The sequence below is a fragment of the Bradyrhizobium sp. genome, from assembly GCF_030697065.1.
Classification (GTDB): domain Bacteria; phylum Pseudomonadota; class Alphaproteobacteria; order Rhizobiales; family Xanthobacteraceae; genus Bradyrhizobium.
In genome coordinates this window covers 1-57468 of the sequence record NZ_JAUYQU010000258.1, presented here as the reverse complement: position 1 = coordinate 57468, position 57468 = coordinate 1, and the positions used below count along the sequence as shown (strand labels likewise).

Here is a 57468-nt window from a genome sequence, read left to right as displayed (position 1 = left end):
TTTTTTCGTGATCGCATATCCGCGACTCTCCGGAGCAGCCGTGCACAGATTGTTGGTGGCTGCGTCCTTGCTGCTCCCCGCGGCTGCCTTGGCCCAGGATATTCCGCACCGGGTGCGGCCGGAGACCGTGCCGGATAGCTGGGCTGCCCCCTATATCGGCGCCTACTACGCGGTGGCTGCTGGCGGACGGTCGAGCGAATTGGCCGACGAGGCCAATATATCGTCATCGCAAACAAGCCTGATGAAGGGCGACTTCTCCGGCCCGGTCACGGGATCGATGGTCGAACTGTTCGCCGGCCGCAACTGGCGCTTCGGCAATTTCATCGTCGGCGGCCAGGTCGAGGCGACCGTTGCGAGCGATATCGCTGCCAGCGTCACCGGTCCCCTGCAGTTGAATCAGGTCCGACGTTTTGGTGGCGTCATCTTGAGTTCTTGGTCGGGCCCGACGACGAACGGCAACGATCCGCAGCTCAGGTTCAGGGCCGGCCTCGTCGGCCGCGCCGGCTTCCTCGTGCGGCCAAATTTGTTGCTGTACGGCCTCGCCGGGCTCGAATTTGGTCATTTCATCTTTCCCGACGACGACGACGCATTCGGCAGCGCCAACCGCAACTGGGCGTTGGGCTACACCGCGGGCGCCGGTTTGGAAGCGCGTTACGACGATCACTGGTCGCTGCGTGCGGAATATCGATATCTGCATTTTGCGACCGCCCGCAGCGAAGTGCGCGATATCGGTACCTACCTGTCCTCGATCCGCCATCATGAGGTCGACATGCATGTCGGCAAGGTCGGGCTGGTCTACAGCTTCGGCGGATCCGGGCCGTCATCGGCGATGGCGGCCATTCCGCCCTTGTCGCGCCAGGTATGGGCGGACAGTTGGGCCGGCCCCTATGCCGGAATCTATTTCGGCGCCGGCGCGGGGCACGCCGCCGAGAACTATTCCAGTGTGAGAAACCTCACCAATATCTGGGGGGCCGACACCACCACGACCAACCAGACCAAGCGCGGCCAGTTCGCGGGCGGGATGGACGGCTCGATGAACGAGGTGTTCCTCGGCTACAACTGGCGCAGCGGCAGGGCCGTCGCCGGCGTGCAGGCAGAGGGAACGCTGTTCAGCGACGTCGGCCTGAAACCGGTCGGCGCGCTGACGACCACAATGTCTTCGGCCATGAACGGCGTCGCCGATCCCACGACGCTAGACGTCCGGCCGGGCTGGAACAACCAGCAGCTGCGCTCGATGGTCGGCCTGGCCGGCCGCGCCGGTTTTCTCGCCACGCCCGACCTGTTGCTGTACGGCGTGGGCGGCGTCGAATTCGGGCACTTCGTCTATCCGCGGGGCAGGGACGCCATCGGCGGAAACAACGGCAAATGGGCGCCGGGCTACACGGCGGGCGCCGGCGCCGAGCTGCGCATGACCGACCACTGGTCGCTGCGCGGCGAATATCGCTATCTGCATTTCGACGTCGACCGCAACGAGACCATCGGCTCCGCCTCGGTCGAGGCCATCTCCGGCGACACTTCGGAGGCTACCACCAATACGGCGCGCCAGACCGCGGCGGATTTCCATATCGGCAAGATCGGCGTGGTCTACAAGTTCGGCGGCGCCGGTCCCGCCTCGGCGATGGCCGCCATGCCGCCTTCCCTCGCTTCAACCTGGACGGACGGCTGGGCTGGACCCTATTTCGGCGCCTATTTCAGCGCCGGCGCTGGCGTTGCGCGCGGCGACTTTGCAACGATCAGCACGAGCTCGTCAGTTACCTTTCCGCAGAACGCCGCGCTCGCCGGCACCATGACGGGAATGCAGACTGATCTGTTCGCCGGCTACAGTCTGCGCAGCGACAGGTTCGTCGTCGGCGGGCAGGTCGAGGCCACGCAGTACGGCGATGTCGCCGTCAAGATGGCAGGTATGCAGACGACGTTGCTTCCGCCGACCAGCGTTCAAACCTCGACCCTCGATCAGTCGGAGCGACTCCGCTCCATGGTCAGTGTGGTCGGGCGCGCAGGCTTCCTCGCGACGCCGAACCTGCTGCTCTATGGTCTCGGCGGCCTGGCGCTCGGGCATTTCAAATATCCCGAACAGGGCGACCGTTTTCCCGATCCCGTCGGCAAATGGGTGGCCGGCTATACCGTCGGCGCCGGCGGCGAACTGAAGGTCGCGCGGCACTGGTCGCTGCGTACCGAATACCGCTATCTGCATTTCGACATCGAGCGCGGCGCGAGCTACGACATCTTCCCGGCTGCCGGTGGCTCGACCGCAGTGTCGTTCGCGTCCCGGACCAGCACGGATTTCCACCTCGGCAAGGTCGGCCTGGTCTACCGAGTCGGCGAGGACTCTCCTTCCGCAATGGCTGCGTTGCCGGGCAGCGCCGAAGCCTGCTGCGATCGCTGGACCGGCTTCTCGGCGGGTATCTACGGCGCGGGCGGTGCGGGCCGCGTGCGGGACGCGATCACCTCGTCTTCGGATAATCGTACTCTCTTTCCACCGCCGGTTATTCTTTCCGGAAGCAATGATTTCCAGTCCGGCGAACTGGCGGGTGACGTCAGCGGCGGGATGATCGACCTGTTCGCCGGATACAATTGGCGTGCCGGTCAATTCGTGATCGGCGGACAGGTGGAAGCGACTGTTTTCGGCGACGTCGGCATGAAATCGCGCGGTACGCTGGTCGGCACTTCCACCTCGCTGGTCCCGCCGTTGACGACGGTTCCCACCATCGACCAAGCCGAATTCGCGCAGTTGCTGCGGTCGCGGGCGGGCCTGATCGGCCGTGCCGGCTTGCTGGCGACGCCGAACCTGCTGGTCTACGCGCTCGCCGGCGCCGAGTTCGGGCATTTCACTTTCCAGGACACCGTGGACCAGCTTGGCGGTGCCTATGGCAAATGGGCGTTCGGCTATACGGCCGGCGCCGGCGCCGAGTTGAAACTGACCGACCGCTGGTCGGTGCGCGGTGAATATCGCATCATGCGTTTCAATCTCGACCGCGAGGCCGCCAATGTCTTTACGCACACGGATGTCGGATTTGCCATACTCAGCGCGAACAGCAGCACCGCTCACACCCGCACGGATCTCCATCTCGGCAAGGTCGGCGTCGCCTACACCTTCTGCTATTGCGACTGACCGGATGGCCCTGCTCAGCGGCCTGCGGCGCGTCCTGGCATTCGCCGTGGACAAGCCGGGCAACGCCTGCAGCGTTGTCGGAAGTCGCGGCTATCGGCTGGTCAGGGTGTTGCTGATGCGGGTGACCACGCGATCCCACTGGCGTTTTTCGGCGGCCGGATAGTTGATCAACACGCAATGGGCAAAGCGACCGGCAAAATTGCAGCGATTGTACCAGATCCTGCCGTTGCGGACGCTGGAGACGACGAAGAATCGCGGCGTCACCCGCTTGTAGATTATGCCCGGCGGCGGATTTTTCCGGGCCAGGAAGACAGCCGGCGACAGTCCCCTGTCGTTGGCCACCGACTGGACGGTCAGATCCGCGCGCCGGTCCGGAGTCAGGAAGCGGCCGCCATATCCACCCTCCGGACTTCCGGCACCTTCTGTGAATATCGAGGCTGGAATGTCAACCGCAGCTCCGGTCTCGGGGACATTGTACCTGACCCAGTCGATGGTCGCCGGCGCGGCCCGCAGGGGCGTAGGCGCAGCGAGAGCCGAGGCAATGGCCAAAGCGATGCAATGACGGCGCAGGTCCATGATATCCTCCTGCATCACAATGTTGGCGAACGGTCTTCGTTCCGCGATGCCGATGACGGTTTGCAATTCTGCGCGGGACGAACGTCGGCGAGCTACCCAAAGCCGTTCAGACGTGCTTGATTTCCCATCTTAAATCAACCAGCCGCGAAGCTGCAGGTGCCCGCAGCCGGCTCGGGAGGCGCGACCGATGACCATCATGATGCCGGCTTCCGATCAGGCGGTTCTGGCGCGCCGCGACGAGATCGTGGCGGCGCTGCGCGCGATCGTGCCGGGCGAGGGCGTGATCGACAGCGCGGCCGAGATGGTGCCATACGAGTCCGACGGGCTGATGGCCTATCGCCAGCCGCCGATGGTGGTGGTGCTGCCCGACACCACCGAACAGGTGTCGCAGGTCCTGAAATACTGCTTCGAGCAGGGCATCAAGGTGGTGCCGCGCGGTTCCGGCACCTCGTTGTCCGGCGGCGCGCTGCCGCTGGCCGATGGCGTGCTGCTGGGGCTGGGCAAATTCAAGCGCATCCGCGAAATCGATTTCGACAACCGCGCTGTCGTGACCGAACCGGGGGTCACCAACCTCGCCATCAGCCAGGCGGTCGCCCATGCCGGATTCTACTACGCGCCCGATCCGTCGTCGCAGATCGCCTGCTCGATCGGCGGCAATGTCGCGGAAAATTCCGGCGGCGTGCATTGCCTGAAATACGGCATGACCACCAACAACCTGCTGGGCTGCGAGATCGTGCTGATCACGGGCGAAATCATCAGGATCGGCGGCAAGTCGGCCGAGACTTCGGGCTACGACCTGATGGGCATCATCACGGGGTCGGAAGGCCTGCTCGGCGTCATCACCGAAGTCACGGTGCGGATCCTGCAGAAACCTGAAACCGCCCGCGCCTTGATGGTCGGTTTCGCGCAAGTCGAGGCGGCCGGCGAATGCGTGGCGCGGATCATCGGCGCCGGCATCATTCCGGGCGGTATGGAAATGATGGACAGGCCCGCGATCCACGCCGCCGAAGCCTTCGTCCATGCCGGCTATCCGCTCGACGTCGAGGCGCTGCTGATCATCGAACTCGATGGTCCCGGCGTCGAGGTCGATGAGTTGATCGGCCGCGTCGAGGCGATCGCGCAAGGCTGCGGCTCGACCACGCTGCAGATTTCCACTTCTGAAGCCGAGCGCAATCTGTTCTGGGCCGGCCGCAAGGCGGCGTTTCCGGCGGTAGGACGGATTTCGCCGGATTATCTCTGCATGGGCGGCACCATTCCGAGCGGGGCGCTGCCGCAGGCGCTGGCGCGGATCCGCGACCTCTCGGAAAAATACGGCCTGCGGGTCGCCAATGTGTTTCACGCCGGCGACGGCAATCTGCATCCCCTGATCCTGTACGATGCCAACCAGCCCGGCGAGATGGACAAGGCCGAGGCGTTCGGCGCCGACATCCTGAGGGTCTGCGTCGAACTCGGCGGCGTGCTGACCGGCGAGCACGGCGTCGGCGTCGAGAAGCGCGATTTGATGCCGGAAATGTTCTCGGAGATCGATCTCAACCAGCAGCAGCGGCTGAAATGCGCGTTCGACGCGCAGGGCCTGCTCAATCCCGGAAAGGTGTTTCCGACCCTGCACCGCTGCGCCGAGCTCGGCCGCGTGCATGTGCATGGCGGCAAGCTGGCATTCCCTGATCTTCCGCGGTTTTAGCCATGATACCCGCCCATTTTCCAGTCGTCATACCCCGCGAAGGCGGAGTATCCAGTATGCCGCTCTGCCGGTGTTTGACTTCGGCTGTAGCGAATACTGGATCGTCCGCCGGAGCCTGTCATCGGGTGGCGCTCCGCGCCGACCCGGTGGCGGACGGTGACGACCAAGTCCGGACCTGAACGCGTGGATACCCTGAAAATACGTGACGCCAAGGACGTCGAGGACGCGGTGCGCGCGGCTGTTGCCAGCGAGCAGCCGCTGGAAATCATCGGCCATGGCTCGAAGCGGCTGATCGGCCAGCCGATGGCGACCAATGCCCTGCTGGATTTGTCATCGCTGAATGCGGTCGTGGCCTACGAGCCCAATGAGCTGATCATCACCGTGCAGGCGGGCGCCCCGCTGTCCGACGTGCTCAGCCTGATCGATTCCAGAGATCAGCAGTTTGCGTTCGAGCCGATCGACACTTCGGCGCTGCTGGGCACGCCCGAACTCGGGACCGTGGGCGGCATGATCGGCGCCGGCCTTGCCGGCCCCCGCCGCATCCGGGCGGGCGGCGCGCGCGACCATCTGCTGGGTGCGCACGCGGTGTCCGGGTTCGGCGACAGTTTCAAGGCCGGTGGCAAGGTGGTGAAGAACGTCACCGGCTACGACCTCTGCAAATTGCTGGCGGGGTCGTGGGGCACGCTCGCGGTCATGACGGAAGTGACCCTGAAGGTGATGCCCAGGCCGGAAAGCGAACGCACGCTGCTGCTGCGCGGGCTCGACGACTTGACCGCGAACCGGGCGATGACTTCGGCGCTCGGCTCGCCGTTTGACGTATCGGGGGCGGCACACCTGCCTGCGTCGGCGTTTCGGGCCGATATCGGCGGGCTTGCCGATTTGGGATCGGCGGGAGAGGCGCTCACGCTGCTGCGGCTGGAGGGCATTACGGTCTCGGCGGTGCATCGCGCCAAGGCGCTGGCCGCGTTGCTGGCGCCGTTCGGCGTGGCCGAAATTCTCCAGGACGCCGCCTCGGCGGCGGCCTGGGGAGCGATTCGCGATGTCAGACCGTTTGCGGCCGACGGCGCGCTGGGCGCGTGGCCGGTGTGGCGGATCGTCTGTCCGCCGGCGGCGGGCGGGGCGCTCGGCCAAGCGCTGTCTCGCGCCACCGGCGGCGACGTGGTCTACGACTGGGGCGGCGGCCTGATCTGGGCGGCATTACCGCCGAAACCGGATGCGCAAGCGGCGCTGCTGCGTGCGCGCGTCAATGCCGCCGGCGGCCATGCCACCTTGATCCGGGCACCCGAACAGGTGAGGCGCAATATCGATGTGTTTCATCCGCAGCAGGAGGGCCTTGCGGCGCTCGGCGAGCGCGTCCGGCACAGCTTCGATCCCAGGAGCATCCTCAACCGCGGCCGGATGACCAGAGGGGCCGCGACATGAAGACAGAATTCAGCCTGGCCCAACTTGCCGATCCCGATATCGCGGAGGCCGACAGGATCCTGCGCGCCTGCGTGCATTGCGGCTTCTGCACCGCGACGTGCCCGACCTACGTGCTGCTCGGCGACGAACTCGACAGCCCGCGGGGGCGGATCTACCTCATCAAGGAGATGCTGGAAAAGAACCGGCCGCCCACCCGGGAGGTGGTCAAGCACATCGACCGTTGCCTCTCCTGCCTCGCCTGCATGACCACCTGTCCGTCCGGGGTGAACTACATGCATCTGGTCGATCAGGCGCGGGTGAGGATCGAAAGGGATTACACCCGGCCGCTGACCGAACGGGTGCTGCGCGCGGTCCTCGCCTTTGTGCTGCCGCGGCCGCAACTGTTTCGCTGGAGCATGGTTCTGGCGCGACTTGGCCGACCGCTCGGCGCCTTGCTGCCGACCCCCCAAACGGCTGCGGCGTCGCCGGGTTTGTTGCGGCGGATCAAGGCGATGCTGGCGCTGGCGCCGGCCAGGCTGCCGCCATCAGGACCGGCCGGGGGTAGCGTTTTCCCGGCGATCGGGGAGCGGCGCGGACGGGTCGCGCTGTTGCAGGGTTGCGCCCAGCAGGTGCTGGCGCCGCGCATCAATCAGGCCGCCATCAATCTGCTGACGCGGCACGGCATCGAGGTCGTGCTGGTCAGGGACGAGCAATGTTGCGGCGCGCTGACCCATCATCTCGGACGCGACGGCGATGCGCTGGCAAGGGCCCGCGCCAACATCGGCGTCTGGCTCGAGGAGGCCGGACGGGACGGTCTCGATGCCATCCTGGTAACGGCATCGGGCTGCGGCACGGTCATCAAGGACTATGGCTTCATGCTGCGAGAGGACCGCGATTTCGCCGGGCCGGCTGCCACGGTTTCCGCGCTGACAAAGGATATCACCGAGTATGTCGGCGGCATCGAACTGCAGCCATCGCAGCAACTGCGCGACATCACCGTCGCCTATCACTCCGCTTGTTCGCTGCAGCACGGGCAGAAAATCACGCAGGCTCCGAAAGAATTGCTTTCCAAGAACGGATTCGTGGTGAAAGATGTGCCGGAGAGCCATTTGTGTTGCGGTTCGGCGGGGACCTACAACATTCTCCAGCCCGACATTGCGAGCAGATTGCGCGATCGCAAGGTCGCCAATATTGCGACAGTGAAGCCGGACATGATTGCTGCGGGCAATATTGGATGCATGGTTCAGATTGCCGGTGGTACGTCAGTTCCTGTGGTGCACACGATTGAGCTTCTCGATTGGGCGACAGGCGGTCCCCGGCCAGGATCGAACTGAATCGATTGGCCCCGTCCGGAAGCGGACGACTTGAAGCGCCTGATAGACATTTGATCGGCAACAGGAGGTTCACGATGGCTAAAGGGAAGAAGAGCAAGAAGGGCAAGAAGGCGAAAAAAGCCAAGGGGAGTCTGGTGACGGCGAAGAAGAAATCTTCGAAGAAGTCGTCGAAGAAGGCCAAGAAGTCTGCCAAGAAATCCGCGAAGAAATCCGCGAAAAAGTCGGCCCCGAAAAAGTCGGCCAAGAAATCGGCCAAGAAATCGACCAAGAAGTCGGCCAAGAAGTCGGCGAAGAAAGCCAGCGCCAAGAGCAGCCCGGCTCCTGCCAAGAAGGCGGCCGCCAAGCCCGCAGCCCGCAAACCCGCCGCACGCAAGCCTGCAGCCCCGAAACCCGCCCCGGCCCCCGAGCCGATGGCTGCCCCGGCGCCGGCGCCTGAAGCCGCGGCTCCGAGTTGGGCGTCTCCAAGCCCCGAGGCCTCGAGCCCCGCTGCGTCATGGGGCGCACCCTCCAGCGGAGACGACGACAAGTAGCGGGCTCCGCTCTGTCAGCAGATCACGATCAGGCCGCAGCGCCAGCCGCTGCGGCTTTTTCTATGGGCGGGGTCGTGGAAGTGACTTCGCAAGGGCGCGCCGATTCGCGGAGACCAATCAATTGGCCGCGACCTCCGTGGTTCTGCGGGACCAACTGTGCCCAAAATGCATTGCAATCAACATACGGAGTCCAAAAATTGTTGTTGGAATGCAACACCCGCCGACAACATCTTCCAAAACTGTCATAAAGCCTAAAAAGGCGGCAGATGCTTGTCTTTTTGGCTTCACGCAACCGGTAGGGCGTTCCAGATTGCAATCAGGTTAAGGAATTTGGTTGCAGTCGGTTATCGCACTGTCCCTGGGGGGACGCCGGAACCGGACTGTTTTAACGGTGATGGGGATCGTCATGAAGAAGTTGGCTTTGTTAGCAACGGCGCTGGCAATGGTATCGGGTTCGGCTGTCGCGGCGGATATGCGTGTCAAGGCCTACAAGGCCCCGCCGCCGGTGGCGTTCGATCCGTGGGATATCGCCTTCGGCAGCGCGATCATGAACGACTATGTGTTCCGCGGCATCACCCAGTCCAACCACAAGGCTGCGGTCTCGGCCTACTTCGAGCCGCGCTACAATATCAACCCGAACTTGCAGCTCTATGTCGGCCTCGGCGGCGCCAGCATTTCTTTCCCGAACCGCGCAGCGGCGGAAATCGACGTCTACGGCGGTATCCGTCCGACCTTCGGCATGTTCGCCTTCGACTTCGGTGCCATCGGATACCTCTATCCCGGCGGACAGTGCTTCAATGCCGCCGCCATTCCTGGCTCGGGCATTCCCGGATCCGATCCGAGCTGCGCCGTAAGTCCGTTCGGCAATTCCGATCCGGTCACCGGCGGGCTTCCGATCAACGGCAACTTTGCCAAGAAAAAAGCCAGCTTTTTCGAAGGCTACGCCAAGGTCAACGTAGCCATCAACGACATGTTCTCGATCGGTGCCAGCGAATACTATTCGCCGAACTTCCTGAACACCGGCGCCTGGGGTAACTACGCCGCGGTCACCGCCAAGTTCACGGCACCCAGCTCCACCTTCGGCTCAAGCGGTCTCGGCATGTACATCTCCGGCGAGTTCGGCCGCCAGTGGCTTGGCACTTCCGATGCGTTCTACGGGGTTCCCGCCTTCCCGGCCGGCATCGACTACGCCGACTACAACACATGGAATGTCGGCATCGGCTTCACCTACAAGGTGTTCACGCTGGACGTGCGTTACTCCGACACCAACCTGTCGAAGGGCGACTGCAACGCCTTCACCAGCGACTACACCGCCAAGTTCGACGGCAGCTTCACCCCGATCAACCCGGGCGGCTTCGGCTCGGGCTGGTGCGGCGCGACGGGCATCGTCAAGCTGTCGGCTGACCTGACCGCGATGACCAACCTGAAGTAAGTCATTCCCTCGAAACCTTTGGGGCGGCAGAGCGATCTGCCGCCCCTTTCTTTTGCGCTGGTCCTGGGTGCGGTGCGTCAGCTTGCGGGAAGGCGATCGCCCGCAACGACCAACGGACAAATTCAGGCAGGAGCCGAGTTGCGGGATTATGTCGGCTTGACGTCCTCGCCGCCTCCGCGCAATGCAAATCCATCGCCATCGCGGGTCAGTGCGACCTGGCGCTGGTGGAAGGCGTCGAGCGTCGAGCGATGGCCGATCGAAATAATGGTCGTGGCCGGCAGTTTCTCCCGAAGCAGACCATAGAGCGCCGCCTCAGAAGGCTCATCGAGTGAGGCGGTCGCTTCATCGAGGAACAGGTATTGTGGCGCATGCAACAGCGCGCGCACGAGCCCAAGGCGCTGTTGCTCGCCGAGCGACAGCGTCCGATTCCAGTGACCGTGTTCGTCGAGCTGGGGCGCCAGCCGGGGCAACCCCACCGCTTCGATCGCCTGGCTGATCCGAGCGGCCGGGAACGAGCCTTCCGGGCCGGGATACTCGACCGCCCCGCGCAGCGATCCCGTAGGAAAATACGGGCGCTGCGGCAGCATCATCATGGTTGCCCCCGGCGGAATGGCGATCGAGCCCGCGCCGAACGGCCAGATGCCGGCGATCGCCCGGAACAGCGTCGACTTGCCTGAACCGGATGGGCCGGTGACCAGGGTGCGCTCGTCCTTGCGCAAACTGAATCCGTCCGCGGTCACCAGCGGCCTTCCGTTCGGCAGCCGCACCGCCAGCCCCTTGAAGTCGATGGCGTCGTGGCCGGCGGCCTCGACGACGTGAATCCTGTCGTCGCGGCTCGCAAGTTCCGTCGCATCCGCAATTCCCGCCTCAAAGCCGTCGAGACGATTCACCACCGCCTGCCATTCCGCCAACTGGCGATAGATGGTGATGAAGAACGAAAGCGCGCCCTGGACGCTGGAGAAGGCCGATGCCGTCTGCATCATGCCGCCAAGCGAGATCTTCTTGGCAAAGTAGGCAGGCGCCACCAGGATGTAGGGAAAGATCACCGAAGCCTGCGAATAGCTGGCCGTGAAGGCCGTCACTTTCTTGGTGCGGGACATGATCGCGAGCCAGTTGTCGACCACGCGCCCGAAACGCACCAGCAGGCGTTCGCGCTCGGCTTCCTCGCCGCTCATCAGCGCGATCTGCTCGGAGTTTTCCCGCACCCGCACCAGATTGAAGCGAAAATCGGCTTCGTACTGCTGCTGCCGGAAATCGATTCCGACCAGCGGCCAACCGATCATATGCGTGATAATGGTGCCGAGCACCGAATAGATCAGCGCGCCCCACACCAGGTAGCCGGGGATCACAAAATCCTGTCCGAACAGGTGCAGCGGCGCGGCGTTGGAAAGTCCCCACAGGATGGCGACAAAGGAGGCCAGCGTGACGACCGAGCCCAGCAGGCCGACGCCGATGTTGAGGGTTCGATCGACGAACAGCTTGACGTCGTCGGTCATGCGCTGGTCGGGGTTGTCGGCGGCGTCGCCCTGCAGCTGCATCCGGTAATGGTTGGCCTGATGCAGCCATTGGCCGAGATACTGCGCGGTCATCCAGCGGCGCCAGCGGATCTGCAGCCATTGATTGAGGTAGAGCTGGTAGACCGCAATGATGATGTAGAAGGTGGCCAGCACCGAGAAATAGATGATTTCGGCGACGAATGCGTCCCAGTTGTAGTCCTGCAGTGCGTTGTAGAAGCGGCTGTTCCACTGGTTCTGCAGCACCGTGAGGCCGACGATGGCCAACTCGGCGGCGATCACTGCCGCGAGCAGCGCGCGGCCGGCCCATCTGTCCTCGGAACGAAAATAGGGAGCCGCGATCCGCCATACGGTCGCGAGCGTTGAGCCGATGTTTTTCACGAGATTAACGTCTCCGGGGAATGGCCCAGAAGGCCCTGAGAAAAGGCAGATCGAATTCCATTAGACTAAAGTCTCATGGCTCCGCCTGTCGCGGTCAATCCTAGCATGGGTGCCGCGGTGCGGGACGGAGGCCCCACGAACTTCGCGAGGTTGTGAGCGGATTTTGATGAGCGGCGCGGCGCCGAAGGGCGCCGGATCTGGCAAATGCCGCGGGCATTCACTAGAACGGCACTGGTTTAGGTGCAGCGAGATTTCGAGAGGCCTTATGATTTCCACGCCCGGATTTTTGAAACTCGCTGCCGCAGGGGCCCTGGTCGCGACCGCCATCAATCCTGCCCCGGCTCGCGCCGATGACGGCTTTCCGTTTGGGCTCGAACTGACGCTCGATGCGTCGCGTCAGCCCGGATCGAAGCGGATTCCGTCGCTGGAAATCGGCGATGCCGGCGAGGTGATCCTCGAACTGTGGTGCAAGGGCGGCAAGGGCCAGTTTTCGGTGGCGGGCAACACCGTGATCTTCGTCGCGGGGCCGATGCAGGACCGTTCCTGTCCGCCGGCGCGGGCGCAGGCCGACGATGAACTGGTCGCCGCCCTGAGTGAAGCCGCGACCTGGAAGCGGCAGGGCGATTTCGTCTCGCTGGTCGGACCCAGGACGCTGCGCTTCCGCATCAATACCAACTGAGATCCCGGTCAATCCTCACGCAGGATCATGTCGGCGCAGGCGCCGCCGGCCTGCACCACGCCGCTGTAGCCGCCGAAACCCGCATAGGCCGACGCCAGATAAAGACCCGGCACCGCCGTGCGCGGCGAGCGCTCGAAGGCCTGCCCGATCGATCGCGGAGGGGTCGGCGCAAAGCCGTAGACCGCGCCCTCAGGCGCATTGAGATACTGCCTGACCGACAGGGCGGTGTTGAACGACGACGCCACCACGGCGCCGGCGAGGCCCGGATAGAGCGAATCCAGATAGCGCACGATGGCGTCCTGCCAGCGCCCGCGCTTTTCGCGGTAGGCGTCCATGTCCGAACTGTCCCAATTCGACAGCAAATCGGGTCCGTAGACCGAGAGCACAAAAGGCGGCGAGGGGATCCCGGCATCTATCGCGGTGAAGTCGACCAGCGACATCGGCGGCATCGCCCCGCCGGGTTCGGCGGCCATCAACTTTGCGCCCTGCGAATAGTCGGATAGCCGCTGCAACTGGCGCGGCAGCAATTGCGTGGAATAGGCCGATACGCCGAATTCGCGTGGCGGCTTGCCGAGGCCGAGCGTCATGGCGAACAGCGAAATCGATGGCGCGCGGTTCGCGTAGCTTGCCTGCAGCCGGTCTGCCGCCGCTTGCGGCATCAAGCCCGCGAGCGCGCCGGGCGCGGCGTTGCCGATCACGCGCCCGCATTCCACGGTCCGGCTGTCGCTGCCATCCTTGGCGCTGTGGGTGACGGCGCCGGCGCGGCCGTCCGCATCGAGCGCCATGCCGGTGGCGACGCGGCGCAGCAGCACCTCGCCGCCGGCGGTGCGGATGGCGCGGGCCAGCGCGCTCGACAGCCGCTGCGATCCACCCTGCACGAAACGTCCGCCGCTCTGCAGGTAGCTGCCCTGCGCCATCGCGAAATGCATCCACCACAGCGTCGCGGGGTCGTGGTGAAAATACGACAGGTTGGCGGCGACAGCGCATTTGACGGCTTCGTCGCCGCCGAACAACGCATCGAGCTTTTGCGACAGCGACAGCGGCCAGTCGGGTGAATGCATCAAGGCCGGGTCGTCCTGCGCGAGCGGGCCTGCCGATGCGATGGCCGCCATCTCGTCGAGCAGCTGACGGATTCCGGCGCGGGCCTGCGGAAAGCGCCCGGTCAGCGCCTGCCGCGCCGCATCGAAATCGTCCGGCATCACGAACGGCGCCTCGAGCGGGCCGCCCCGCGCTTCGTACAGCGAGCCTGCCGCAATCCACTTGACCGCGTCGATCACGCCCGCCCGCGTCAGTGCATCGTGTTTGGGGTCGCGGGGGTGATGCGGGTCGCTGGTTTCCTGCAACGAGCCTTCGATGAACAGGTCGCCGGACTTGTAGCTCGACGCCGCGCCACCCACCGAGTTGCTGCGCTCGATGACCAGCACCTTGCGTCCGGCGCGCGCCAGGATCGCACCGGCCGTCAAGCCTCCGAGGCCGGCGCCGATCACCACTACGTCACAGCGCGCCATCAATTCCCTGAAGCTTCCCGTGCGGATACGCACCGTTCTTTGCCGCTGGGGCGCGGCATGTCAAATGCACGAATGCATGGACAGGGTGCGTTTGCGAAGGTTTCGGGACCTCCGCGGGAACGACGGTTCTATTTCCAGGCGTTCTTGTCGCCGTCCCAGCGCTGGCCCTTGAATTCCCTGGCCAGCGCATCGACCGAGCCGTTGTCGTCCTTCAACTCGCCTTCCTCATCGAGGCTGGACTCCTCCGCCAGATTGAGCCTGGGGCCTGAAGTTTCGTCCGCGGTCGAAACGGCGGGGTTGCCGATCCACAGCATGAGGCGGTCGGTCGTCCCGGGCCTGTCCGGCGCCACCATCGCGATGATCTCGACGGTCTCGGTGAGGCCGAGTGCGGGGAATGTCCGGCTCGGCCGCTTCATCGTGATCTTCAGTTTTCCCGTATTGGCGTCCCATGCCGACGCCGCCGCTTTCGCCGCCAGCGTCCTGGCCAGCACGCCGGAAATGGCCGCCGCCAGTTTGTCCCGGTTCAGCCTTTCGCCATCGCGCCAATCGGCAGCGGCGAAACGGATGGTACGATCCATCTCCATGCCGCCAATGGTCCAGCCGGCGGCGATTACGCCAGGCAGCGATTTGGCTTTCGCGACCAGCGCGGCCGATCGCTCCGGATCGATGTTGATGTGGATGGTCTGATGGCCGGCGCGCATCGCGTCGCAGGAGACGCTGAGGCTGCTCAGCGAAACTTCGAGATCCTGCCCCTTCAGACCTTTCAGGAAATCCAGTGCGGCGTCCAGCTTGACCCGCACGCCAATCGATTCCGGCGACACTTCGGTGAAATCCTTCGGACTCTCCTTGATGCCGTCGTCGGTGGTCTGGTTTTCCTGGAATTCCCTTTCGCTGAGGTCGGAATTGTCCGTCGAGGTCACTTCCGTCACGGCCTGGCCGACGCTGATCTGGCCGCGGAATTCGAAGCTGTCGCCGGTCGGCTTGCGTACCAGTCTGACCGTGACCGGCAGCTTGTCGCCGAGGGTCTGGGTGTTGCCGGTCAGGGTCTGGCCGTTGACCGCGAGCATGGCGACGAAGCGGTCCTTGCGGTCGCTTCCCTTCTCGACGGGAAAGCAGACGTCGAGCACCGCCGCGGTGACGTTCCTGCCCTGACGGGTTTCCTTCAGCACGGCGTCGGCATGGCCGTCCATCAACCCGTCGATCGCGGTGAAATACCGGACTTCGCTGGCGCCTGGCGCGGCCTTGGCCGGAAGCTTCACTTGCGCCGAAGCGAGATTCGGCGAAGCCGTCATCAGGCCGGCCAGGCAGATTAGCAGCGCGCGCATTTTAGCGTCCTCAAGATCCAGAATCGGACATTACCGTAGAGCCTTTTTGCCAAAAAAGAAGGCCGCCCGGAGGCGGCCTTCGTCGATCGGGTAGCTCGCGGGCAGCCGGGCTAGAAGCCCATGCCGCCCATTCCCCCCATGCCGCCGCCACCGCCGCCTGGCATCGGCTGCGCCGGCTCCTTCGGCATTTCGGCGACCATGGCTTCGGTCGTTACCAGCAGGGCGGCCACCGAGGCTGCGTCCTGTAATGCGGTGCGCACCACCTTGGCGGGGTCGATGATGCCCTTGGCGACCATGTCGACATATTCCTCGGTCTGCGCATCGAAGCCGAACGTCTCCGACTTGTTTTCGAGGATCTTGCCGACCACGATCGAGCCTTCGACGCCGGCGTTCTCGGCGATCTGGCGGACCGGGGCTTCCAGCGCCTTCAGCACGATGTTGATACCGGCCTGCACGTCGGAATTGTCGTTGTGGATACGGCCGACCGCCTTCTTGGCGCGCAGCAGTGCCACGCCGCCGCCCGGCACGATGCCTTCCTGCACCGCCGCGCGGGTCGCGTTGAGGGCGTCCTCGACGCGGTCCTTCTTCTCCTTCACCTCGATCTCGGTGGCGCCGCCGACGCGGATCACCGCGACGCCGCCGGCGAGTTTCGCAAGACGCTCCTGCAGCTTTTCGCGGTCGTAGTCCGAGGTGGTCTCCTCGATCTGCGCCTTGATCTGGCCGACCCTCGCCTCGATGTCCTTCTTCTTGCCGGCGCCCTTGACGATCGTGGTGTTTTCCTTGTCGATCACGACCTTGCCGGCGCGGCCGAGCATGTCGATCGTGACGCTTTCGAGCTTCATGCCGAGTTCATCGGAGATCAGCTGGCCGCCGGTCAGGATCGCGATGTCTTCCAGCATCGCCTTGCGGCGGTCGCCGAAGCCCGGCGCCTTGACGGCGGCGACCTTGAGGCCGCCGCGCAGGCGGTTGACCACCAGGGTGGCGAGAGCCTCGCCTTCGACGTCCTCGGCGATGATCAGAAGCGGGCGACCCGACTGCACCACGGCCTCCAGCACCGGCAGCATCGACTGCAGGCCGGACAGCTTCTTCTCGTGCAGCAGCACGTAGACGTCCTCGAGTTCGGCGGTCATTTTCTCGGCGTTGGTGACGAAATAGGGGCTGAGATAGCCGCGGTCGAATTTCATGCCCTCGACGATGTCGACTTCGGTGTCCAGCGACTTGTTCTCCTCGACGGTGATGACGCCTTCATTGCCGACCTTCTGCATCGCCTGCGCGATCATCTTGCCGATCGCGGCATCGCCGTTCGACGAGATGGTGCCGACCTGGGCGACTTCGGAGGACGAGGCGACCGGCTTGGCGCGCTTCTCGAGATCCTTGACCACGGCATGCACGGCAATCTCGATGCCGCGCTTCAGGTCCATCGGGTTCATGCCGGCGGCCACCGATTTGGCGCCTTCGCGCACGATCGCCTGCGCCAGCACGGTTGCCGTGGTGGTGCCGTCGCCCGCGGTGTCGTTGGTCTTGGAGGCTACTTCGCGCAGCATCTGCGCGCCCATGTTCTCGAACTTGTCCTCGAGCTCGATTTCCTTGGCGACGGTGACGCCGTCCTTGGTGATGCGCGGTGCGCCGAAACTCTTCTCGATGACGACGTTGCGGCCCTTCGGGCCGAGCGTCACCTTGACCGCATTGGCCAGAATATCGACGCCGCGCAGCATGCGATCGCGCGCGTCTCCGGAAAATTTGACGTCCTTGGCAGCCATTGAAATCTACTCCTGGAATGATTGGAAACGGTCGGTCGCCGGGCCCTCTTCCCCTCTCCCACAAGGGGAGAAGGGAAGAAAAAGCCCCGCCCGCGCTGGCCATTGGGCGGCGGGCTGTATTGGGGCGCGTTAGCTCAGCACGCCCATGATGTCGCTCTCCTTCATGATCAGGAGCTCTTCGCCGTCGAGCTTGACCTCGGTGCCGGACCATTTGCCGAACAGCACGCGGTCGCCGACCTTGAGGTCGATCGGGATCAGCTTGCCGGCTTCGTCACGGCCACCCGGGCCGACGGCGGTAATTTCGCCCTGCGAGGGCTTTTCCTTGGCGCTGTCCGGAATGATGATGCCGCCCTTGGTCTTTTCTTCGGCGTCGATGCGCTTGACCACGACACGGTCATGCAGTGGACGAAATTTGGATTTAGCCATGACGGTTCCTTTGGAGGCTCGGTTTTCAGGTCTGGTTCGCCATCGAAGTGGCTTGAAGACGGGGCGCATTCGGCACTGCCGGGGGCAGCGCTGTTGCACCCTTAGCAATCGGTATCTTGGAGTGCTAATTGTGTTCCCGGGAATATGGCTTGCGGCCGATCCTGTCAAGCAAGGGGTTAAGTCCTTGGTGAGGCTGATATAGGATGATCCGGAAACCATATCGGGGCTGCGGCGTAGTTAATGGGACGTCATTGCCCCGACAGAAGTTTTACGCTTGGCTGCGGGACGGGTGCGGCCACGAATATGTTCGGGGGAAAGCCATGGTCAGGTCATGTAGCGTGCGGACGGTCGCCAATCTGGGGATCGCCTCGGCGCTGACGTTATTTCTGGGGGCCTGCGGCGGCGGAATGAGCCTGCCGTCCTTCTCATCGGGGCCTTCGGCGCCCCCGGAGCCCGCGGTGGTGCCGGATATGCCCGCCAGCATTCGCGCCGACGAGATCGTCGGCCGCTGGGGCCTCGCATCATACCAGAACCCCAATGACCGCGCGCGCACCGAAGCTGCCGCGCGCTCGCAATGCAAGCAGCCTTACGTGATCACCGCCGGCGCTACCGGCGGCGTCGTCATGCATCTGGCCGACCAGGCGACCCCGCAGGAACTGCGCCTCAAGGGCAGCCCCAGCGGCAAGAATTACATCGGTCCGGCCGGACCTACCCCCGGCGAGCAGGATCGCGAAATAGTTTCGTTCGACGGTCGCGTGCTGGTGACCCGTTTCGTCGACAAGGATGCCGCGGTTCGCTACGGCAACATGGTCTACATCCGCTGCGCGCCGCGCGCCTGATCCGGGTGCATGACTCCGAACGAAAACGCCGGCCCCGGGGCCGGCGTTTTTGTAGGTCTGGCGAAATGCGGGTTCAGTCGAACAGGGCGTCGATGTCGTTCTGCGACGCATGGCCGGCGTCGCCATCGAGCTTCGGCCCGTTCAGCAGCTTGGCGTCGCCTTCGCGTTCGTCGATGATGGGGGGCGCGTGGGCCCGGATGGCATCGACGCCGCCCCAGATGTCCATCATGACGGTGATGTGGTTTTCGATGAACTTCATCGTGGCCATCACCTTGCTGATGCGCTGACCGGTCAGATCCTGGAAATTGCAGGCCTCGAAAATGGAAACGACGCGCTCGCTGATTTCCTCGCTCAGGATCTTCTGCTGGTCCGGCGAATTCACCTTGGCCAATGCGCTGGCGGCCTGATCGATCGCTTCGGCCGCCTCCAGGATCTGCTGGGTCGCTTCCTCGGTGCCGCCGACAACGGCGCCGAGTTCGCCGGTCACCTTGGACATTTCATTGCCGTCGAAGCTCTTGCCGTGCAGCACGGCGATTTCACGCTTGGTGCGGTTGATGGCATCGTAAATCAGGTCGAGCTCGACCTTGAGCTTTTCGCATTGCTCGATCTGGGCGCGATAGGTCTCGAGCAAGGCTTGCGACTCGGCAATCTGCTGCGCTGCCGCCGGATCAATACCAGCGACTTTCGCCGCGTCGTGGCTGGGTGCGGCCATCTGGGCGCGGATGGAACGAAGTTCGTTCATGATCTCGCGATGCATCGGGCCGGCCTCGCCGTCCGTCGCCGCGGGCATCGGCATGTCGCCGACGAAAGCTTGTTCGATACGAAAGCGTCTGCGATTGACCGGCATTGGATTTTCCCTGACTGCACTCGTAACGTTTTAGGCAGATGCGATTTAACGTCAGGTTCACGCCGGAACTGTTCGGGAGGCGTACCGCTCGTGCCGCACACCATCGATTAACCATGCGCCGCCTGCGTTCATCGAAAATAAACGCTACCGTTCAAAACCGCATGGAATTCGCGACGTGGTGAATCCAAACGCCGTTTCCGTTTACCAAACCGAGGCTGTTTTGATTTTAATTGGGGAGGTGCAAAGGCGCCGGTCCAGGCGCTTCCAAGAACTTAACAGTGACGAAACAGTACAGAGTACGTCGATGTTCAAAAAAATGTCTCTCGCGCTGCTTGCCGGCGCGTCGCTGCTGGCCGGCGTCAATCACGCCGCGGCGAACGAAGCCGGCCTGCCCGCCGAGCCTGCCGTGATCCATGCCGGACAGCCCGAGCCGCGACCGGTAGCACCGGTGCGACTGGCTTACGCCGAACGCCCCCGGATGGGCGGCGGCTTCATCGAATTCCTTTTTGGCGACGGACCTCCGCAGGGCGGTCGCTACCAGCAGCAACCCGGCTATCAGCAGCCCGGCTATCAGCCGTCCTACGAACCCCGGCGCACACTGCTGCCGCCGCTGGGCGCGGAGCAGGCCATGCGCCGGCAGGAGGACGTCAGCGAACCCGTGCGTCCGGCGTTCGATCCGAAATACGAGAAGCAGCTGGTCGACTATCACGGCAAGGAAAGCGCCGGCACCATCATCGTCGACACGCCCAACAAATTCCTGTTCCTGGTTCAGGGCGACGGCAAGGCGTTGCGCTACGGCATCGGCGTCGGCCGCCCCGGATTCACCTGGTCGGGCGTCAAGCAGATTTCCGCCAAGAAGGAATGGCCGGCCTGGACGCCGCCGCCGGAAATGCTGGCCCGCCGCCCGGATCTGCCGCGGCACATGGAAGGCGGACCGCAAAACCCGCTCGGCGCCCGCGCGATGTATCTGGGATCGTCGCTCTACCGCATCCACGGTTCGAACGAGCCCTGGACCATCGGCACCAACGTGTCGTCCGGCTGCTTCCGGATGCGCAACGAGGACGTCATCGACCTCTATGGCCGCGTCAATGTCGGCGCCAGGGTCGTCGTGATCTGATCTTTTTGGCCCGGCTCAAAGCCAAACGGCCGCCCGGTTGGGCGGCCGTTCTGCCTTGATGGCCGAGGGAAATCCTCAGGCGTAATCGCTGTCGCCGTCATCGCCGAAATCGTCGGAATCCAGATCCATGTCGTCGTGGTCGTCGTCGTTCGATGCGTTATCGAACAATCCCGTGCGCGACGAGCCGTCGTCATTGCTGGCATGGCGTCCGGACGAACCGATGTCGTTGATCCCGGCTTCCTTCGCCAGGTCGCCGCCGGACTGATCGCCCCACGGCCTGCGGTCTTCGACACTGCCGCGATGGCCTGCGCCGTCGCCGGCGCTGGCGGTGTCGCCGAAGCCCTGCTGCTGGCCGCCGCCGCCGCCCATCATCGAGCGTATGCTGCCGAGCAGCAGCGATCCGCCGACCACGCCGGCGGCCGCGGCTGCCGCCGTTCCGAGAAAGGAGCCGCCGCCACCGCCCATCGGCGCCTGTTGCGCGCCATTGGGTTGACCGTAAGGCGACTGGCCGTACTGTCCGGAATCCTGGGCCCGCTGCATGACCTGGCCGCTGTTCCATGTCGGACGGCCCGGAAGCTCGGGCGGCCGCACGTTCGGCACCGAACCACGCTGTGCCGTTTGCCCGAAAATCGTTTCGCGCATCGAATCGAGGAAACCGCCGGATTGTTGCTGCTCGTCCTCGCCCTCCAGTTCCTGGATGCGGCTATGCGCGCGCTTCAGCGCTTCGTCCTGGACCAGCACGGTTTGCACCAGCGCGTAGAGCGCGTTAGGCGCCTTGCGCAGACCCTGCGCGATTGCGCTCGCGGCTTCCGAATCGCGCGGCGCGCCCTCCACCTTCGACAGGCGGTCGAAAAGATCGTCAACCAGTTGGCGTTCTTGCGGTGTCATGTCGTCTCTCCCTGGGCGCCGGGGGCGCGGGGGAGATGTAGGGGTGGTTTGTGTCGCAAGTAGTCCCCGGGCGAATTAAATTTCCGTATGCGACAAAGCGTCCGCCGGGATTCCCTGACGGAGTTCAACCCAAAGTAACTTTATTCGCCGCCAGCAAAGGCGGAAAATCCTCGCCGCCGAGAAAGGCGTGCTCGCGTTCACGCTGCGCGGTCAGCGGGTCGAGGCCGGTCAGGATGTCGTCGACAAAGCCGGGGTGACACATGATGAGGCCATCTTCCGGCAGCGCATCGAGAAACTGCCGCATCAGCGCGCCGAAATCCGGCTGCGACGAAAAATCATAGGCGCCGGCGAACGCCGGATTGAAGCCGATACCGGCGCGCGCGGCACGGCGGCGAAACTGCGCGCTCAGGACGTCGAGAACCAGCGCCTTTGGCGCGCCGAGCCGCCGCGCCAAGGGCAGGCTGCGCCCGCCCTGGCGAACCCAGGCGCCGGGTGCCGACTGCTTCACCGCGGCCAGAAAGGCGTCGCGCACGCCCGGAAACAACTGCGCATGCTGATGGCCGTCGACAAAATCCGGCGCGCGGCCGAACAATTCGCCGAAGGCCGCGAGTTGTACCATCAGTTCGGCATGGACCATCTCTGGATCGAGCCGCCGCAGCATCCCGGCGCGCAGCAATCTCGGGAAAGGCAGGAACATGCCGCCGTCGAGCGGGCGAAAATGCATCGTCAGCGGCGCGAATGGCGCCGTCAGCGTGACGTGCAGACCGATGGCGCAACGCGGATTGCCGGCGGCGGCGGCCCCGAGTGCGCGGACTTCGTCGCGACCGATCGCGGGCCCGACCACCATCACCGAGGTGGCGTTGAGTCGGCCGCGCTCGATCAGGTCCCGGATCGCGCGGTTGACTCCGGGGCTGATGCCGTAGTCGTCGGCGCACAGCCAGATCCGGCGTGGCGTCGCGGCATGGTTCATTCCGCGGCGGTCCGTTCGCCGATGCTGGTCTCCTGCTCGACCCGTTTCACGCTGTGCTCGGCGACGAAATAGATCGGGCGCGCCTTCAGCTCGGAAAGAATCTTGCCGATATATTCGCCGACAATGCCGATCATGATGAGCTGCACGCCGCCGATGGTCATGAGGCCGACCACCAGCGAGGGATAGCCGGGGACGGATTTTCCGCTCAACCAGGTTTCCCACAGGATGGATAGCCCGAACAGGAAGGCGCCGGTCGCGAGCAGGACGCCGAGCAGGCTGGCAAAACGCAGCGGCGCCACCGAGAAAGAGGTCAGGCCTTCGATCGAAAGCCCGACCAGCTGGCCGGGGCTGAACGAGGTGACGCCATGGGCGCGGGCCGCCGGCTCGTAGTCGACGCGGATCTGGCGAAAGCCGATCCAGCTGGCTAGCCCCTTGAAGAAGCGGTTGCGCTCGGGAAGCTGCCGCAGCGCAGCCGCGGCCCGCGGCGACAGCAGGCGGAAATCGCCGGCATCCGCCGGAATTTTCTGCCGCGCCCCCCAATTGATCAGCGCGTAGAAGCCGTGCACCGCGATGCGCCGCGGCAGCGATTCATTGTCGCGGTGCGCCTTGGCGGTATAGACGACGTCAAAGCCGCCCTCGATCCAGTGGTTGACGAGCTGCTCGACCAGAGCGGGCGGATGCTGGCCGTCGCCGTCCATGAACAGCACCGCGCCGAGCCGGGCATGGTCCAGCCCCGCCATCAGGGCGGCTTCCTTGCCGAAATTGCGCGACAGCGACACTACCTGAACGTCCAGCCCGTCGGCGTTGAGCCCGCGCGCAATGTCGAGCGTGGCGTCGGCGCTGCCGTCGTCGACATAGACGACCTCGCAGCCTAGGCCGTAGCGCTGCCGCAGCGTCTTCGCCAGTCCGCCGAGCCGCTGGTGCAGAAAGGCCAGCCCCGCTGCCTCGTTATAGAGGGGGACGACAATCGACAGGCCCTGCGCCGCGGCGGTGGCCGCGGTGGTCGACAGATCGGAAACGTCGGTACCCAGCATCATCGATCAGGTCCAAACCTACCAGGGAACAGCATAGGCTACTCGCAATTAGCTGTCGCTACGATGAACGGAACGCTCCGACTTGGAGCGTTTTCCTGGCACCGGAGCGCGCGTCTTTTTTCTCCCCTCCCCACCACGCGCAAGGGCGCGCGGGAGGAGGGGAGAAGAGGATCAACTCCGCAAAAACGCCTCGAGCCTGGCGAACAGCGGATTGTCGCGGTCGAGCACATAGTCGAGCGACGCCACCGACACCGTCTCGGCGCCATGGTCGCGCAGAAAGCTGCCGAGCGCGTAGAGCTGCGCCGGCGGACAGTGCAGCGTCACCATCCCCGAAGACGTCGGGCCGCCGAACGGCGACACCACGCCGAAGCGAAGATGGGCTTCCGCCAGCAGCGCCGCGTCGCAGCCGGCAAAGCGGGTGCGGACTTCGCGGTATTTGCTGGCCCGCGCCCGTGCCGCGATGTGATCCAGGATGACGCGCGCGGTCTCGCGGGCCTCGTCCGACCAGTCGGCGTCCCGCGAGGCCACCAGGTTGGCCTGGCTGCGCAGGATGACGCCGTCGTCGAGTACCTTGAGGCCGTTGGCGGCCAGCGTGGCGCCCGTCGTGGTGATGTCGACGATCATTTCGGCGGTGCCGACCGCGGGCGCGCCCTCGGTCGCGCCGGCGCTCTCGACGATGCGGTAGTCGACCACGCCATGCGAGGCAAAGAAGCTGCGGGTCAGGTTGATGTATTTGGTCGCTACCCGCATCCGCCTGTTGTGCTGGGCGCGAAAACCGGTGGTGACGTCGTCGAGGTCGGCCATGGTGCGGACGTCGATCCAGGCCTGCGGTACCGCCACTACGACGTTGGCGCTGCCGAAGCCGAGATTGTCGATCAGCAGGACGCGACTGTCGGCGTCGCTGATGCTCTCGCGCACCAGGTCTTCGCCGGTCACGCCGAGATGCACCATGCCGCGCGCCAGTTGCGAGGCGATCTCGCTGGCCGACAGATAGGCGATCTCGACATGGTCGAGGCCGGCGATGGTGCCGCGATAGTCGCGGGCGCCGCGCGGCTTGGCCAGCGCCAGTCCGGCGCGGGTGAAGAAGGCCTCGGCCTGTTCCTGCAGGCGGCCCTTCGAGGGAACGGCGAGAACGAATGGCGCGCTCATGATGCGCTCCCGCTCGCGGCGGGCTGGCGGCCCGCCAGCGCCAGGGATTCGACCCAGATCGAAAATCCGACCGCCGGGATCGGCGCCGCCGAGCCGAGCTGGGTCATCAGCCCGTCGTAGCGTCCGCCCGCCACCAGCGGCTCAATGCCGTTGCCGGTGTCATGCAGTTCGAACTCGAAGCCGGTGTAATAGTCCAGGCCGCGTCCGAACGAGGTGGAGAAACGGGTCCTCGCGGTATCGATGCCGCGCGCGGCCATGAAGCCGACCCGGCTCTCGAACTGGTCGATCGCCGCCGACAGATCGAGTTTGGCGTCGGTGGCGAGCGCACGCAATTGCGTGATCGCCTCGTTGGGATCGCCCGCGATCGCAAGAAAGCGCTTGATGGTGCCGAGCGCGTCGCGCGGCAGCGCGCCGCCCTTCAGGGTCGATTGTTCGAGAAAGCGGTCGGCGATCTCGGCGACAGTGCGGCCGCCGACATTGGTGGTGCCGGCGATCGACATCAGGTCGGTCACCAGCGCCAGCGCCGCCTTGCGGTCGGAGCCGGCCAGGGCGGCGAGCACGCCCTCATATTCGTTGCGGCCGGGCGCGGTTGCCAGCGTCAGCCGCTCGATGTCTTCGGTCAGGCTGACCTTGCGGTTGAAATCCTTGATCAGCCGCCGCCGCCATACCGGATAGAGATCGAGAGCCTCGATCAGCGCAGTGAACAGCGCCACGTCGCCGGTGCGAATCTCGACGTCGCTCAGCCCGAACGTGGCTGTCGCCTCCAGCGCCAGCGCCAGCATTTCCGCGTCCGCCGCGGGGCGGTCGGCCCGCCCGAAGGATTCGATGCCGGCCTGCAGGAACTCGCTGGGCCGGCCGCCGCGATAGCGAAACACCGGCCCGAGATAGCAGAAGCCCATGGGCTGACCGGCGCCGGGGGAGACGAGATAGTCCCGCGCCACCGGAATGGTGAGATCGGGCCTCAGGCACAGTTCCTCGCCGCCGGGATCGGTGGTCAGATACAGGCTCTTGCGGATGTCCTCGCCCGAAAGATCCAGAAACGGCTCGGCCGGCTGCAGGATATCCGGTTCGGCCTTCACGTAGCCGGCCTGCGCGAACGACAACAGCAGGGCGTCCGCCCGTGCGGCGGATCCGGTCGCACGAGGGGCGGCGGTCATGGTCATCGCGAAGTCCAACTATCCCGAAAACGGGGAAACCAGAGGTCAGGGCGCAGCCCTTAGCATGGCCCGGGCGGGGTTTCGACTGGGAATAGCCAGTTGGCTTAATGGCCTGAATCAGCCCGGTCGGCCGCCACCAGGCGTGCTCCAGTCGCCCAACACCGCCTGCACCAGTGCCAGCGCCGCGACGCCGGCGGTGTCGGCCCGCAGGATCCGAGGCCCGAGCGAAAGCCGCAGGATTCGCGGCTGCCGGAGCAGATTGGCGCGCTCTTCCTCGGCGAATCCGCCTTCTGGGCCGATCAGGACATCGATTCCGTGGGGCTCCATCGGCTCGCCTTGCAGCGTCCGCAGCGGATTTGCGGCATCCGCGGCCTCGTCGCAGAACACCAGCAGGCGTTGGGCTTCGCGCTGGCTCAAATAGCGGTCGAGCGGCAACGGATCTGCGACCTCGGCCAGGCTGAGGATGCCGCATTGTTCGGCGGCCTCGATCACATTGGCGCGCATCCGCTCGCTATTGACCCGCGAAACCTGGGTGAAGCGGGTCAATACTGGCCGCAACGCCGAAGCCCCCATCTCGACCGCCTTTTGCACGATATAATCGAGCCGGGCGTGCTTTAAGGGTGCAAAGACGTAGGCGATATCGGGCAGCCGGTCCTGCGGCCGGGTTTGGGCCGCGATGACAAGGCTGTCGGGTCGTTTGCGGCCGGCGATCGTCGCCTGCCATTCGCCGTCGCGCCCGTTGAACGCCAGGATCGTGTCGCCAGCGGCAAGCCGCAATACATTGCCGAGGTAATTGCTCTGGTTGCGCTCGAGCGCAACCGTTGCGCCCGATCCCAGCGCGGTGTCGACAAACAGCCGGGGGCTGCGGAAATCGGCTTGAGCCATGGTCAAATGTTCCAATCGGCGCTCCTTTTAGCCCAAAGCGGCCGAGTTAATGAAATATTGCCATCCGGCGCGGCTCTACGCCGCGCTGTTGCCAGATTCGACAGGTTGTTAAGAGGCGGCAGGAATCGTAAAAAGCCCTATTCTGAATCGTTCTCCTTTTTCTGGAAGACGTGGGGGGACCGTTCGACCGTGCCGGAGGAACAGATTTGATCATCCGCCGCTTGATTGTGCCGCTTACCGTGGCTCTCGTGACCGGCCATGCCGGCCAGGTTTTCGCGCAAGGCGCGTTCCCGGCGCCGCTGCCCGGCCAGGCAGCGGCTCCGAGCAACGCTTCGCCGTTTCCGCCGGTCAATGGCGCGGCTCCCGCGGCTTCCGTCGGAGGGCCCAGTCCGTTTCCGTCGACCGGCGCGGCGCCGGTCGCCGGCACCGCGTTCCAGCGCCCCCTTGCGCCGCCGCCCTCGCAGTCCGGCGGTCCGCCTGACGACTGCATGAAGAAGTTCATGCCGTTGCGCGAAGATGCGGAGAAGCGCGGCAAGGCGATCAAGGCCGCCGGCGACCGCAAGGCCGGTCCGGAGGAAGCCTGCAAGCTGATCGCCAGTTTCGGCCAGGCCGAAATCAAGATGATCAAATTCGTCGAATCCAACGCCGCCCGATGCGGGATTCCGGCGCAGGTCGCGGACCAGATGAAAACCGGCCACAAGAACACCGAGAACATGCAGAAGAAAGTCTGCGCCATGGCGCAGCAGATGCAGCAGCGGGCGCCGGCCGGCCCGAGCCTGAGCGAAGTGCTGGGGTCTTCGGCCGCAGTTCCTGAGGCGAACGTGGTGCGCAAGGGCGGCAGCACCTTCGACACCCTGAACGGCAACGTCCTCACGCGATGACCCGTACCAGATGAGCGGCGCGGCGGCGCCAGTTGCCGACGCCACCGGCAACTGGGTCGACACACGGGCGCCGTCATGGTCACGGCCTTATTTGCGGCTCTCCCGTCTCGACCGCCCGATCGGATCCTGGCTGCTGCTGATGCCGTGCTGGTGGTCGGCCGCACTCGCCGCCGGCGTGCGCGGCGAAATCGGCCAACTGCCGCTGATCCTTGCGCTGTTCTTCATCGGCGCCTTCGTGATGCGCGGCGCCGGCTGCACCTGGAACGACATCACGGACCGCGATCTCGACGCCCGTGTCGAACGGACGCGGTCGCGGCCGATCCCGGCGGGGCAGGTGAGCGTGCCGCAGGCGGCGGTGTTCCTGGTCGTCCAGGCGCTGGCCGGATTGATGGTGCTGTTGCAGTTCAACCGCTTCGCGATCATGACCGGCATCGCCTCGCTTGTCATCGTCGCGGTCTATCCGTTCATGAAGCGGATCACCTGGTGGCCGCAGATCGTGCTCGGCCTCGCCTTCTCCTGGGGCGCGCTGATGGGATTTGCGGTGACGCTGGGGCGGATCGATGCCACCGCGCTGCTGCTCTATGCCGGCTCGATCGCCTGGGTGATCGGCTACGACACCATATACGCCCATCAGGACGCCGAGGACGACGCGCTGATCGGCGTGAAGTCCACCGCGCGCCTGTTCGGCGCACGGACCCATGGGGCACTGGCAATATTTTACGGCTTGGCGGTGCTGTTGATCGGCGTGGCGCTTGTGCTTGCCGGCGCCGGCTTCCCGGCATGGATCGGGCTCGCCGCATTCGCCGCGCATCTGGTCTGGCAGATTCGGCGGCTGGAGATTTCCGATCCCGCGCTGTGCCTGCGGCTGTTCAAGTCCAACCGTGACGCGGGACTGTTGCTGTTCGCGGGATTGCTGATCGACGCGGTGATGCGGGCATCCTGACGGCCGGTCGTCCCGATCAGGATGACGTCGGTATTTTCTGCAGCAGAAGCGCTCAATCCCGCGCGATGATCTCGCGCTCGCCCTGATGGATACTGGCCGGATTGAGCGGGTCGCCGGCGCGTCGCCGCACCAGGAATTTCGGACGCCGGGCCCTTATCGCATTGTGACGGCGGCGCCGCGGGGCGGGCGCGCGCGTCTTGTCTTCCGGCAATTGCGGAAGCGCGAAGATGTCGCTCCACATCTGCCAGGCGGCGGCGATTTCCTCGCGGTCGGAACTGACACCCAGGGGAATCGACAATGACGGATCGCGATGCACCAGCACCAGCATCTGGGCTTCGTCGAGGCCGCGTAGCGCGACGCCGAGAAAGTCACGGACGCGGACGTTGATCGCCATCTGCATGCCGTGCACGGCACGGCGCAGCACGACGCGTTCGCGGTGGAGTTCGACATTCCGCACGCCGCCGTCGGCGCGCGTGTCATGCGCATCGAAGCGGACGGGCAGGGAAAGAGGGTCGAGCCGCAATGTGCGGCCCGACCCGGCGGGATTGATCCCGCTTGTTGCTGTTTGACGCCTCACGGCTTTTATCTCCCCGCCGGGATTATGTTCCCGGTCGATGTGTGAGACCGTAGCCGAGCCCGATCCGGATTCGCTTAAAAAGGCTGGTTAATCCGGCGTCACCCGGCAGCATGATTGACAAGACCTTGGCCGACATGATTGACGAGACCTTGCGGGGACGACGAAAATCATTCGCTTTCCGCTGCAACAAATGCTTGAAATCGCTGTGAATCAGGCACATCTGAGGGGTCTGCCGATCTGCTTCGAGGGCTCCCTCCTGGCCCCTCGAATGCCCCTCAATCCCAAGGGATTTTATTCGTGATCTCTTCACCATCCGCCGCATCGGCGCTTTCCTCGAAAGCAGCCTCTTCCGACCTGTTCGATCAATCGGCGCTGAGCACGCTGGCGCAACGCCTCGTCGAGGCGGCAAGACGCGCCGGCGCCGATGCCGCCGACGCGGTCGCGGTGCGCGGCATCTCGCAGGGCGTCGAGGTGCGCGACGGGCGCGTCGAGGAATCCGAACGCTCCGAGGGCGACGATGTCGGACTGCGCGTGCTGGTCGGACAGCGCCAGGCGGTGGTCTCCACCAACGACATCAGCGGCGATGGCGTCGCCAAGCTTGCCGAGCGCGCCGTTGCGATGGCGCGGGTGGCGCCCGACGACAAATATGTCGGGCTCGCCGATCCAGCCCTGCTGGCGCGCGATTTTCCCGATCTCGATCTGCTCGATCCCAAGGTTCCCTCGACGTCCGAACTGGAGCGCCGGGCCTGCGAGGCCGAGGCCGCCGCGCTGGCGGTCAAGGGCGTCAGCAAATCGGGCGGGGCTTCGGCCTCGAGCGGCATCGGCGGCATGGTGCTGGTGACCTCGACCGGCTTTCACGGCGCTTATCTGCGCTCCAGCCAGGGCATCTCGATGACCGCGATCGTCGGTGACGGCACCGGCATGGAACGCGATTACGATTACACCTCGGCGCCACATGCTTCCGATCTCGCCTCGCCCGAAAGCGTCGGCCGCAAGGCCGGCGAGCGCACCGTGGCGCGCGCCAATCCGCGCAAGGTCGAGACCTGCAAGGTGCCCGTGGTGTTCGATCCCCGGGTTTCCGGCTCGCTGGTCGGCCATCTCGTCGGTGCCGTCAACGGCGCCTCGATCGCGCGCAAGACTTCCTTCCTCAAGGACCGCCTCGGCCAGCAATTGTTCGCCAGAAACATCCGCATCATCGACGATCCGCTGCGGGTGCGCGGCCTGCGCTCGCAGTCATTCGATGCCGAGGGCGTCAGGGTGAAGAAGCTCGCGATCATCGACGATGGCGTGCTGACCTCTTGGCTGCTGGATTGCGCGACCGCGCGCGAACTCGGGCTGGTCACGACCGGCCATGCCCATCGCGGCGTATCGTCGTCGCCGTCGCCGGGATCCTACAATCTGCATCTCGAGGCCGGCGAGGCCACGCCGGCCGAGCTGATCGCCGACATCAAGCAGGGCTTCTACGTCACCGACCTGATCGGCTCCGGCGTCAACGGCGTCACCGGCGACTACAGCCGCGGCGCCTCCGGCTTCTGGATCGAGAACGGCGAGATCACCTATGCGGTGAGCGAGGTCACGATCGCCGGACATCTGCTGGAGATCTTCAAGTCGATGGTTCCGGCCAACGATCTGGAATTCCGTTACGGCGTCAACGCGCCGACGGTTCGCATCGAGGGCTTGACGCTTGGCGGACGTTAGCGCCGAGCGCGTCCATGACGGGATTTTGACGCGCGCGCTGCTGGCGCGCGATGCCGCCTTGCTGACCGATACCGTGCGCGAGGCCGGCGCGCTGGCGCTGTCGCTGTTTCGCACCGAGCTGAAGAACTGGACCAAGGGCGCGTCGTCGCCGGTGTCCGAAGCCGATATCAGGGTCAACGACCTGCTCGAGAGCCGGCTGCGCGCGGCCACGCCGGACTATGGCTGGCTGTCGGAAGAAAGTGTCGATGACGAGCAGCGGCTCGGCAGGCGACTGACCTGGATCGTCGACCCGATCGACGGCACCCGCGGCTATCTCGCCGGCCGCGAGGACTGGTGCGTGAGCGTGGCGCTGGTGGAAGATGCGTCGCCGGTGCTGGCGGCGGTGTTCGTGCCGGTCAGCAACGAATTTTTTTTCGCGGTGCGCGGGCAGGGTGCGACGCTGAACGACATCGCCGTTGCCGCGGCCACCGGCACCGCGCTGGATTTCCCCCGCGTCGCCGGGCCGAAGCCGCTGGTCGAACGGCTCAACCTCTCGTCCGGGGAGATCGTGCTTCACCCCCGAATCGGGTCGCTGGCGCTTCGGCTGTGCCGGGTCGCGCAGGGCAGCCTGGATGCGGCCTTTGCCGGCGGCCAGAGCCGCGACTGGGACCTTGCCGCGGCCAATTTGATCGTGCAGGAAGCGAATGGTAGCATGACCGCCCTCTCGGGGGATGCGATCCTCTACAATCGCCGGGAGGTGACGCACGGGATGCTGGTGGCTGCGGGACGCGATCGTCATGCGCGTATCGTCGAGCATTTTCGCGACCGCCCGCTGCCCTGAACGTCATCAAGCCGTGTTACGACTGCCATTGCTTTGCCGGGCATCGCAGCGGGAAAAGGAAACATGCCAGATAGTGCCCAGCAGCAATTGCTGCATCTCGTCATCGGGGGCGAACTGACCGACCTCGAACACACCACGTTCAAGGATCTCGATGCCGTCGAGATCGTCGGCATATTCCCCAATTACGCCACTGCGCATGCCGCCTGGAAGGCCAAGGCGCAGCAGACCGTGGACAACGCCCACATGCGCTACTTCGTCGTGCATCTCCACCGGCTGCTCGATCCTGGTCAAGACACGAAGCCTGCCCGTTGAAAAAGCTGGTTCGCAATCTGCTGCGCAGCAACTGGGTCCAGCGCGCTGTGGGATTTCTCGCGGCCGAGTATCTGCGGCTGGTCTGGCTGACCAACAGGTTCACGTTCGATCCGGCCGACGTCTATGAACGGGTCGAGCCGCACCAGCCGTTGATCTTCGCGTTCTGGCATGGCCAGCATTTCCTGACGCCGTTCATCAAGACCAAGGCCAGTCATCGCGCCAAGGTGCTGATTTCCCGGCATCGCGACGGAGAGTTCAACGCCATCGCCGCCGAACGGCTCGGCATCGAGACGATCCGGGGCTCCGGCGATCACGGCGGCGCCTTCAACCGCAAGGGCGGCGTCGGTGCGTTCAGGCAGATGGTCAAGGCGCTCGAGGAGGGGTGGAACGTCGCCTCCACCGCCGACGTGCCGAAGCGCTCGCGGGTGGCCGGGCTCGGCATCATCATGCTGGCGCGGGAATCCGGCCGGCCGATCGTGCCTTTCGCGATGGTGACCAGCCGTTTCATACGGCTGAAAAATTGGGACCGCACCACCATCAATTTGCCATTCGGACGCGGCGCAGTGACGGGTGTTGACGCGGTTTTCGTGCCGCCGGACGCCGACGCCGAGACCATGGAAAAGTGCCGCCTCCAGCTCGAAGATTACCTCAACGAGGCGGGCCGTCGCGCCTATGCCCTGGTCGGACGTCCGGAGGCGGGCCTTGACTAGCTCCCTGCCGATGACGCTGCGGGTCTACCGGAAACTGTCCTCCGCGATGGTGCCGCTGGCGCCGGCGCTGATCAGGCAGCGGCTGAAACAGGGCAAGGAAGATCCGGCGCGGGTCGGCGAGCGTCGCGGCGTGAGCGCGGATGTCCGGCCGAACGGGCCGCTGGTGTGGATTCACGGCGCCAGCGTCGGTGAAGTGCTGGCGGCGGCCGGCCTGATCGAGAGATTGCGTGCGCTCAATCTGCAGATCCTGCTGACGTCGGGCACCGTGACCTCGGCGGCGATCGTCGCCAGGCGGTTTCCCGCCGACATCATCCATCAATACGTCCCCTACGATTCGCCGCGCTACGTCGCGCGCTTTCTCGATCACTGGCGGCCCTCGCTGGCGCTGTTCATCGAATCCGACCTGTGGCCCAATCTGATCCTGTCGAGTGCGGCGCGGCGGCTGCCGTTGGTGCTGATCAACGGCCGGATGTCGCAGCGCTCGTTTCCGCGCTGGAGCCGGATGAGCGCCACCATTTCCGCCTTGCTCGGCAAGTTCGAAGTCTGCCTCGCCCAGTCGAAGCTCGACGCCGAACGCTTTGCGGCGCTCGGCAGCCGCAACGTCGTCATAACGGGCAACCTGAAACTGGACGTGGCGGCTCCGCCCGCCGACCCCGCCCGGCTGGAACGGCTGATGTCGGTGACGCGCGGCCGCCCGATCATCGTCGCGGCGTCGACCCATCCGGGCGAGGAGGAAATCCTGTGCGAGGCGCATCGGACGCTGGCGGGATTCTTTCCGTCGCTGCTGACCGTGATCGTGCCGCGGCATGCCGACCGCGGCGAGGCGATCGCCCGCACCGTCGAGGCCGGCGGCCTGCGCGCCACCTTGCGTTCGCGCGAGGAATTGCCGACGGCGACCACCGATATCTATGTCGCGGACACCATGGGCGAACTCGGATTGTTCTACCGGCTGGCGCCGGTGGTGTTCATGGGCGGTTCGCTGGTTCCGCATGGCGGGCAGAATCCGATCGAGGCGGTCAAGCTCGGCGCGTCGATCGTCCATGGCCCGCACGTGTTCAATTTCACCGACGTCTACGAGGCGCTCGATCGCGCCGGCGGTGCCAGGCAGGCCGCAACCCCGGAGGCGCTGGTGAAGCAATTGGGCCAGTTGCTGGCCAATCCGGCCGCGCGCGACGAGGCGCTGGCGGCCTCGACCCGCGTGGTCGAACAACTCGGAGGTGCGCTGGAGCGCACGCTGACGGCGCTCGAGCCCTATCTGTTGCAGTTGCGGCTGGAGATGGGAGCCGGCAATGCGTGAGCCGGCCTTCTGGCACCGGCCCCCGTCCTTACTTTCGCGTTTGCTGATGCCGCTTGGCGCACTTTATGGCGCGGTGGCGGGCCAGCGCATGCATCGCGAGGGTTTCGAGGCCGGCATCCCCGTGCTGTGCGTCGGCAATTATCACACCGGCGGCGCCGGCAAGACCCCCACGGTGCTCGCCCTCACAATATTGCTGCGCGATCTCGGCGAGACGCCGGTCGTCCTCAGCCGCGGCTATGGCGGCCGGCTGCGCGGCCCGGTGATGGTCGACCTTGAACGTCACGCCGCCGCCGATGTCGGCGACGAACCCCTGATGCTGGCGCGCACGGTGCCGGTGGCGGTGGCGCGCGACCGCCTCAATGGCGTCGCCCTGGCGCGCTCGCAGGGCGCCAGCGTGATCCTGATGGACGACGGTTTTCAGAATCCGGCGGTCGCCAAGGATGCCTCGCTGATCGTGATCGACAGCGAGCGCGGTCTCGGCAATGGCTGCGTATTTCCCGCCGGCCCCTTGCGTGCGCCGTTGCACCGGCAACTCGCCCGCACCGATGCGCTGATCGTGATCGGAACTGGCACGGCAGCATTGGAAGTCGCCGCCGAAATCGCCGCGCGGGGCGGGCCGGTGCTGTCGGCGCATCTGAAGCCGGCCGAGGCCTCGCTGGCCGCGCTCGCCGGCAAGCGCGTGCTGGCCTTCGCCGGGATCGGCGATCCCGGCCGCTTCTTCCGGACGCTGCGCGCCGCCGCCATCGAGGTGGTGCGCGAACGCGCCTTCGCCGATCATCATCCGTATTCGCAAGGCGAGATCGAGGCGCTGACTGCCGAAGCCGCGCGCGAGGCGCTGACGCCGGTGACGACGGAAAAGGATCTGGCGCGGCTGCGGTCGGCCGGGGCGCTTCCGTCCTGGGCCCGCGCCATCGTGCCGTTCGCGGTGACGCTCGAATTCGAGGATCCCGCGGGATTGCGGAAGTTCATGTCGCAGCGGTTGTTTCAGGCACGCGAGAAGAAATTTCGTGCTCACTGATCGCGGATCAGGATCAGCCGCCCGTCTTCGAGTCCGGCGATCAGCGCGAGCTTGCCGTTGAACATGGTGGCGCCGATATCGGTCGCCATCCGCGCCGGCAACCGGACCCGGGCAATGTCGCGGACTTCGGGTGCAAAGCCGATGATCCGCAGGGTCCTGCGATCGAGGCTCGGCACCGCGAGATCGGGATGGCCGTCGCCGTCGAAATCCTCCGTCCAGCTCAGGCCGAGCGCGCGCGAACCGATGAAGTGATTGGACACGTCGACGACCTCGGCGGTCTTGATCAGCTTGCGGTCGTTCCACGACCATAGCTCGAGACGTCCGACGACATGGGGCTGCCGGACCAGCGCGATGTCGGTGGTGCCGTTGCCGTCGAAATCGGCGATCCCCGCCGGATTCAGCCAGGCATGGGCACGGCCGATCGGCGGCGTCTCGGCGGCGATCGTCATGCTGTCGGTATCGATGACCGCGAGCGCCGATCCGCGATCGAGATATGATTTCACCACGACGATCCAGTCGCGTCCCCCGATCGAGGCGATGCGCGGAAAGAGATCCTCGAACACCGCGTCGCGGCCGAGCGTCACGCGGCCGCGCCGCCCGTCGCGCCGTTCGATCACGACGCTGCCGGCCTCGATCGCATCGCCCAGCACCGCATGGCCGTAACGGTTGGTCGGCGCGGCAAGCCAGGCGCGCGCGACCTGCGCGGTGCCGATGGCGACGCGTCCGTCCGGCAGTGCATCGGGAGGCAGCGCGGGGCGGGCGGGCGGCTCCGTGCGCGCCAGGGTCGGTGCATCCTTCGCGAGCCGGTACCACTTCGCGCCGATCTCGATCCTGACGATGCCGTTCTCCACGTCGACCGCCGTGGCGCGGCCCGGCGCGGTCACCGTTTCGGCACGCCACTCCGCCGCCGCGGGAGCGCTGACCGCGAGCGAAAAGGCGATGGTGGCACGAAGCAGCATGGGGACCCTGAAGGCTGCGCCAACTGGCGGGGTGGGAAGCACAAGACCTGGCTCGTCCGGCATTCCACCGGACGACGGAAATTCTCAGTCCGGTGGGTGGGCAAAGCGCAGCGTGCCCGCCATTCCGCGCCGTCCTTTGAAGGTGGTGGGCACGGCGCAGGAGCGCCTTTGCCCACGCTACGATCTCAGCCCTTTACCGCCGCCGGATAATGCCGCTGCAATACCGCATTCGGAATCGCGTAGGCCTCCTGCAGGTCGACGCTCCAGTATTTCAGCTCGTCGAGCGGTATGCGCGCGTCGGTCACCGCGCAGCGCACATAGGTTCCCGGCGAGATCACGCGGAAATCGCCATCCAGATACTGCACCTGGGCTTCGCCATGGCCCGAGGGGCCGAATTTATTCAGCACGGTTGATCGTCTCCGGCCAGTCCCCGGGGATTCAGGGCTCAGGCCTGTGTTCTTCCAGAATGCGATCTAACATAGATAGGCCGTGGTGTCCGCCCGTCAAACCCACCGATTTGTGATGGTTTTCGGCTTTTGACGCATGATAGCCTTGGGTGGCCTGAACTCCTGTCTTCCCGGCACCCTGCAACCCGGAGCACGATGCGCCTTCTGTCAGCCGCTGCATTCCTGACGCTCTCTGCCGCGGTGTGTGCCGCTGATGCGGCGCCGTTGCCGTCGCCGCATCAGGTCGAGATTCCCGTCAGCTCCGGCACCTTGCACGCGCAGCTCTACAAGCCCGTCGGCGACGGTCCGTTTCCGGTGGTGATCGCGCTGCATGGCTGCGGCGGCCTCGCCGGCCATTCCGGGCCGGTGCAGCGGCGCTACCGCGACTGGGCCGCCCCCTTGCTGAAAGGCGGCACAGCCGTGCTGCTGCCGGACAGCTACGGCTCGCGCGAGTTGGGGCCGCAATGCCGCGCCAGGGAGCGCGGCATCCTCGCCCGCCGCGAACGGGTGGCCGACATCATGGTCGCGCGGCACTGGCTGGCGCAACAGTCCTGGGTGGCGCAACACCGTATCAGCCTGCTGGGATGGGCGGAGGGTGCCAGCGCCTTGCTGTGGGCCGTGCGCCCGCAATCGCGCTGGCGCACCGCCGAGCCGGACTTCCGCTCGGCGATCGCGTTCTATCCGGACTGCCGGATCTCGTCGCGTCTCGGATGGAGCACGCGGGTTCCGACGCTGCTGCTGATCGGCGCCCGGGACGACATCAGTTCGCCGCCGGCCTGCCGCCTGATGATCGACGGCGCGCATGGGCGCAGCGCGCTGGCGCGGATCGTGGTCTATCCCGGCGCCTGGCACGATTTCGATCGCGCCAGTCTTCCGCTGCAGGCGATCGGCGGCGCGTCCGATCCGTCACTGCCCGAACGCGGCCATCTCGGCGCCGACCCGGCCGCGCGCGCGGACTCGGTGAGGCGCGTCACGGAATGGCTGGCAAGGTGAACTCTCTCGCGCCACGCGCGGTTGCGTGCGGAGGGGAGAAGAAAAGCGCATGAGTCTAAAACAGACTTCCCTGCCCAGCCGGCTTGACAACGCGCTTGGGCATCGCGCCCTTCGGCTCGCCCACCGCCGGCTTCACCGGACGTGTCGCGACCGGCCGGTCCGCGTCCGCGGTCGCGCCGACGCGGCCGTCGGCGAATTCGATGTTGAGACAGGCGCCCGGGCCGATCTCGGATGCGGCGTGGACGGGCTGGCCCCGCTCATCGCGCACCAGGGCAAACCCGCGCGCGAGCACGCCGCGATAGGATAGCGCCGACAACAACTGTCCGCTGTGGGCGACCCGCGCATCGAGCCGCTGCATCACGGTGGCGACCGCGCGCCGCGCGCGCTCGGCCAGCCGCAAGGTGCGTTCGCGCTGGCGCGCGATGGCTTGGCGCTGCGCCTGCGCATTGGAGAGCTTCGACGCTTTCAGGCGAACCTCGAGGCCGGCAAAACGATCGCGGCGACGGCGCACCAGCGACCGCGCGCCATTGCTCAGCCGCTCGCTGTTGATGGTCAACCGTTGCGCGGCGTGGCTGACCTGCGCGTGCAGGACTCTCAGCGTCAGTTTGGCGCTGCTCGCCGCAAAACGGCGGAAATGCGCGTGGGTATTGGCTTTCAATCCGCGGGGCAGGGCGCTCGCGGCGCCGTCCAGCCGCTGCCGCGGGATCGCCAGCAACTCGCCGGCAGCCGGCAGCGCCCGGGCTGCGGCGCGCAGCTCGTTGCGGCGGCCTTCCTGGGCGCGCTGCCAGCACAGCATGGTGCGCCGCGCCAGCGCGGACACCTCGACGAACAGTTCGGCGCGCACCGGCACCGCCATTTCGGCAGCCGCCGTCGGCGTCGGCGCGCGCTTGTCGGCGGCGAAATCGATCAGGGTGATGTCGGTCTCGTGGCCGATCGCCGAGATCAGCGGGATCATGCTTTCGGCGGCGGCGCGGACCACGATCTCCTCGTTGAACGACCACAGGTCCTCCAGCGAGCCGCCGCCGCGCGCGACGATCAGAAGATCCGGCCTTGGAATTCTGCCGCCTTCCGGCAGCGCATTGAAGCCGCGGATCGCGGCCGCGACCTGTTCGGCCGAGCCCTCGCCCTGCACCTTGACCGGCCATACCAGCACACGGCGCGGAAAGCGGTCCTGCAGCCGGTGCAGGATGTCGCGGATCACCGCGCCGGTCGGCGAGGTAACGACGCCGATCACCTCCGGCAGCCACGGCAGCAATTGCTTGCGCGCCTCGTCGAACAGGCCTTCGGCGGCGAGCTTCTTCTTGCGCTCTTCCATCAGCGCCATCAGCGCGCCGATCCCGGCAGGCTCGATCGCCTCGATCACGATCTGGTATTTCGACGAGCCGGGATAGGTCGTCAGTTTACCGGTGGCAATGACCTCCAGGCCCTCCTGCGGCTTGAACCGCATTCGGCCATGCACGCCCTTCCAGATCACCGCCTCGATCTTGGCGCTCTCGTCCTTCAGCGCGAAATAGCAGTGCCCGGAGGAATGCGGCCCGCGGAACCCGGAGATTTCGCCGCGCACCCGGACATGCCCATAGGCGTCCTCCACCGTCCGCTTCAACGCGGAGGACAGTTCGGACACCGTGAATTCCGGCGCGTTGAGAAGGGCTTCGGCTGCGGGCATTTGATCCATAGAATCGGGCTTTTTGGACCTGTGCGCAAGGGCTTGGCGCGACTCTCCAGGCCGGCAGGCACATATCCACATATGATCGGGGGTGTTTGTTGCGGCCCCCCGGCGCCGTGCTAAACCGTGAGCCTTATCGCGCGGCAACCCCCATCTGGCTGCATTCATGAACATCCTTCTGCTCGGTTCCGGCGGCCGCGAACACGCTCTGGCGTGGAAGATCGCGGCTTCGCCGCTGGTGACGAAACTCTGGTGCGCGCCGGGCAATGCCGGCATCGCGCGGGACGCCGAATGCGTGGCGCTCGATATATCGGATCATGGGGCGGTGATCGATTTCTGCAGGATCAACAAGGTCGATTTCGTCGTGGTCGGGCCGGACGCGCCGATCGCGGCCGGTATCGTCGACGATCTCAATGCCGCCGGCTTCAAGGCGTTCGGGCCGACCCGGGCGGCCGGGCAGCTTGAGAGTTCGAAGAGCTTCACCAAGGCGCTGTGCCGCGCCAACGCCATTCCGACCGCCGGCTACCAACACTTCACCGATGCGGACAAGGCAAAGGCCTATATCCGGGCGCAGGGCGCGCCGATCGTGGTCAAGGCCGACGGTCTTGCCGCCGGCAAGGGTGTCGTGGTGGCGATGACGGAAGCGGACGCCCTCGCCGCCGTCGACATGATGTTCGGCGGCGGTTTTGGCGAGGCCGGCGCCGAGGTGGTGGTCGAGGAGTTCATGGCCGGCGAGGAGGCCTCGTTCTTCGCGCTGTGCGACGGCGAGCACGCGCTGGAGCTTGCGACGGCGCAGGACCACAAGCGCGCCTTCGACGGCGACCAGGGCCCGAACACCGGCGGCATGGGAGCCTATTCGCCGGCGCCGGTGCTGACGGACGCGATCCGCGCGCAGGTGATGGAAGAGATGATCCATCCGACGCTGCGCGCGCTGGCCGCCATGGGCTCGCCCTACAAGGGCGTGCTCTATGCCGGGATCATGATCACGAAGGATGGTCCCAAACTCGTCGAATACAACGCCCGCTTCGGCGATCCGGAATGCCAGGTGCTGATGCTGCGGATGATGTCGGACATCGTGCCGGCGCTGATCGCCTGCGCCGACGGCCAGTTGAAGAATTTCAGCCTGCGCTGGTACGACGAGGTGGCGCTGACGGTGATCATGGCGACGAAAGGGTATCCCGGCGACTACGGCAAGGGTTTTGTCATTGATGGCCTCGACGATGCCGCGGGCGTCGACGGCGTCGAGATTTTTCACGCCGGCACCAAAGCCGACGGCGGCAAGATCCTCAGCAATGGCGGCCGTGTCCTGAACATCTGCGCCACCGGCAAGACCGTGACCGAGGCGCAAGGCCGCGCCTACGCCGCGGTCGACCGGATCAAATGGCCGGAGGGCTTCTGCCGCCGCGACATCGGCTGGCAGGCGGTGGCCAGGGAGAAGGCTGGCAAATAATCCCGTCATTCCGGACGACGCGCAAAGCGCGTCGATCCGGAATCCCGAGATTGTTTGGCTTCGTCGCCCCATCTCCGGATTCCGGGTTCGGCGCAGCGCGCCGCCCCGGAATGACGGCGTGAATCAGTTTCGTAGGGTGGGCAAAGCGAAGCGTGCCCACCGTCTTCGCTTCAACACCTGAGTGGTGGGCACGGCGCAAGCGCGCCTTTGCCCACCCTACGCAAGGACGACTAAAGCAAATCGCCGCCCGCCGCACTCGCCGTCGTCCCGTGCTCCTTGAACGCCTTGATGACGTTCTTGCCGATCTTCCACTTGTGCACCTCGTCGGGACCGTCGACCAGCCGCTGCGAACGCACCTGGGTGTACCACTTTGCCAATGGCGTATCCTGGCTGAAGCCGAGCGCGCCGTGCAGCTGGATCGCGGTGTCGATCACCTTGTGCACCATGTGGGCATGGAAGATCTTCGCGATCGAGTTTTCCTGGCGGATGTCGAGGCCCTTTTCCGCCTTGTAGGCGATGTGCAGCAGCATCAGCCGGCCGATATAGAGTTCGCTGGCGCAATCGGCCAGCATGAACTGCACGCCCTGGCGGTCCGACAGCAGCGAGCCGAAGGTGGAGCGCTGGGTGACATGGGCGACCGCCATGTCGAGCGCGCGCTGCGCCTTCGCGACATTGTGCATGCCGTGACGCAGGCGGCCATAGGCGAGGCGGTGCTGGCCCATGTTGAAACCGTTGCCTTCGCCGCCGAGCAGATTGTCGGCCGGCACCTTCAGGTCCTTGATTTCGATCTCGGAGTGGCCGCCATGCAGGATGTCGTCATGCGGACCCTCGATCGCCATGTTGGCGACGTTGCGCTTGATGATATAGCCGGGGTTCGGCAGTTCGACGATGAAGGTCGAATGCTGCTTGTGGCGCGGTGCGTTCGGATCGGTCCTGGCGACCACCAGCGCCAAGTCGGCGACGCTGGCCGAAGACGAGAACCACTTCTCGCCGTTGAGGATGTAATTCTCGTTGCCGTCCTTGACCGCTGCGGTCTGCATGCCCGTGGCGTCGGCGCCGGCCGCCTTCTCCGTCATCGAGAAGCAGATCCGCTTGTCGCCGTTGAGCAGCGGCTTCAGGAATTTTTCCTTCTGATACTCGGTGCCGTGGGCGAGGATCGTCATCATCGAGGCGTCGTCGGGCCCCTGGGTGTTCATCGACAGCGCGCCCAGCATGCTCTCGCCGAGTTCCATCTGCACCAGCGCGTTGGCGAGCGGGCCGAGGCCCATGCCGCCATATTCCTTCGGCACCCACGGACACCACAGACCCTGCGCGCGGGCCTTTTTCCGCAGCGGTCCCAGCACTTCGGCGAGCGGCTTGGTGTCGAGTTCCTTTTCCGCAGGGATGCATTCATCATGCACCCATTTGCGGACTTTTTCGCGGATCGCCTTGGCTTCGGCCGGAATCTCGAAATCGATCGACATGGCATTTCCTCATCTGGTTTATTGTTGACGTGCTTGAGCGATGGCATATATCCGCCGCGCGCCAGCGGCAACGGCAAACAATGTTTGAAGCATGATCGTCATACCCCGCGCAGGCGGGGTATCCCGTATGCCGCGGCGGTTGTTATTGATCGGAATGCCGGTGTTTACTGGATCATCCGCCGGAGCCTGCCATCGGGCGCGCATTCGCGCGACCCGGTGGCGGATGATGACGTCGAGGAAGACGGAAGAGTGTGAACATGCCCGATCTCGCCGACCTGTTTCCCGGATATTCCGCCGAATGGATCAACACCCGGTCGGGCCGCATTTTCGCCCGCGTCGGCGGCAAGGGGCCGCCGCTGTTGTTGCTGCACGGCTTCTCCGAAACGCATGTGATGTGGCACCGCGTCGCGCCGCAGCTGGCCGATCAATTCACGCTGATCATCGCCGACCTGCCCGGGTACGGCTGGTCGGACATGCCCGAAAGCGACAGCGAGCATACGCCCTACACCAAGCGCACGATGGCCAACACGATCGTCGACGCGATGGAGCAGCTCGGCCATGTGCATTTTGCACTGGCCGGCCACGACCGCGGCGGCCGCGTCGCCTATCGCCTCGCGCTCGATCACCCCGGGCGTCTGTCGCGGCTGGCGGTGCTCGATATCCTGCCGACCCTGGACTATTGGGAGCGGATGAACCGGCTCTACGCACTGAAGATCTACCACTGGACCTTCCTGGCGCAGCCGTTTCCGCTGCCGGAAACCCTGATCGGGAGTAACCCGGATTTCTTCCTCAAACAGAAGATGGCGAGCCAGACCAAATCGAAAGATCTCGACGCCATCGATCCGCGTGCGCTGGAGCATTACCTCGCCCCGTTCCGCGATCCCTCGCGGCTGCACGCGATGTGCGAGGACTACCGCGCCGGCGCCTATGCCGATTTCGAGATCGACAAGGCGGACCGGGATGCCGGCAAAAAGATCACCATCCCGATGCTGGCGCTGTGGGGCGATGCTGGCATCGCAAGTGCCGCAGCGACGCCGCTCGACACGTGGCGGAAGTGGGCGACCAATGTGCGGGGTGCGCCGGTCGATTCAGGGCATTTTCTGACGGAGGAGAATCCGGACGCGACGGCGAAAATGTTGAAGGAGTTTTTTGTGGCTGCCTGATTGAGGCGCAAATCGAGCACCACCACAACTCGTCATCCCATCGCAACAACACCATAGCAGGTGTTGCACTTGTTCTGTGAACCAAGGGGATCAGTACGCCGCGGCCTATCGGTTGAACTCTACCGTGGGATACTGGATCATCCGCTGGAGCCTGTCATCGGGCGGCGCGAAAGCGCCGACCCGGTGGCGGATGATGACAGCGTCGTGCGGCAGCGAGCCCTCACCGCCTCACCTTGAAAAAATCCTTCAGCAGCGTCGCCGCCTCGGTCTCGCCGACCGCCCCATAAACCTCCGGCACGTGATGACAGGTCGGCGACGCAAAGAACCGTACGCCGGACTCCACCGCGCCGCCCTTGGGATCGGACGCGCCGTAATACAGCCGCCGGATCCGCGCCAGCGAGATCGCGCCGGCGCACATCGTGCACGGCTCCAGCGTGACGTAGAGGTCGCAATCGACCAGCCGCTCGGTGCCGATCGCGTCGGCGGCCTGCCGCAGCGCCAGGATCTCGGCATGGGCGGTCGGATCGCGGTCAGTCAGGGTGCGGTTGCTGGCGGTGGCGATCACCTCGTACCCCCGGACAATCACGCACCCGATCGGGACTTCGCCGGCTTTTCCGGCGTTTTTGGCCGTTTTAAGCGCCAAATCCATGAAAGAAGGAACGGTGATGCCTCGTATCATCGGAAGAAACCTGCTATGAGAGCCGCATTCAGCAAAAGTGGATGCCGGTTTTGCGTGACAATGCGCCTTGAGCCAAGCGCGCGCGCGTACTCGCTATGACAGCCCGTCCACATCCGCCTGACCGCATTTCATTGAATACGAGAGACATTCATGCCCCGCGATAACGACAAAAACAACGATTCCCGCGGCCGGCGCGATCGCCCTTCCGGCGGCAAGGGTCGCTCCGGCGCGGCAAGGGGACCGGAGAAGAAATTCGCCAAGCGCGGCTTTGCCGGCAAGGACTTCGCTGGAAAGAGCGACGGCGCCAGGCCCGACGGCGAGCGGCGGCCCTATTCCGGAAAACCGGACGGCGCCAAATCCTTCGGCAAGAAACCCTATTCGGGCCCGGGCAAGCCCTATGCCGGCAAGCGCGAAGGTCCGCCGCCGCGCCGCGACGGCGATGCGCCCCGGCCGCGGTTTAACCGGGATGATCGCGCCGGCGGCGGCGAGAAGCGTCCGTATGCACCGCGCGGCGATCGCCCCGGTTTCAATCGCGATGACCGCCCCCGCGGCGACGGCGAGAAGCGCCCCTACACTCCGCGCGGAGATCGTGGCGACCGTGGCGATGCCCGTCCGGCCGCGCGCTTTTCCGACCGCAAGTTCGGCGACAAGAAGCCTCACACGCCGCGAGAAGGTGGCGGCGAGAAGCGCCCCTATACCCCGCGTGGCGACCGGCCGCAGGGCGATCGTCCCTATAGCGCGCGTCCCTCGCGCGAAGGCGATCGGCCGCGCGGTGACCGGCCCGAGCGAAAATTCGGCGGCGACAAGAAATTTTCGTCCCGTGGCGCGCCGGACCGTGGTCCGCGCAAGGATTTCGGCAGCCGCGACCGCAACAGCGGCCCGGGCGATCGTGGTCCGGATCGCGGCGAGTCGAAGCCGTGGCAGAAGCGCGATGCGTCTTCGCCCGACCATGCCGGCCGCAATTCGCGTCCGCCCCGCGACGGCGCGCGCAATTTCGACAAGCCCCGTTTCGACAAGCCTCGTTTCGACAAGCCCCGCGAAGAGCGCGGCGGCGCCGAGCGTCCGCGTTTCTCGCGCCCGCGCGAGGATCGTCCCCAGGGAGATCGTCCGTTCCGCGAGCGTCCCAAATTCGACCGTCCGCGCGAAGGCGGCAGCTCCTGGCAGGAGCATCCGCGCAGCGAGGCACCGGGAGAGAGGCCGCGCCGCGACAACGAGGACGACAGCAAGGTCTTCGCCAAACGCCCGGCGTTCGGCGGCCGCGGCGAATACCGCGAGCGCAAGCCCGAATTCGAAAAGCGCGCCGCCCGCCCGCCGCGCGAAAAGAAATCCGGCGAGCGCATCGCCAAGGTGCTGTCGCGCGCCGGTCTCGCCTCGCGCCGCGACGCCGAGGAATGGGTCGTGCAGGGCCGCGTCAGCGTCAACGGCCGCGTCATCAATTCGCCGGCGCTTGACGTCACCGAGAACGACGTCATCACCATCGACGGCAAGCCGTTGCCGCCGCGCGAGCGCACCCGCCTGTTCATGTTCCACAAGCCGCGCGGCCTGATGACCACCCATGCCGATCCGGAAGGCAGGCCGACGGTGTTCGACAATCTGCCGGAGGGCCTGCCGCGGCTGATCTCGATCGGCCGGCTCGATTTCAACACCGAGGGCCTGCTGCTGCTGACCAATGATGGCGGGCTGGCGCGCGCGCTGGAACTGCCCGACACCGGCTGGCTGCGGCGCTATCGGGTGCGCGCCCATGGCGAGGTGACGCAGGGCCAGCTCGACGAGCTGAAAAAGGGCGTCGAGGTCGATGGCGTCAAATACGGCCCGATCGATGCGACGCTGGAGCGCGACCAGGGCGCCAATGTCTGGCTGGTGTTCGCCATCCGCGAAGGCAAGAACCGCGAAGTCCGCAACGTGATGGCGCATCTCGGGCTCGAGGTGAACCGGCTGATCCGGATTTCCTACGGTCCGTTCCAGCTCGGCGAACTCGAGGAAGGCCAGGTCGAGGAGATCAAGACACGGGTGCTGCGCGAGCAGCTCGGCGAGAAGATCGCCGAACTCGCGGGCGCCGATTTCAACCGGCCGATGCCGGGCGAAGCCGGCGCCAAGGCTGACGACGAGGAGGCGCCGCGCGGCAAGAAGCCGTTCAAGCCGGCCGGCAAGAGCGGCCTGATCGCCGACCGCAAGGGCCGCCGCGTGCTGGTGCAGCGCACCGGCAGCGACGAAGCCCGCGCCCGCAACGAGGCCGAAGCGTCCGGCTACGGCCCGCCGCGCCGCCCGCAGCGCGGCTACCACGGCAAGCGCGATCTGAAGCCGCGGGACGAGTAAGGTCTTACGTGAGTTTGGAATCAAAGCCTGCGACGAGTCCGGTCTTACCTCTCCCTTTGGGAGAGGTCGAATTGCGAAGCAATTCGGGTGAGGGGTCACGCTCCACCGATAGACCGTACCCCCTCACCCCGACCCTCTCCCCATGGGAGAGGGGGCGCACCTCCGTTGCCCCGACACCGGAGGCTTCGCTTCGACACAAGGGACCCGCACTCTGATGCGCGTCGTTGGCGGACGGCTGAAGGGCCGCAATCTGGCGTCGCCGTCGTCGAACGACATCCGGCCGACGGCGGACCGTTTGCGCGAGTCGCTGTTCAATATCCTGATCCACGCCTATGGCGACCCGGTTCAGGACGCGCGCGTGCTCGACCTGTTCGCCGGCACCGGCGCGCTCGGCATCGAGGCGGTCTCGCGCGGTGCGTCGTTCGCGCTGTTCGTCGACAATGGCGCCGAGGCGAGGGCGCTGCTGCGCAACAATGTCGAGGCGCTGGGTCTCGGCGGCGTGACCAAAGTGTATCGCCGCGACGCCACCAATCCCGGACCGGCGCATCCGATGGAGCCGTTCTCGCTGGTGTTCCTCGATCCGCCCTACCGCATGAAGCTCGCCGAAAAATCATTGGCCGCGTTGCGCGACGGCGGCTGGCTGACGCCGGGCGCACTGCTGGTGGTGGAAGAGCACAAGGCGGCGGCGTTTGCCGCGCCGGAGGGATTCGAGGAGCTCGAGCGGCGGGCGTATGACGATACGGAATTTACGTTCCTGCGCTTCACTTCGTAGGGTGGACAAAGCGCAGCGTGCCCACCGTTTCCGACCCGTCCTCTGTGTGGTGGGCACGGCGCAAGCGCGCCTTTGCCCACCCTACCATTTTACTTACGTTCCTCACGTTTAAGGTAAATAATTACCGATTTCTTCATTGCATGGGGTTGTTTTCGATATTTTGAAAATGGGGACGTTTACCGTCTGCCGAACAGCTTCTCGATATCGCTCAGCTTCAGTTCCACGTAGGTCGGCCGGCCGTGGTTGCACTGGCCGGAATTCGGCGTGTCTTCCATCTCGCGGAGCAGCGCGTTCATTTCCTCCGGCTTGAGGATGCGCCCGGCGCGCACCGAGCCGTGGCAGGCCATGGTGGCCGCGACATGCATCAGGCGGCGTTCCAGCGGCAGCGCCTCGTCCCATTCCGCCATGTGTTCGGCGAGATCGCGCAGCAGCGAGCCGGCATTGGCCTTGCCGAGCAGCGACGGCGTCTCGCGCACCGCGACAGCACCAGGGCCGAAGGAGTCGATTGCCAGTCCGAACGTCGCCAGTTCCACGGCGCGATCGAGCAGTTGTTCGACGGTGGCTTCGTCGAGTTCGACGATTTCCGGAATCAACAAAATCTGTCGCTGCACGCCGTTGCGCGCCAGCGACGCCTTGAGCTTTTCATAGACGATGCGCTCATGCGCGGCGTGCTGGTCCACCACCACGAGGCCGTCGCGGGTCTGGGACACGATATAGGTCTCGTGAATCTGCGTCCGCGCCGCCCCCAGCGGACGGTCGAGCAGGTCGGCGGATGGCGCCTCCTGAAAGCGCACGTCGGCGGTCGGCGTGCCGACATCGAAGGCGGCCTGTCCGGGCTCGGCGAACGCGGTCGCCGCCGATCCCTCGAAGCCCGGCATCGGGCCGGACGGGTAGGCCGGCGAGCGCCGCCAGTCCCAATTGCCGGGCCGCGGCTCAAACGACGGGCGGAACGAGGCAAGGGCGGCGCCGTCGCTGTTGGCAGCGGTGCGCCGGCCCTCGCGCGCCAAACCTTCCTTCAGCGCGTGCACGATCAGGGCGCGGACCAGGCCGGCATTGCGGAACCGGACTTCGGTCTTGGCCGGATGCACATTGGCGTCGACCTCCTGGGTATCCAGCGTCACGAACAGCGCCACGACAGGATGGCGGTCGCGCGGCAGATAGTCGGAATAGGCCGCGCGCACTGCGCCGAGTATCAGCTTGTCGCGCACCGGCCGACCGTTGACGAACAGGTACTGCCCGAGCGCGTTGGCGCGGGTCAGCGAGGGCGCCGCGGCAAAGCCCTCGACCACCACGCCATCGCGCTCGCTGCGCACTTCGATGGCGCTGGAACGAAAATCCGCACCCAGGATATCGCCGAGCCGCGTCAGCCGTCCGGCGGCGCCGGGCAGGGCGGCGGCCCAGGTCACCGGCGCGCGTTCCTCGCCGGCCAGCGTGAAGGCGATATCGGGCCGCGCCATCGCGAGGCGGCGCACCACTTCGCGGATCGCCTCCGCCTCGGTGCGGTCGGTCTTGAGAAATTTCAGCCGCGCCGGCGTCGCGTAGAAGAGATCGCTGACCTCGACCCGGGTGCCCTGGCTCAGCGCCGCCGGCATGATCGCGGACTTGACGCCGCCTTCCACCGCCAGCGACCAGGCATGCGGCTCGCTTAGATGGCGCGTGGTGATCCCGAGCCTCGAGACGGCGCCGATCGAGGGCAGCGCCTCGCCGCGGAATCCGAGCGTGCGGATCCGCAACAGATCCTCATCGTCGAGTTTGGAGGTGGCGTGGCGGTCGACCGACAGCGCCAGATCGCCATGGGTCATGCCGCTGCCGTCGTCGGTGATGCCGATCCGCCGCCGTCCGCCGCCATCGGTGAAGATGTCGATCCGGCTGGCGCCGGCGTCGATGGCGTTTTCCACCAGTTCCTTGACCACGCTCGCCGGACGCTCGACCACTTCGCCGGCGGCGATGCGGTTGACGATCTGTTCGGGGAGCTGGCGGACAGGCATGGGGCGACTCGTGGAATGAAGCCCCAATCTAGGGGCTCTTGCCGGGTGAGGGGAGCCCGCGCAGGCGAAACTCCGCAACTCTCCCCGCTGTTATCGTATTCAGTCGTCGAATCCGCCGGAGCCGCGCTTCGACTTGACGTCGCTGCGGCGCTTCTTGCCTTCCAGCCGGCGCTGCTTCGAGCCGAAGGTCGGCTTGGTGGCGCGGCGCGGCACCGGCCGCACCATCGCTTCCCGCAACAGTTCGAGCAGCCGGTCGGTGGCGTCGGCGCGGTTGCGCTCCTGGGTGCGGAAACGCTGCGCATGGATCACGATCACGCCGTCCTTGGTCATGCGCTGGCCGGCGAGCCGGTTCAGCCGCAATGCGGCGTCTTCGGGGAGCGTGATGCGGCGCGTGTCGAAACGCAGTTGGGCCGCGGTCGAGAGCTTGTTGACGTTCTGCCCGCCCGGGCCGGAGGCACGGACGAAGGTAATCTCGATGTCGTTCTCGTCGATCGAAAGGTCGCGGGAAATCCGCAGCATGCGTCACCGGTGGCGCGAGCTTCCCCAAGCGGGAATCGGCTGATGCAGGATAGCGGGTTTGCTGGTGCCGCTGAAGTCGGCGTCTCCCCGGATGCAGCGCAGCGCCTGGCGTTTGCGTCGTGGCGCGCTGCCTTAGTTCTTCGCGGTGGGCGGGGTTGCCGCAGCCGGCTGGACGGCGGCCTGCGGGGCGCGGCCGACGACCACGGTGAGCAGGCCCTGCCCCCACAACCGCCGGGCGGCCTTTTTCGCGTCGTCCAGCGTCACCGCATCGACGATGGCGTTGCGTTTCTCGATGTAGTCGATCGGAAGCCTGTCGAGCTGGTACTGCAGCAGAGCCGAGGCCAGCTTCGAGGAAGTGTCGAGCGCCAGCATCTGCGAACCCTTGAGATAGGACTTGGCCTCGTCCAGTTCCTGCTGGGTCGGGCCTTCCGCCGCGATGTCGCGGATTTCCTTTTCGATGGCGTCGACGGTCTCGCCGGCGCGGTCGGCGCGGGTACCGGTGGTGCCGATGAAGATGGCGGAGTGCTCCATCCACAGCAGCGATTCATTGACCGAATAGGCCAGGCCGCGCTTCTCGCGGACTTCCCGGTAGAGCCGCGACGACAGCCCGCCGCCGCCGAGAATGTGGTTGACGATATAAGCGGCCATGAAATTCGGATCATTGCGCTTGATGCCGGGGCCGCCGAACGTCACCACGGTCTGCGGCACGTCGAGCGGAATGAAGGCGCGCTGCGGCGGCTTGGCGGCATCCACCTCGGCCACTGGCGTCAGTTTTGCCCTGGCCGGCAATCCGCCGAAGGTCTTGTCGAGCAACTGGCCGAGCGTGGCCGGGTCGACATCGCCGACCACGGCAATCCGCAACGTATCCTTCGCCAGCACGCGGCGGACGTAGTCCTTCATGTCGGCGGTATCGATCAGGGGTACGCTTTCCAGCGTGCCCTTGGCCTGGCGGCCATAGGGATGCTCGCCGAAGGCGACCTGCAGGAACTTGCGGCTGGCCAGCGCCGAGGGATTGGAAGAGTCGCGCCGCAGCCCCGAAGTGATCTGCGCGCGGATGCGTTCGACATCGGCGCTGTCGAAGCGCGGCGAGGTCAGCGCCAGCCGCAACAGGTCGAAGGCTTCGTCCCTGTTGTCCTTGAGCATGCGCAGCGAGCCGCGGAAATAATCCCGCGTCGAGTTGAAGCTCAGCTCGATGGCGCGGCGCTCGAGCCGCTCCCGGAACGTCTTGGAGTCCAGTTCGCCCGCACCCTCGTCGAGCAGGCTGGCGGTCATGTTGCCGACGCCGGGCTTGTTGGCCGGATCCTGCGTTGCGCCGCCGCCGAAGGCGTATTCCATCGCGATCAGCGGCACGGTGGCATCCTGCACGAACCAGGCTTCGATGCCTCCCGGCGAGACCAGATGCTGGATTTTGGCCGCGGCGTGCGACGGCACCGGCGTCAGCGACGTGATCGCGACGCAGGCGACCGCCGCCAATGCAAACCGACGCGCGAAAATCCCGAACGATGGGGCGAAATGGTTCACGAACGCTTCTCCTCGCGCTTGGGCGCGGTATCCTTGATCAGATAGCCCGTCACCGAGCGGTTCTTCTCGAGCCATTTTTGCGCGGCCTCGCGAACCTGTTCGGCGGTGACGGCACGAATGCGATCGGGCCAGGCCCGGATGTCCTCGATGCTGAGGCCGGAAGTCAGCGCGCCACCGTACCAGCGCGCCAGCGTCGCCTGATTGTCCTGGGCGTAGATCGCCTCGGCGATCAATTGGGTTTTGACGCGCTCCAGATCTTCCGCCCGCGCCGGGTTCCGTCCGACGTCCGCGATCACCTCGTCAATCACTTGCTCGATTTGCGAAAAATCCACGCCAGGCTTCGGCGACACCGCGATCACGAACTGCGTCGCATCGAGCGCGGTGCCCTGGTAGCCGGCGCCGGCGGTGACCGCGAGCGGGCGGTCGATCACCAGGGCTCGATAGAGATAGGAATTGGCGCCGCCGCCCATCAATTGCGCGAGCACGTCGAGTGCTGCGCTTTCGCCCGCCGCGGCGGTGTTGGCGGACGGCACCAGATAATAGCGCCGCACGCTGGTCTGTTCGACCCGGGGGTCGGACAACGTCACGGTACGCGGGGCCGCGGGCACCGGCTCCTGCGGCCGGACGCGCCGGGCGGGGATGTCGGGCCGGGCCGGGATGTCGCCATAGGCCTGCTCGACCATCGGGCGGATCTCGCCGGGCTCGACGTCGCCGGCGATCACCAGGATGGCGTTGTTGGGCGCATAGAAGCGCTTGTAGAACGCCAGCGCATCCTCGCGGTCGAGCTTCTCGATTTCCTGGCGCCAGCCGATCACGGGACGGCCGTAGGGATGGTTGAGATACAGCGCCGCCAGGATCTGCTCGGTCAGCCGCGCATCGGGGTTGTTGGCGACGCGCATGTTGAATTCCTCGAGGACGACGTCGCGCTCGGGCAGCACGTTTTCGTCCTTCAGGACGAGGCCGGTCATGCGGTCGGCCTCGAATTCCATCATCTTGGCCAGCTGATCGCGTGGCACACGCTGGAAATAGCCGGTGTAATCGGTCGAGGTGAACGCGTTCTCATTGCCACCGACCTGGAGCACGGTTTTGGAAAACCGGCCGGCCGGATGCTTGGAAGTGCCCTTGAACATCAGATGCTCGAGAAAGTGGGCGAGGCCGGATTTACCCGGCGTTTCGTCGGCGGAGCCGACCTTGTACCAGAGCATGTGGGTGACGACCGGCGTGCGGCGGTCCGGGATCACCACGACCTGCAGGCCGTTGCGAAGCGTGAACGTGGTGGGACGCTCCGACGTCACCGTGGTCTGGGCGCGAACCGTGCTTGCGGAAAATGCCAGTGTCAGGAACAGCGCGGCTGAGAGCGAAACGGCGAAGCGGGGTATGGACATCATGACCTGTCTGGCGCGCATTCCGTGAAAGTCGGTACCGGCTTTGCGACAGGAATACGCGCAAATGAGAAGCTTGCAGCGCGAACGGAAATGTCTGGACAACGCTGCGGCACGGTACACCGGGACAACACCGGCGGGCGTCACGAAGCCGAGAGGTTACAATAGATTAAGGCAGCGCCTATTCGCCATACTTGCCCGCAGCCGGGTTGTATTCCTTGTTCATCGATTCCTTCGGCCCGGTGCCATAGGCGAAGTTCGGCGACGGCGTCTGGTATCCGCTCGGCGGCTGCGTCAGCGATTCGCGGGTCGGCTCACCCTTGAACGGCGCGGTCTCGGTCTTGCTGCCGCCGAACAGGCCGCTGAAGCCGCCCTTGTAGCCGAGTTCCGAAGGGCTCAGGAGCAGGTTGCTGTTGGTGGCGCCGGGCTGGATCGGGTCGCTGTTGGTGCGGGCGGTACCGGCGGTCTTGCCGGCGGCCAGTTCCGCCGGAGTCAGGATGCGGGAGGCTTCCCGGGGGTCCTTGTTGTCCTTCTTGCGGGCTGCGGCCGCGGCCTTGCGCCGTTGCGCGTCGGGGTCCTTTGGCCAGTTCGGCGCGGGCACCTCGGCCGCCGCGGATGCCGGCGGCGGCAGATCGAGCCGGGGGGGTACCACCAGCGGCGACCGCTCGCGATACTCGATGCCGCGGTTCTCCATGTTGGTGCCGCCGATGCCGGCCATGATGCCTTCGATGATCTTCTCTTCGAAGGTCTTTTCGTCCTCGTCGTCGTCGGCGCGGGCGGCGCCCGCAGTCACCACAAGGCCGATGCCCAGCACGGCGACGGCGAGTTTCAGCCCCCGCCAACGGGTCCTCAATGGGTTCTGCACAATCCGGAAGCTGGCTTCGGTGTCGCGCATCACGCTGTTCCTGTTCAAAAATCTTCCGCTGGGGACGCCGATCTGAGGCGCAAAACTCCGCTCCGGCCCGCAGGGCTCGTATCAGCCGGGATCAGGGCGCTTTTGCGGCGGGTACCCCCAGGAAGGAATCATACAGCAGGGCCGCTACCCCGGCAACAATCGCCACGTCGGCAAGGTTAAACACGTACCAATTGAAGGTTTTTCCGCCGATCTGAACGTGGAACAGGGCGAAATCGACCACTGCGCCATAGGCGAAGCGGTCGATGCCGTTGCCGATGGCGCCGCCGATGATCAGGCCGAGGGCGATCGTCGCCAGCAGGGTTTGCGACCGTGCCATCCAGACCGCCAGCACCACCACCGCCACCGCCTTGATCAGCATCAGTCCAACCTGGACCCATTGGCTTTCGCTCTGGAACCACCCGAAGCTGATCCCGACATTCCAGGCCAGCACGAGGTCGAAGAACGGGGTGACCCGCACCGCGCCGCGGCGGGCGATGTCGAACACGAACAGCAGCCAGAGTTTTGTGGCCTGGTCGAGCACCAGGGCCGCGACGGCGGCGATCAGACCGGAGCGGAGGTGGGGGGTCATGGCGTAATGGCCAAGACGAAACACGTGGTCGTCCCCGCGATCGCGGGGACCCATACTCCGTGTCGCTGCTGATCTGGAAGGTGGCCGATCATCGTCTTGTATTCACCTCGGACGCCCGGGATTATGGGTCCCCGCCTTCGCGGGGACGACGATAAAGTATTGGACAACCAGGAGACTACACGCTCACGCCCAGCGCCTTCCATTCCCGCAGCGCCCTGGCGTCGCGCGGCGACACATCGGGATACTCGGCATCCTCGCCGACATCTTCCGAGATCTTCCACGACCGCGCGCATTTGATGCCGACGGCTTTCTCGACCACGACGGCGACACCTGGCACGTCATTGAGCCGGAATGCGCCGGCCGGCGCGTCGTCATTGGTCGCCATCGCGTTCGAGGTGATGAATACCTCGGCGAGATCGACATCGAACAGGGTGTTGAAGATATTCTTGTCTGAGACGTAGACCAGCGGCGACGCCTCCAGCGAGGAGCCGATGGTCTTGGCGGCGCGCTCGAGTTCCAGCGCGCCGGTCACGACTCGGCGGACGTCGCGGATGGTCTCCCATTTCGCCGCCAGAGCGTCGTCGCGGAACGCCTCGAACTCCGTCGGGAACAGCGTCAGATGCACCGAGGGTTCGGCGTCGGGCCGGTACATCCGCCACGCTTCCTCGGTGGTGAAACTCAGCACCGGCGCCAGCCATTTCAGGATCGCGTCGCAGATGGTGTCGATCGTGGTCAGCGCCGCCTTGCGCGCCGGCGACGAGGGCGGATCGCAATACAGCGTGTCCTTGCGGATATCGAAATAGAACGCCGACAGTTCGGTGTTCATGAACGCCGAGAGACTCGCCACCACGGTCTTGTAGTCGAATTCAGCGTAGGCCTTGCGCACGATGGCGGCCTGGCCGGCGAGCTGATGCAGCATCAGCCGCTCCAGCTCGGGCATGTCGGCGTGTTCGATCCGGTCGCCGGGCGCGAAATGCGCCAGCGTGCCGAGCATCCAGCGGATCGAGTTGCGCAGCTTGCGGTAGGTCTCGATGGTGTTTTTGAGGATTTCCGGGCCGATGCGCTGGTCGTCGGCATAGTCGGTGGCGCAGACCCACAGCCGCAGGATATCGGCGCCGGAATCCTTCATCACCTTTTGCGGCTCGACGGTATTGCCGACCGACTTCGACATCTTGCGGCCGTTCTCGTCGAGCGTGAAGCCGTGGGTCAGCACCACGTCGAACGGCGCGCGGCCGCGGGTGCCGCAGCTCTCCAGCAGCGACGACTGAAACCAGCCGCGATGCTGGTCGCTGCCTTCCAGGTACATCACGGTATCGGCGCCGCCATCGACCTTGCGGACAATATCGCCGAGCTGCGGAAAATGCTGACGGTCTTCCAGCACGAAGGCATGGGTCGAGCCGGAATCGAACCAGACGTCGCAGATGTCGTCGACCTTCTTCCAGTCCTCGGCCGCACGGGCCCCCAGAAAGCGTTCGCGAGCGCCGTCCATGTACCAGGCATCGGCGCCTTCTTCCATGAAGGCTTCGGCAATGCGTTGATTGACAATTTCGTCCTGCAGTATTTCGGCCGAGCCATCGCTCTTTTCGCGCACGAACACCGCAATCGGCACACCCCAGGCGCGCTGGCGCGAGATCACCCAGTCGGGTTTGCTGTTGACCATGCCGTTGATGCGGTTTTGGCCCGACGGCGGCACCCACTCGGCGACCGAAATGGCGTGCTGCGCGCGGGCCCGCAACGTGTCGCCCGGCTTCGCCTTGCCGTTATCGGCGACATCCTGGTCCATCGCGATGAACCATTGCGGGGTGTTGCGGAAGATCACCGGCTTCTTCGATCGCCAGGAATGCGGATATTGATGCTTGAGCCGGCCGCGCGCCAGCAGCATGCCGCGCTCGACCAGCGCCTTGATCACCGCCTCGTTGGCGTCGCCCTTTTCGCCCTTGTCATTGATGACGCGTTTGCCGGTGAAGCCCGGCGCGTGATCGGTGAAGGCGCCGTTCTCGTCGACGGTGTAGGGGATGGTGGTGTTGATGCCCCGCGACGCCAGATCGCGGCCATTTGCCATCCAGACCTCGAAATCCTCGCGGCCATGCCCCGGCGCGGTGTGCACAAAACCGGTACCGGTATCGTCGGTGACGTGGTCGCCTGGCAGAAGCGGCACGATGAATTCGTAGCCGCCGCTGATGCCCTTCAGCGGATGGGCGCATTCCACCGCGTCGAGCGTGTCGGCCGGCAGATCGCGCACCTTTTCATAGGCAGTGACCCGCGCCTGCTTGAACACGCCTTCCGCCAGCGCATCGGCCAGTATCAGGAGATCGCCATTCCTGGCCCAGTTGTCGCCGGGCGCATCGGAAACCTTGTAGAGCCCATAGGAAATTTTCGGCGAGAAGCTGATGGCGCGGTTGCCGGGCAGCGTCCAGGGCGTGGTGGTCCAGATCACGACGCTGGCGGCGGCAAGCGCGCCGAACGCCGGGGACACGACTGGAAACTTCACCCACACGGTATCGCTGGTGTAATCCTCGTATTCGATCTCGGCCTCCGCCAGCGCGGTCTTCTCCACCACGCTCCACATCACCGGCTTGGAGCCGCGGTAGAGCAGGCCGTTGGCGGCGAACTTCATCAATTCGCGCGCGATCTGCGCTTCGGCGGCAAAGTCCATCGTGGCGTAAGGGTGATCCCAGTCGCCGATGATGCCGAGCCGCTTGAATTCCTCGCGCTGCACGTTGAGCCATTTTTCGGCATAGGCGCGGCATTCCTTCCGAAACGCCACCATCGCGGTGGAATCCCTGAAGTCCGGCTTCTGCTTGCCCTTGGAGCGGTAGTTCTCTTCCTCGATCTTCCATTCGATCGGCAGGCCGTGGCAGTCCCAGCCCGGCACGTAATTGGAATCGAAGCCGAGCATCTGCTGGCTCTTGGTCACCACGTCCTTGAGGATCTTGTTGAGGGCGTGGCCGATGTGGATGTTGCCGTTGGCGTAGGGCGGGCCGTCATGCAGGACGAATTTGGCACGACCGGTGGCAGCCTCGCGCAGCTTGCCGTAAAGGCCGATCTCGCTCCAGCGCTTGAGGATTTCCGGCTCGCGCTGCGGCAGGCCGGCGCGCATCGGGAATTCCGTCTGCGGCAGGAACAGGGTTTTTGAATAGTCTGTAACGTCGGACTTTTGCGGCTTCTCGGACATGAATGCTCTGGTCTGGGCTCAAGGGGCGCTGGAACGCGATTCATCGCGGATGAATGGATAAGGTCCCGGTCTTGCGCCGAGCCTAAGCTCAGGCGGAAGCCGGGCCGCTAATGGGGATGGTGCGCCGCGCAAACATGGTGCTTTCCATAGCAGCCGGAGGGGGAAATCGCAAAGGCCTGCCGAGCCTTGAACTTCGATAATTGGACTTCGATAACAAGACGTTTCGCAAAAAAGAGGGATTTGGAGATGGTTGATGTCCGAAGCCTTCATTCCGGGATAGTGCGCTGGCATCAGATCCTGAATTTTGACTTTCCGGGCTGGATGGGAGCCCTTTATCGCCGGTCATGGGCCGGACCCGCTGGCATCGTCTTTTCAGATTCAATTTTCATGGAACAGAGACATGGCTTGGCAATCTCGCGGCGCGTTGCGCCCGAGGTTTGCCGGAAACTCGCCGCCCTCTCCAATCAGAGGGCGCGGGGAATGCCGGGCGCCCGATGCGCCCGATAGCCACGTGTGCAACGGGTAGTGGTAGAGCGCACACGTGTTGTCTGGTCACACCGGAATCACCCGGCACTCCCCGCGCGATGGTTTAGGCTTATACGTGGTCTCCCCGGTGATCGGCTTTCTTGCCACCGTCGCTTGCGGGACTGACCGCAAGCTTGACACCAGCACCGAGGTGTCAGGACCGCAC

Annotated in this window: 48 protein-coding genes; 22 read left to right on the top strand and 26 right to left on the bottom strand. The window is 65.4% G+C overall.

Annotated elements, in window-relative coordinates:
* Nucleotides 1–40 precede the first annotated feature (40 nt).
* Complete coding sequence (locus Q8R73_RS20525; protein ID WP_305721375.1) at nt 41–3112, top strand: outer membrane protein; 3072 nt, start codon at nt 41–43, stop codon at nt 3110–3112.
* Nucleotides 3113–3202: 90 nt separating this feature from the next.
* Here Q8R73_RS20525 and Q8R73_RS20520 read toward each other — a convergent pair whose 3' ends face one another.
* A complete protein-coding gene (locus tag Q8R73_RS20520; protein WP_305721374.1) occupies nt 3203–3688 on the bottom strand; it encodes a hypothetical protein in 486 nt (161 codons plus the stop codon).
* A gap of 187 nt (nt 3689–3875) precedes the next feature.
* Here Q8R73_RS20520 and Q8R73_RS20515 point away from each other — a divergent pair, with 187 nt between their 5' ends.
* The 5 genes from Q8R73_RS20515 (at nt 3876) to Q8R73_RS20495 (ending at nt 10066) form a co-directional block, all read left to right on the top strand.
* Nucleotides 3876–5369, top strand: a complete 1494-nt coding sequence (locus tag Q8R73_RS20515; RefSeq protein ID WP_305721373.1) for an FAD-linked oxidase C-terminal domain-containing protein — start codon at nt 3876–3878, stop codon at nt 5367–5369.
* Nucleotides 5370–5552: 183 nt separating this feature from the next.
* Nucleotides 5553–6791, top strand: coding sequence for an FAD-binding protein (locus Q8R73_RS20510; protein ID WP_305721388.1), 1239 nt, complete (start codon nt 5553–5555; stop codon nt 6789–6791).
* Nucleotides 6788–8104 (top strand): glycolate oxidase subunit GlcF, encoded by a 1317-nt coding sequence (gene glcF, locus Q8R73_RS20505; protein ID WP_305721372.1) that lies wholly within the window; start codon nt 6788–6790, stop codon nt 8102–8104. Before Q8R73_RS20510 ends, glcF begins: the two co-directional genes overlap by 4 nt.
* Nucleotides 8105–8178: 74 nt before the next feature.
* Entirely contained in the window at nt 8179–8634 is a 456-nt protein-coding gene (locus tag Q8R73_RS20500) for a hypothetical protein (RefSeq protein WP_305721371.1), read from the top strand.
* 406 nt (nt 8635–9040) lie between these two features.
* On the top strand, nt 9041–10066 hold the full coding sequence (locus tag Q8R73_RS20495; RefSeq protein ID WP_305721370.1) for a TorF family putative porin: 1026 nt from the start codon (nt 9041–9043) through the stop codon (nt 10064–10066).
* A 146-nt stretch (nt 10067–10212) separates the two neighbouring features.
* Here the strand turns inward: Q8R73_RS20495 and Q8R73_RS20490 are convergent, their stop codons facing one another.
* Nucleotides 10213–11961 carry an ABC transporter ATP-binding protein/permease gene (locus Q8R73_RS20490; RefSeq protein ID WP_305721369.1) on the bottom strand — a complete coding sequence of 583 codons (1749 nt, stop codon included), beginning with the start codon at nt 11959–11961 and terminating at the stop codon, nt 10213–10215.
* 265 nt (nt 11962–12226) lie between these two features.
* Between Q8R73_RS20490 and Q8R73_RS20485 the strand changes: the two genes are divergently transcribed.
* Complete coding sequence (locus Q8R73_RS20485; protein WP_305721368.1) at nt 12227–12640, top strand: META domain-containing protein; 414 nt, start codon at nt 12227–12229, stop codon at nt 12638–12640.
* Between the two features lie 8 nt (nt 12641–12648).
* Here the strand turns inward: Q8R73_RS20485 and Q8R73_RS20480 are convergent, their stop codons facing one another.
* The 4 genes from Q8R73_RS20480 to groES all read right to left on the bottom strand — a co-directional run bounded on the left by Q8R73_RS20480 (nt 12649) and on the right by groES (nt 17659).
* Nucleotides 12649–14148, bottom strand: coding sequence for an NAD(P)/FAD-dependent oxidoreductase (locus Q8R73_RS20480; protein WP_305721367.1), 1500 nt, complete (start codon nt 14146–14148; stop codon nt 12649–12651).
* Nucleotides 14149–14276: 128 nt separating this feature from the next.
* Entirely contained in the window at nt 14277–15473 is a 1197-nt protein-coding gene (locus Q8R73_RS20475) for a hypothetical protein (RefSeq protein WP_305721366.1), read from the bottom strand.
* Between the two features lie 110 nt (nt 15474–15583).
* Nucleotides 15584–17233 (bottom strand): chaperonin GroEL, encoded by a 1650-nt coding sequence (gene groL / locus Q8R73_RS20470; protein WP_305721365.1) that lies wholly within the window; start codon nt 17231–17233, stop codon nt 15584–15586.
* Nucleotides 17234–17362: 129 nt separating this feature from the next.
* Nucleotides 17363–17659, bottom strand: coding sequence for a co-chaperone GroES (gene groES, locus Q8R73_RS20465; RefSeq protein WP_247517682.1), 297 nt, complete (start codon nt 17657–17659; stop codon nt 17363–17365).
* A gap of 320 nt (nt 17660–17979) precedes the next feature.
* On the opposite strand from groES, the gene Q8R73_RS20460 reads away from it, so the two are divergent.
* Nucleotides 17980–18498 (top strand): hypothetical protein, encoded by a 519-nt coding sequence (locus Q8R73_RS20460; protein WP_305721364.1) that lies wholly within the window; start codon nt 17980–17982, stop codon nt 18496–18498.
* Between the two features lie 73 nt (nt 18499–18571).
* Here the strand turns inward: Q8R73_RS20460 and Q8R73_RS20455 are convergent, their stop codons facing one another.
* Complete coding sequence (locus Q8R73_RS20455; protein WP_305721363.1) at nt 18572–19345, bottom strand: protein phosphatase CheZ; 774 nt, start codon at nt 19343–19345, stop codon at nt 18572–18574.
* 304 nt (nt 19346–19649) lie between these two features.
* Here Q8R73_RS20455 and Q8R73_RS20450 point away from each other — a divergent pair, with 304 nt between their 5' ends.
* A complete protein-coding gene (locus tag Q8R73_RS20450; RefSeq protein ID WP_305721362.1) occupies nt 19650–20462 on the top strand; it encodes a L,D-transpeptidase in 813 nt (270 codons plus the stop codon).
* Nucleotides 20463–20537: 75 nt separating this feature from the next.
* Here the strand turns inward: Q8R73_RS20450 and Q8R73_RS20445 are convergent, their stop codons facing one another.
* The 6 genes from Q8R73_RS20445 to Q8R73_RS20420 form a co-directional block, all read right to left on the bottom strand.
* Nucleotides 20538–21350, bottom strand: a complete 813-nt coding sequence (locus Q8R73_RS20445) for a DUF2076 domain-containing protein (protein ID WP_305721361.1) — start codon at nt 21348–21350, stop codon at nt 20538–20540.
* Nucleotides 21351–21474: 124 nt separating this feature from the next.
* A complete protein-coding gene (locus tag Q8R73_RS20440) occupies nt 21475–22320 on the bottom strand; it encodes a ChbG/HpnK family deacetylase (RefSeq protein WP_305721360.1) in 846 nt (281 codons plus the stop codon).
* The gene (locus Q8R73_RS20435) at nt 22317–23357 is read right to left on the bottom strand and encodes a glycosyltransferase family 2 protein (RefSeq protein WP_305721359.1); all 1041 of its coding nucleotides are present in this window, start codon (nt 23355–23357) and stop codon (nt 22317–22319) included. Before Q8R73_RS20435 ends, Q8R73_RS20440 begins: the two co-directional genes overlap by 4 nt.
* A gap of 168 nt (nt 23358–23525) precedes the next feature.
* Nucleotides 23526–24503 (bottom strand): ATP phosphoribosyltransferase, encoded by a 978-nt coding sequence (hisG, locus tag Q8R73_RS20430; RefSeq protein WP_305721358.1) that lies wholly within the window; start codon nt 24501–24503, stop codon nt 23526–23528.
* Complete coding sequence (locus tag Q8R73_RS20425; RefSeq protein ID WP_305721357.1) at nt 24500–25666, bottom strand: ATP phosphoribosyltransferase regulatory subunit; 1167 nt, start codon at nt 25664–25666, stop codon at nt 24500–24502. Before Q8R73_RS20425 ends, hisG begins: the two co-directional genes overlap by 4 nt.
* A 111-nt stretch (nt 25667–25777) precedes the next feature.
* Nucleotides 25778–26545 (bottom strand): 16S rRNA (uracil(1498)-N(3))-methyltransferase, encoded by a 768-nt coding sequence (locus Q8R73_RS20420; protein ID WP_305721356.1) that lies wholly within the window; start codon nt 26543–26545, stop codon nt 25778–25780.
* Nucleotides 26546–26754: 209 nt separating this feature from the next.
* On the opposite strand from Q8R73_RS20420, the gene Q8R73_RS20415 reads away from it, so the two are divergent.
* Nucleotides 26755–27426 (top strand): hypothetical protein, encoded by a 672-nt coding sequence (locus Q8R73_RS20415; RefSeq protein WP_305721387.1) that lies wholly within the window; start codon nt 26755–26757, stop codon nt 27424–27426.
* A gap of 10 nt (nt 27427–27436) precedes the next feature.
* Complete coding sequence (gene ubiA, locus Q8R73_RS20410; RefSeq protein ID WP_305721355.1) at nt 27437–28369, top strand: 4-hydroxybenzoate octaprenyltransferase; 933 nt, start codon at nt 27437–27439, stop codon at nt 28367–28369.
* A gap of 52 nt (nt 28370–28421) precedes the next feature.
* Here the strand turns inward: ubiA and Q8R73_RS20405 are convergent, their stop codons facing one another.
* Complete coding sequence (locus Q8R73_RS20405) at nt 28422–28946, bottom strand: DUF6101 family protein (RefSeq protein ID WP_305721354.1); 525 nt, start codon at nt 28944–28946, stop codon at nt 28422–28424.
* A gap of 297 nt (nt 28947–29243) precedes the next feature.
* Between Q8R73_RS20405 and Q8R73_RS20400 the strand changes: the two genes are divergently transcribed.
* From Q8R73_RS20400 to lpxK, 6 genes are all read left to right on the top strand, one after another.
* The gene (locus Q8R73_RS20400; protein WP_305721353.1) at nt 29244–30644 is read left to right on the top strand and encodes a TldD/PmbA family protein; all 1401 of its coding nucleotides are present in this window, start codon (nt 29244–29246) and stop codon (nt 30642–30644) included.
* Entirely contained in the window at nt 30631–31464 is an 834-nt protein-coding gene (locus Q8R73_RS20395; protein WP_305721352.1) for a 3'(2'),5'-bisphosphate nucleotidase CysQ, read from the top strand. Before Q8R73_RS20400 ends, Q8R73_RS20395 begins: the two co-directional genes overlap by 14 nt.
* 63 nt (nt 31465–31527) lie before the next feature.
* Nucleotides 31528–31776 carry a DUF4170 domain-containing protein gene (locus Q8R73_RS20390; RefSeq protein ID WP_305721351.1) on the top strand — a complete coding sequence of 83 codons (249 nt, stop codon included), beginning with the start codon at nt 31528–31530 and terminating at the stop codon, nt 31774–31776.
* Nucleotides 31773–32486 (top strand): lysophospholipid acyltransferase family protein, encoded by a 714-nt coding sequence (locus Q8R73_RS20385; RefSeq protein WP_305721350.1) that lies wholly within the window; start codon nt 31773–31775, stop codon nt 32484–32486. The genes Q8R73_RS20390 and Q8R73_RS20385 overlap by 4 nt, the downstream gene beginning before the upstream one ends.
* The gene (locus Q8R73_RS20380; RefSeq protein WP_305721349.1) at nt 32449–33783 is read left to right on the top strand and encodes a 3-deoxy-D-manno-octulosonic acid transferase; all 1335 of its coding nucleotides are present in this window, start codon (nt 32449–32451) and stop codon (nt 33781–33783) included. The genes Q8R73_RS20385 and Q8R73_RS20380 overlap by 38 nt, the downstream gene beginning before the upstream one ends.
* Nucleotides 33776–34801, top strand: a complete 1026-nt coding sequence (lpxK, locus tag Q8R73_RS20375) for a tetraacyldisaccharide 4'-kinase (protein ID WP_305721348.1) — start codon at nt 33776–33778, stop codon at nt 34799–34801. Before Q8R73_RS20380 ends, lpxK begins: the two co-directional genes overlap by 8 nt.
* On the opposite strand, the gene Q8R73_RS20370 is transcribed toward lpxK, so the two are convergent.
* Entirely contained in the window at nt 34795–35760 is a 966-nt protein-coding gene (locus tag Q8R73_RS20370; protein WP_305721347.1) for a VCBS repeat-containing protein, read from the bottom strand. The genes lpxK and Q8R73_RS20370 overlap by 7 nt on opposite strands.
* Nucleotides 35761–35945: 185 nt before the next feature.
* A complete protein-coding gene (locus tag Q8R73_RS20365) occupies nt 35946–36167 on the bottom strand; it encodes a DUF2093 domain-containing protein (protein WP_305713292.1) in 222 nt (73 codons plus the stop codon).
* A gap of 195 nt (nt 36168–36362) precedes the next feature.
* Between Q8R73_RS20365 and Q8R73_RS20360 the strand changes: the two genes are divergently transcribed.
* Nucleotides 36363–37199 carry a dienelactone hydrolase family protein gene (locus Q8R73_RS20360; protein ID WP_305721346.1) on the top strand — a complete coding sequence of 279 codons (837 nt, stop codon included), beginning with the start codon at nt 36363–36365 and terminating at the stop codon, nt 37197–37199.
* Between the two features lie 55 nt (nt 37200–37254).
* On the opposite strand, the gene xseA is transcribed toward Q8R73_RS20360, so the two are convergent.
* Nucleotides 37255–38865 carry an exodeoxyribonuclease VII large subunit gene (gene xseA / locus Q8R73_RS20355; RefSeq protein ID WP_305721345.1) on the bottom strand — a complete coding sequence of 537 codons (1611 nt, stop codon included), beginning with the start codon at nt 38863–38865 and terminating at the stop codon, nt 37255–37257.
* Nucleotides 38866–39031: 166 nt separating this feature from the next.
* Between xseA and purD the strand changes: the two genes are divergently transcribed.
* Nucleotides 39032–40315: a phosphoribosylamine--glycine ligase gene (gene purD / locus Q8R73_RS20350; RefSeq protein WP_305721344.1), complete on the top strand. Its 1284-nt coding sequence runs from the start codon at nt 39032–39034 to the stop codon at nt 40313–40315.
* Between the two features lie 230 nt (nt 40316–40545).
* Here the strand turns inward: purD and Q8R73_RS20345 are convergent, their stop codons facing one another.
* Nucleotides 40546–41778: an acyl-CoA dehydrogenase family protein gene (locus tag Q8R73_RS20345; RefSeq protein ID WP_305721343.1), complete on the bottom strand. Its 1233-nt coding sequence runs from the start codon at nt 41776–41778 to the stop codon at nt 40546–40548.
* A gap of 257 nt (nt 41779–42035) precedes the next feature.
* Here Q8R73_RS20345 and Q8R73_RS20340 point away from each other — a divergent pair, with 257 nt between their 5' ends.
* Entirely contained in the window at nt 42036–42941 is a 906-nt protein-coding gene (locus Q8R73_RS20340; protein ID WP_305721342.1) for an alpha/beta fold hydrolase, read from the top strand.
* Nucleotides 42942–43161: 220 nt separating this feature from the next.
* On the opposite strand, the gene Q8R73_RS20335 is transcribed toward Q8R73_RS20340, so the two are convergent.
* Nucleotides 43162–43620 carry a nucleoside deaminase gene (locus tag Q8R73_RS20335; protein WP_305721341.1) on the bottom strand — a complete coding sequence of 153 codons (459 nt, stop codon included), beginning with the start codon at nt 43618–43620 and terminating at the stop codon, nt 43162–43164.
* Nucleotides 43621–43770: 150 nt separating this feature from the next.
* On the opposite strand from Q8R73_RS20335, the gene Q8R73_RS20330 reads away from it, so the two are divergent.
* Both Q8R73_RS20330 and rsmD read left to right on the top strand, forming a co-directional pair.
* Nucleotides 43771–45936 (top strand): pseudouridine synthase, encoded by a 2166-nt coding sequence (locus tag Q8R73_RS20330; protein ID WP_305721340.1) that lies wholly within the window; start codon nt 43771–43773, stop codon nt 45934–45936.
* Between the two features lie 214 nt (nt 45937–46150).
* Nucleotides 46151–46708: a 16S rRNA (guanine(966)-N(2))-methyltransferase RsmD gene (rsmD, locus tag Q8R73_RS20325; protein WP_305721339.1), complete on the top strand. Its 558-nt coding sequence runs from the start codon at nt 46151–46153 to the stop codon at nt 46706–46708.
* Nucleotides 46709–46884: 176 nt separating this feature from the next.
* Here rsmD and mutL read toward each other — a convergent pair whose 3' ends face one another.
* The 7 genes from mutL to ileS form a co-directional block, all read right to left on the bottom strand.
* Nucleotides 46885–48696: a DNA mismatch repair endonuclease MutL gene (mutL, locus tag Q8R73_RS20320; protein ID WP_305721338.1), complete on the bottom strand. Its 1812-nt coding sequence runs from the start codon at nt 48694–48696 to the stop codon at nt 46885–46887.
* 99 nt (nt 48697–48795) lie between these two features.
* A complete protein-coding gene (gene arfB / locus Q8R73_RS20315; RefSeq protein WP_305721337.1) occupies nt 48796–49215 on the bottom strand; it encodes an alternative ribosome rescue aminoacyl-tRNA hydrolase ArfB in 420 nt (139 codons plus the stop codon).
* A gap of 132 nt (nt 49216–49347) precedes the next feature.
* Entirely contained in the window at nt 49348–50811 is a 1464-nt protein-coding gene (locus tag Q8R73_RS20310) for a pitrilysin family protein (protein ID WP_305721336.1), read from the bottom strand.
* Entirely contained in the window at nt 50733–52124 is a 1392-nt protein-coding gene (locus Q8R73_RS20305) for a pitrilysin family protein (protein ID WP_305721335.1), read from the bottom strand. The genes Q8R73_RS20310 and Q8R73_RS20305 overlap by 79 nt, the downstream gene beginning before the upstream one ends.
* Nucleotides 52125–52299: 175 nt before the next feature.
* Entirely contained in the window at nt 52300–53013 is a 714-nt protein-coding gene (locus Q8R73_RS20300; RefSeq protein WP_305721334.1) for a hypothetical protein, read from the bottom strand.
* 91 nt (nt 53014–53104) lie between these two features.
* A complete protein-coding gene (gene lspA / locus Q8R73_RS20295) occupies nt 53105–53602 on the bottom strand; it encodes a signal peptidase II (RefSeq protein WP_305721333.1) in 498 nt (165 codons plus the stop codon).
* Between the two features lie 175 nt (nt 53603–53777).
* Entirely contained in the window at nt 53778–56777 is a 3000-nt protein-coding gene (gene ileS / locus Q8R73_RS20290; RefSeq protein WP_305721332.1) for an isoleucine--tRNA ligase, read from the bottom strand.
* Nucleotides 56778–57468 lie beyond the last annotated feature (691 nt).

What these genes read in the sequence shown, in the direction of transcription:
- Q8R73_RS20335 (WP_305721341.1), bottom strand. Translation starts at nt 43,620, where the DNA reads ATGATACGAGGCATCACCGTTCCTTCTTTCATGGATTTGGCGCTTAAA.
- Q8R73_RS20495 (WP_305721370.1), top strand. Translation starts at nt 9,041, where the DNA reads ATGAAGAAGTTGGCTTTGTTAGCAACGGCGCTGGCAATGGTATCGGGT.
- xseA (WP_305721345.1), bottom strand. Translation starts at nt 38,865, where the DNA reads ATGCCCGCAGCCGAAGCCCTTCTCAACGCGCCGGAATTCACGGTGTCC.
- Q8R73_RS20420 (WP_305721356.1), bottom strand. Translation starts at nt 26,545, where the DNA reads ATGGCTCAAGCCGATTTCCGCAGCCCCCGGCTGTTTGTCGACACCGCG.
- Q8R73_RS20455 (WP_305721363.1), bottom strand. Translation starts at nt 19,345, where the DNA reads ATGCCGGTCAATCGCAGACGCTTTCGTATCGAACAAGCTTTCGTCGGC.
- Q8R73_RS20440 (WP_305721360.1), bottom strand. Translation starts at nt 22,320, where the DNA reads ATGAACCATGCCGCGACGCCACGCCGGATCTGGCTGTGCGCCGACGAC.
- Q8R73_RS20380 (WP_305721349.1), top strand. Translation starts at nt 32,449, where the DNA reads ATGCCCTGGTCGGACGTCCGGAGGCGGGCCTTGACTAGCTCCCTGCCG.
- arfB (WP_305721337.1), bottom strand. Translation starts at nt 49,215, where the DNA reads ATGCTGCGGATTTCCCGCGACCTTTCGATCGACGAGAACGACATCGAG.
- lspA (WP_305721333.1), bottom strand. Translation starts at nt 53,602, where the DNA reads ATGACCCCCCACCTCCGCTCCGGTCTGATCGCCGCCGTCGCGGCCCTG.
- rsmD (WP_305721339.1), top strand. Translation starts at nt 46,151, where the DNA reads ATGCGCGTCGTTGGCGGACGGCTGAAGGGCCGCAATCTGGCGTCGCCG.
- Q8R73_RS20445 (WP_305721361.1), bottom strand. Translation starts at nt 21,350, where the DNA reads ATGACACCGCAAGAACGCCAACTGGTTGACGATCTTTTCGACCGCCTG.
- Q8R73_RS20345 (WP_305721343.1), bottom strand. Translation starts at nt 41,778, where the DNA reads ATGTCGATCGATTTCGAGATTCCGGCCGAAGCCAAGGCGATCCGCGAA.
- lpxK (WP_305721348.1), top strand. Translation starts at nt 33,776, where the DNA reads ATGCGTGAGCCGGCCTTCTGGCACCGGCCCCCGTCCTTACTTTCGCGT.
- Q8R73_RS20360 (WP_305721346.1), top strand. Translation starts at nt 36,363, where the DNA reads ATGCGCCTTCTGTCAGCCGCTGCATTCCTGACGCTCTCTGCCGCGGTG.
- Q8R73_RS20500 (WP_305721371.1), top strand. Translation starts at nt 8,179, where the DNA reads ATGGCTAAAGGGAAGAAGAGCAAGAAGGGCAAGAAGGCGAAAAAAGCC.
- Q8R73_RS20515 (WP_305721373.1), top strand. Translation starts at nt 3,876, where the DNA reads ATGACCATCATGATGCCGGCTTCCGATCAGGCGGTTCTGGCGCGCCGC.
- Q8R73_RS20435 (WP_305721359.1), bottom strand. Translation starts at nt 23,357, where the DNA reads ATGATGCTGGGTACCGACGTTTCCGATCTGTCGACCACCGCGGCCACC.
- ubiA (WP_305721355.1), top strand. Translation starts at nt 27,437, where the DNA reads ATGAGCGGCGCGGCGGCGCCAGTTGCCGACGCCACCGGCAACTGGGTC.
- Q8R73_RS20300 (WP_305721334.1), bottom strand. Translation starts at nt 53,013, where the DNA reads ATGCGCGACACCGAAGCCAGCTTCCGGATTGTGCAGAACCCATTGAGG.
- ileS (WP_305721332.1), bottom strand. Translation starts at nt 56,777, where the DNA reads ATGTCCGAGAAGCCGCAAAAGTCCGACGTTACAGACTATTCAAAAACC.
- Q8R73_RS20370 (WP_305721347.1), bottom strand. Translation starts at nt 35,760, where the DNA reads ATGCTGCTTCGTGCCACCATCGCCTTTTCGCTCGCGGTCAGCGCTCCC.
- groL (WP_305721365.1), bottom strand. Translation starts at nt 17,233, where the DNA reads ATGGCTGCCAAGGACGTCAAATTTTCCGGAGACGCGCGCGATCGCATG.
- Q8R73_RS20460 (WP_305721364.1), top strand. Translation starts at nt 17,980, where the DNA reads ATGGTCAGGTCATGTAGCGTGCGGACGGTCGCCAATCTGGGGATCGCC.
- mutL (WP_305721338.1), bottom strand. Translation starts at nt 48,696, where the DNA reads ATGCCTGTCCGCCAGCTCCCCGAACAGATCGTCAACCGCATCGCCGCC.
- Q8R73_RS20330 (WP_305721340.1), top strand. Translation starts at nt 43,771, where the DNA reads ATGCCCCGCGATAACGACAAAAACAACGATTCCCGCGGCCGGCGCGAT.
- groES (WP_247517682.1), bottom strand. Translation starts at nt 17,659, where the DNA reads ATGGCTAAATCCAAATTTCGTCCACTGCATGACCGTGTCGTGGTCAAG.
- Q8R73_RS20425 (WP_305721357.1), bottom strand. Translation starts at nt 25,666, where the DNA reads ATGACCATGACCGCCGCCCCTCGTGCGACCGGATCCGCCGCACGGGCG.
- Q8R73_RS20310 (WP_305721336.1), bottom strand. Translation starts at nt 50,811, where the DNA reads ATGGCTCGAGAAGAACCGCTCGGTGACGGGCTATCTGATCAAGGATAC.
- glcF (WP_305721372.1), top strand. Translation starts at nt 6,788, where the DNA reads ATGAAGACAGAATTCAGCCTGGCCCAACTTGCCGATCCCGATATCGCG.
- Q8R73_RS20475 (WP_305721366.1), bottom strand. Translation starts at nt 15,473, where the DNA reads ATGCGCGCGCTGCTAATCTGCCTGGCCGGCCTGATGACGGCTTCGCCG.
- Q8R73_RS20520 (WP_305721374.1), bottom strand. Translation starts at nt 3,688, where the DNA reads ATGGACCTGCGCCGTCATTGCATCGCTTTGGCCATTGCCTCGGCTCTC.
- Q8R73_RS20450 (WP_305721362.1), top strand. Translation starts at nt 19,650, where the DNA reads ATGTTCAAAAAAATGTCTCTCGCGCTGCTTGCCGGCGCGTCGCTGCTG.
- hisG (WP_305721358.1), bottom strand. Translation starts at nt 24,503, where the DNA reads ATGAGCGCGCCATTCGTTCTCGCCGTTCCCTCGAAGGGCCGCCTGCAG.
- Q8R73_RS20390 (WP_305721351.1), top strand. Translation starts at nt 31,528, where the DNA reads ATGCCAGATAGTGCCCAGCAGCAATTGCTGCATCTCGTCATCGGGGGC.
- purD (WP_305721344.1), top strand. Translation starts at nt 39,032, where the DNA reads ATGAACATCCTTCTGCTCGGTTCCGGCGGCCGCGAACACGCTCTGGCG.
- Q8R73_RS20485 (WP_305721368.1), top strand. Translation starts at nt 12,227, where the DNA reads ATGATTTCCACGCCCGGATTTTTGAAACTCGCTGCCGCAGGGGCCCTG.
- Q8R73_RS20480 (WP_305721367.1), bottom strand. Translation starts at nt 14,148, where the DNA reads ATGGCGCGCTGTGACGTAGTGGTGATCGGCGCCGGCCTCGGAGGCTTG.
- Q8R73_RS20340 (WP_305721342.1), top strand. Translation starts at nt 42,036, where the DNA reads ATGCCCGATCTCGCCGACCTGTTTCCCGGATATTCCGCCGAATGGATC.
- Q8R73_RS20305 (WP_305721335.1), bottom strand. Translation starts at nt 52,124, where the DNA reads ATGATGTCCATACCCCGCTTCGCCGTTTCGCTCTCAGCCGCGCTGTTC.